This is a genomic window from Vibrio sp. Y42_MX_L11, assembly GCF_024181785.1.
Lineage (GTDB): Bacteria > Pseudomonadota > Gammaproteobacteria > Enterobacterales > Vibrionaceae > Vibrio > Vibrio diabolicus.
The window spans coordinates 1-44,861 of sequence record NZ_JAMZAP010000030.1 but is presented as its reverse complement, the minus strand read 5'-3'; the positions used below and the strand labels follow the sequence as shown (position 1 = coordinate 44,861).

Annotated in this window: 36 protein-coding genes and 1 pseudogene; 18 read left to right on the top strand and 19 right to left on the bottom strand. The window is 44.6% G+C overall.

The features are described from left to right. Positions 1 to 132: 132 nt before the first annotated feature. Entirely contained in the window at positions 133 to 621 is a 489-nt protein-coding gene (locus tag NL643_RS21540; RefSeq protein WP_367651911.1) for a type I secretion C-terminal target domain-containing protein, read from the top strand. A gap of 159 nt (positions 622 to 780) precedes the next feature. Here the strand turns inward: NL643_RS21540 and NL643_RS21535 are convergent, their stop codons facing one another. From NL643_RS21535 to yccS, 3 genes are all read right to left on the bottom strand, one after another. Next, complete coding sequence (locus NL643_RS21535; protein WP_253645147.1) at positions 781 to 1,083, bottom strand: hypothetical protein; 303 nt, start codon at positions 1,081 to 1,083, stop codon at positions 781 to 783. Between the two features lie 80 nt (positions 1,084 to 1,163). Beyond that, positions 1,164 to 1,394, bottom strand: a complete 231-nt coding sequence (locus tag NL643_RS21530) for a hypothetical protein (RefSeq protein ID WP_041853076.1) — start codon at positions 1,392 to 1,394, stop codon at positions 1,164 to 1,166. A 184-nt stretch (positions 1,395 to 1,578) separates the two neighbouring features. Further along, positions 1,579 to 3,732 carry a YccS family putative transporter gene (gene yccS / locus NL643_RS21525; RefSeq protein ID WP_005396670.1) on the bottom strand — a complete coding sequence of 718 codons (2,154 nt, stop codon included), beginning with the start codon at positions 3,730 to 3,732 and terminating at the stop codon, positions 1,579 to 1,581. A 323-nt stretch (positions 3,733 to 4,055) separates the two neighbouring features. Between yccS and helD the strand changes: the two genes are divergently transcribed. After that, complete coding sequence (gene helD / locus NL643_RS21520) at positions 4,056 to 6,125, top strand: DNA helicase IV (RefSeq protein ID WP_253645146.1); 2,070 nt, start codon at positions 4,056 to 4,058, stop codon at positions 6,123 to 6,125. Positions 6,126 to 6,202: 77 nt separating this feature from the next. Here the strand turns inward: helD and NL643_RS21515 are convergent, their stop codons facing one another. Next, positions 6,203 to 6,658, bottom strand: a complete 456-nt coding sequence (locus NL643_RS21515) for a methylglyoxal synthase (RefSeq protein ID WP_005376571.1) — start codon at positions 6,656 to 6,658, stop codon at positions 6,203 to 6,205. A 64-nt stretch (positions 6,659 to 6,722) separates the two neighbouring features. Beyond that, positions 6,723 to 7,772 (bottom strand): TMAO reductase system periplasmic protein TorT, encoded by a 1,050-nt coding sequence (torT, locus tag NL643_RS21510; protein WP_080936816.1) that lies wholly within the window; start codon positions 7,770 to 7,772, stop codon positions 6,723 to 6,725. Between the two features lie 43 nt (positions 7,773 to 7,815). Here torT and torS point away from each other — a divergent pair, with 43 nt between their 5' ends. Beyond that, positions 7,816 to 10,779: a TMAO reductase system sensor histidine kinase/response regulator TorS gene (gene torS / locus NL643_RS21505; RefSeq protein WP_253645145.1), complete on the top strand. Its 2,964-nt coding sequence runs from the start codon at positions 7,816 to 7,818 to the stop codon at positions 10,777 to 10,779. A gap of 49 nt (positions 10,780 to 10,828) precedes the next feature. On the opposite strand, the gene NL643_RS21500 is transcribed toward torS, so the two are convergent. The 3 genes from NL643_RS21500 to NL643_RS21490 form a co-directional block, all read right to left on the bottom strand. Then, on the bottom strand, positions 10,829 to 11,020 hold the full coding sequence (locus tag NL643_RS21500) for a hypothetical protein (protein ID WP_005376565.1): 192 nt from the start codon (positions 11,018 to 11,020) through the stop codon (positions 10,829 to 10,831). A gap of 18 nt (positions 11,021 to 11,038) precedes the next feature. Further along, positions 11,039 to 13,393: a fatty acid cis/trans isomerase gene (locus tag NL643_RS21495; RefSeq protein ID WP_253645144.1), complete on the bottom strand. Its 2,355-nt coding sequence runs from the start codon at positions 13,391 to 13,393 to the stop codon at positions 11,039 to 11,041. Between the two features lie 89 nt (positions 13,394 to 13,482). Beyond that, on the bottom strand, positions 13,483 to 13,854 hold the full coding sequence (locus tag NL643_RS21490) for a winged helix-turn-helix domain-containing protein (RefSeq protein WP_227483998.1): 372 nt from the start codon (positions 13,852 to 13,854) through the stop codon (positions 13,483 to 13,485). Between the two features lie 330 nt (positions 13,855 to 14,184). Between NL643_RS21490 and NL643_RS21485 the strand changes: the two genes are divergently transcribed. Further along, a complete protein-coding gene (locus NL643_RS21485) occupies positions 14,185 to 15,732 on the top strand; it encodes an arylsulfatase (RefSeq protein WP_085344631.1) in 1,548 nt (515 codons plus the stop codon). 123 nt (positions 15,733 to 15,855) lie between these two features. Here NL643_RS21485 and NL643_RS21480 read toward each other — a convergent pair whose 3' ends face one another. Further along, entirely contained in the window at positions 15,856 to 16,713 is an 858-nt protein-coding gene (locus NL643_RS21480) for a LysR family transcriptional regulator (protein WP_005396661.1), read from the bottom strand. Positions 16,714 to 16,853: 140 nt separating this feature from the next. Between NL643_RS21480 and NL643_RS21475 the strand changes: the two genes are divergently transcribed. From NL643_RS21475 to yegS, 11 genes are all read left to right on the top strand, one after another. Then, positions 16,854 to 18,380 (top strand): arylsulfatase, encoded by a 1,527-nt coding sequence (locus tag NL643_RS21475; RefSeq protein ID WP_006742790.1) that lies wholly within the window; start codon positions 16,854 to 16,856, stop codon positions 18,378 to 18,380. Positions 18,381 to 18,495: 115 nt separating this feature from the next. Further along, positions 18,496 to 19,797, top strand: a complete 1,302-nt coding sequence (locus tag NL643_RS21470) for an anaerobic sulfatase maturase (protein WP_253645143.1) — start codon at positions 18,496 to 18,498, stop codon at positions 19,795 to 19,797. Positions 19,798 to 19,882: 85 nt separating this feature from the next. After that, on the top strand, positions 19,883 to 20,866 hold the full coding sequence (locus tag NL643_RS21465; protein WP_048624957.1) for a MoxR family ATPase: 984 nt from the start codon (positions 19,883 to 19,885) through the stop codon (positions 20,864 to 20,866). A gap of 12 nt (positions 20,867 to 20,878) precedes the next feature. Further along, complete coding sequence (locus tag NL643_RS21460) at positions 20,879 to 21,841, top strand: DUF58 domain-containing protein (RefSeq protein ID WP_253645142.1); 963 nt, start codon at positions 20,879 to 20,881, stop codon at positions 21,839 to 21,841. Then, the gene (locus NL643_RS21455; protein ID WP_253645141.1) at positions 21,842 to 22,420 is read left to right on the top strand and encodes a DUF4381 domain-containing protein; all 579 of its coding nucleotides are present in this window, start codon (positions 21,842 to 21,844) and stop codon (positions 22,418 to 22,420) included. Continuing rightward, positions 22,413 to 23,483, top strand: a complete 1,071-nt coding sequence (locus NL643_RS21450; protein ID WP_253645140.1) for a VWA domain-containing protein — start codon at positions 22,413 to 22,415, stop codon at positions 23,481 to 23,483. Before NL643_RS21455 ends, NL643_RS21450 begins: the two co-directional genes overlap by 8 nt. Then, on the top strand, positions 23,476 to 25,206 hold the full coding sequence (locus tag NL643_RS21445; RefSeq protein ID WP_253645139.1) for a VWA domain-containing protein: 1,731 nt from the start codon (positions 23,476 to 23,478) through the stop codon (positions 25,204 to 25,206). The genes NL643_RS21450 and NL643_RS21445 overlap by 8 nt, the downstream gene beginning before the upstream one ends. Then, the gene (locus tag NL643_RS21440) at positions 25,203 to 26,519 is read left to right on the top strand and encodes a BatD family protein (RefSeq protein ID WP_253645138.1); all 1,317 of its coding nucleotides are present in this window, start codon (positions 25,203 to 25,205) and stop codon (positions 26,517 to 26,519) included. The genes NL643_RS21445 and NL643_RS21440 overlap by 4 nt, the downstream gene beginning before the upstream one ends. A 49-nt stretch (positions 26,520 to 26,568) precedes the next feature. Then, positions 26,569 to 26,994, top strand: a complete 426-nt coding sequence (locus NL643_RS21435; RefSeq protein WP_053806013.1) for a bifunctional diaminohydroxyphosphoribosylaminopyrimidine deaminase/5-amino-6-(5-phosphoribosylamino)uracil reductase RibD — start codon at positions 26,569 to 26,571, stop codon at positions 26,992 to 26,994. 173 nt (positions 26,995 to 27,167) lie between these two features. Next, a complete protein-coding gene (locus NL643_RS21430; protein ID WP_253645150.1) occupies positions 27,168 to 28,073 on the top strand; it encodes a LysR family transcriptional regulator in 906 nt (301 codons plus the stop codon). 8 nt (positions 28,074 to 28,081) lie between these two features. Continuing rightward, on the top strand, positions 28,082 to 28,984 hold the full coding sequence (gene yegS / locus NL643_RS21425) for a lipid kinase YegS (RefSeq protein WP_005398147.1): 903 nt from the start codon (positions 28,082 to 28,084) through the stop codon (positions 28,982 to 28,984). A gap of 77 nt (positions 28,985 to 29,061) precedes the next feature. On the opposite strand, the gene NL643_RS21420 is transcribed toward yegS, so the two are convergent. The 4 genes from NL643_RS21420 to NL643_RS21405 form a co-directional block, all read right to left on the bottom strand. Further along, positions 29,062 to 29,397, bottom strand: coding sequence for a NirD/YgiW/YdeI family stress tolerance protein (locus NL643_RS21420; protein ID WP_253645137.1), 336 nt, complete (start codon positions 29,395 to 29,397; stop codon positions 29,062 to 29,064). A 15-nt stretch (positions 29,398 to 29,412) separates the two neighbouring features. After that, positions 29,413 to 30,060 carry an AcfA family outer membrane beta-barrel protein gene (locus tag NL643_RS21415; RefSeq protein WP_253645136.1) on the bottom strand — a complete coding sequence of 216 codons (648 nt, stop codon included), beginning with the start codon at positions 30,058 to 30,060 and terminating at the stop codon, positions 29,413 to 29,415. Positions 30,061 to 30,225: 165 nt separating this feature from the next. Next, positions 30,226 to 31,839: a VRR-NUC domain-containing protein gene (locus tag NL643_RS21410; RefSeq protein ID WP_253645135.1), complete on the bottom strand. Its 1,614-nt coding sequence runs from the start codon at positions 31,837 to 31,839 to the stop codon at positions 30,226 to 30,228. Between the two features lie 67 nt (positions 31,840 to 31,906). After that, positions 31,907 to 33,139: an OFA family MFS transporter gene (locus NL643_RS21405; protein WP_253645134.1), complete on the bottom strand. Its 1,233-nt coding sequence runs from the start codon at positions 33,137 to 33,139 to the stop codon at positions 31,907 to 31,909. 577 nt (positions 33,140 to 33,716) lie between these two features. On the opposite strand from NL643_RS21405, the gene NL643_RS21400 reads away from it, so the two are divergent. Beyond that, positions 33,717 to 34,073 (top strand): NADH:ubiquinone oxidoreductase, encoded by a 357-nt coding sequence (locus tag NL643_RS21400; RefSeq protein WP_253645133.1) that lies wholly within the window; start codon positions 33,717 to 33,719, stop codon positions 34,071 to 34,073. Between the two features lie 68 nt (positions 34,074 to 34,141). Here the strand turns inward: NL643_RS21400 and NL643_RS21395 are convergent, their stop codons facing one another. From NL643_RS21395 to NL643_RS21380, 4 genes are all read right to left on the bottom strand, one after another. Beyond that, entirely contained in the window at positions 34,142 to 36,031 is a 1,890-nt protein-coding gene (locus NL643_RS21395) for a M48 family metallopeptidase (RefSeq protein ID WP_253645132.1), read from the bottom strand. Then, positions 36,031 to 36,621 (bottom strand): LemA family protein, encoded by a 591-nt coding sequence (locus NL643_RS21390; RefSeq protein ID WP_005398201.1) that lies wholly within the window; start codon positions 36,619 to 36,621, stop codon positions 36,031 to 36,033. The genes NL643_RS21395 and NL643_RS21390 overlap by 1 nt, the downstream gene beginning before the upstream one ends. Positions 36,622 to 36,847: 226 nt before the next feature. Continuing rightward, complete coding sequence (gene dcuC / locus NL643_RS21385; protein ID WP_104970627.1) at positions 36,848 to 38,215, bottom strand: anaerobic C4-dicarboxylate transporter DcuC; 1,368 nt, start codon at positions 38,213 to 38,215, stop codon at positions 36,848 to 36,850. A gap of 356 nt (positions 38,216 to 38,571) precedes the next feature. Beyond that, complete coding sequence (locus tag NL643_RS21380) at positions 38,572 to 39,696, bottom strand: fatty acid desaturase (RefSeq protein ID WP_005398197.1); 1,125 nt, start codon at positions 39,694 to 39,696, stop codon at positions 38,572 to 38,574. Between the two features lie 272 nt (positions 39,697 to 39,968). On the opposite strand from NL643_RS21380, the gene NL643_RS21375 reads away from it, so the two are divergent. Further along, positions 39,969 to 40,517: a GNAT family N-acetyltransferase gene (locus NL643_RS21375; RefSeq protein ID WP_005398196.1), complete on the top strand. Its 549-nt coding sequence runs from the start codon at positions 39,969 to 39,971 to the stop codon at positions 40,515 to 40,517. An 86-nt stretch (positions 40,518 to 40,603) separates the two neighbouring features. On the opposite strand, the gene NL643_RS21370 is transcribed toward NL643_RS21375, so the two are convergent. Further along, entirely contained in the window at positions 40,604 to 41,221 is a 618-nt protein-coding gene (locus NL643_RS21370) for an HAD family phosphatase (protein ID WP_253645131.1), read from the bottom strand. Positions 41,222 to 41,588: 367 nt separating this feature from the next. On the opposite strand from NL643_RS21370, the gene NL643_RS21365 reads away from it, so the two are divergent. Then, positions 41,589 to 43,634, top strand: coding sequence for a response regulator (locus NL643_RS21365; RefSeq protein WP_253645149.1), 2,046 nt, complete (start codon positions 41,589 to 41,591; stop codon positions 43,632 to 43,634). 103 nt (positions 43,635 to 43,737) lie between these two features. Here NL643_RS21365 and cqsA read toward each other — a convergent pair. Beyond that, a pseudogene (gene cqsA / locus NL643_RS21360) lies at positions 43,738 to 44,736 on the bottom strand (alpha-hydroxyketone-type quorum-sensing autoinducer synthase); the annotation flags it as partial. Positions 44,737 to 44,861: the final 125 nt, after the last annotated feature.

Below are 44,861 nucleotides of genomic sequence, written 5' to 3'. Positions count from 1 at the left end.
TTTTGCTAGGTCGATACCTAATACAGTCACAGCCATGTTGTTATCTCCGTATGAAATGGTGAATTTATCATCTCAGAACTAACGGCTGAGTGATAGGGAGGAAGTCCATTCCATACGCTAAATAGTCAAGATATTGATCAGTCTGCTGAAAGTGAAGACAGCTATCTTATTGGTAGTGATGCAGGCATTACTTTAGCAGCAGGTACGGGAGATGATTATATCCTAGGAGGAGATGGAGATGACGTGCTTATCGGCGGACTAGGCTCTGATATTCTCACTGGTGGTGCGGGTAGCGATATCTTTAAATGGACAGAAGACACGGTGGATAATGGTGCGATTGACACCATCACTGACTTTAGCGTCAATGAGGACACCATTGACCTCAAAGACGTGATCGCTGATTTGAATGACCCAACGGCAGGTATTGATGATTTACTTGCGCACATTCAAGCCGATTACGACGCATCAACAGAAAATGTTTCTCTGAACATTACGACGGATGCAAATGTCCAGCAAACCATTGTTGTGGAAAACTTAGGTACATCGATAGACTTCAACGGTCTTAGCTCCAATGAGATTGTAGAGTCATTGCTGAATCACGGTGTTATTGATAACGGATAAGTTTGGATTCAACATAAAACGGGCGGCTTTAACAAGGCGTCCGTTTTTATTGGGAGTTATTGGTTTTTATCGAGACTTATTGAATCGAAATAGCACAACATTAGGTAGCAAAAGAGGGCTTGTTACGGATTTGTAGTGACAGGTCGGAACTAAGAAGTTTTAGACGTGGATATCGAGTAAGCTGCCAATGACTTCATTGTTTTTCTCAATGGCGGATGCACCCACTCGGTTGTAACCTGCAGCTTGCGTCAGGTTGATGAGTGATTCAACTTTTTGAGAGGGGAGGCTAGGAGTTGAAGCGGTTATTGCGACATCTGCCACTTTAGCCAAATCGATGTTGTGAGAAGCGATCTCTTCTTTCACTTTACTTAAATTATCATTAATGCCATGCGCGGCTTTTTCAGCCATCTGCTGTGACATCTGAAGAATTTGGTGCCCAGATTGAATTCCTGATACAGGCATATCACCACTCCCAATAATATGCTAATGAGAGCATAGGTGGAGTTTATAAAACGTTCAAGTGTTTTATATCAATGATTTGATTAAGCAAACAGTTTAGAAAGCATTTCTCTTTCTTCAACAGAAAGTACTGGGTTTTGTGTTTTGTTTAACTTTACGCTTATCTCACCCTGTAATGATTTCAACTGACTCGCCGTTAAATCACTGAGCTTTTGTTTAAGTTCATTAAATTGTTGTGCGTTCATCTCAATACCCTCGTTGTAATTCGGTTTATCCTTCATTTCCCGAAATTCTTCGTCCTTTGGATACAACATATTTATTCAACCTAGATAGATTAGAATTTGATCGATTGCTTTTTGTCCGAACATTGTCAAGGTGTGTTAAGTGATACGTCAGATTTTTCCTATGAAGGTACATAATTACCCACTTTGGGGTAGATAGAAAAGTAGAAAGAAAAAAGGAAGCGACAATTCGCTTCCCTTTTATATCCGTGTGTTACTAGTTCACCCTCACGGCAAACTTACTGGCAAGTGAATGTAGCTCTGGGAGCATGCGATAGATAAGGTGAAGTTGCTGCAATACCATGCGAGCGGAACTATCATCTTCATCTCGCCACTCATTTAAGCGTTGCTCGAGTCCCGCATCGTCAATATTAGATAAATCGCACTCTTCGCAATGCTGGTGAAGCTGTTTATGGAGAACGTCTAAATGCTGATGAATACAGCGGTGTGCATCTAAAACGAGCTTATGAATAGACTCATCTTCAATGCGAGTTCGGTGCGCGCCAAGAGCAGAAATATAGTTCAGCATTGCGTGATTTAACGTTAAGAAGCGGAAGCTCTCATCAACGGCAGCACGATATTTACCAGGTTCCGCAAGCATTGTACTGATGGCAGAAGAAAGTGAGGCATCACTGTTATGGGCTTGACGACGAGCAATGCGATAGCTCAAGTTGTCCTTTTTACCAATTCGATACTGACCAATGATCTGATCGAGATACTGTTTGTTAGCATCTATCGCATCCGACATGACTTTGTGCAGCCTTCTCGATTGCCAATCTGGCAAAATAACCAGTACGGCTCCTACAGCAAGCACACACCCGATGAGGGTATCAGCTAGTCGAGGAAGCACAACCGCGTAACCTTCACCTAACTGGTTGAATAAGAAGAGGACCAGTAGTGTGATAAAACCGGTTGCGTATCCGTAATTGTTCATCCGAAAGGCGAAAAACATCACGCCAGAAATAACGATGAATACTAACTGGCTTTCTTGAGAAGGGAAGAAAGTCAGTAATGGTACGCCAATTAACAAACCAGCTAATGTGCCTATGACTCGCGCTGTCAATTTTTGACGTGTTGCGCTGTAGTTCGGCTGACACACGAAGAGAGTGGTTAAGAGTATCCAGTAACCTCGGTCGATGTTGAATACTTGAATGATTCCATAACCAATCGTCAAGGCAATCGACATACGCAATGCGTGTCGAAACAGCATCGAATCTTTGTGTAAATTCGCGGATATACGCTGCCACATGGCTTTTAATGTGTGCGGGTTAGTATCGGCGAGCGTATCTTCCTCTAGGCCCTCAACATCTGGGTTGTTAATGTTATTCAGTTGCTTTTCTACCGTCGCTAAGTTATTGAATAAATATGTTAACTGCATTAGCAGACGTTTCCAGTGTCCTTGCTTTTGTTCTTCTAAGTAAGCAAGTGAATTTTGCACTTCAGCTAAGGCCAAGATGGACTGATCGGTATGTGAGTATTCATTCCCTAGCTGAATCGCTAATGCAATATCGCGACACGCTTGGGCTTGAGATTCCAAAAGATATTTAAAACGAAACAGCACATCAGAACGTTCAAATTCAGTTGCTAAATCTTGATAGCGGTAATGGCTAGAGCTGACTCGTTCGTGGATGTCTTGAGCGATGAAGTAGATATTTAAGAATCGGTCACTAGGGCCATCAATGTGGCCGCGTTTCGAGCGGTTTAGTAATGTAGCTTTGCAAGCGTTTAGCGCCATCACCGTCGCTGCATTGCACTTTGCGGCTTCAATCCGAAGTGGCTGTGGCGTTAGGTTGGTGACAGGGTGAAAAAGCTTGGCTTTCGCATCGAGATAATTTGCCATTTGGAAGAACACATTGGCTAAGCTTTGTTGCACAGGCTGAAGAGGCCAAAATATCTGCCAAATCATCGACATGAAGTAATACCAAGCCGCACCAGTTAAAAGCAGCAGTGGCTGAAACCAAATGTTGGTACTCTCATGTGCGCCAAGCATGGTGTAAATGGCGATCAGCAAAGAGCCAAAAGCAATGCTCGCATATTTAGGACCTATCGCCCCAAGAATGATAAAACCAAAGGTTGAGATAAATAACCCTAATGCAAATGCCCAAGGGGTGTCGAACAAGATTTCAATTGAGAAAGCGGCGAGCGCAAAACAGAGAAAGGTCAGAATCAGCGCTTTGATGCGCCCAGTGAAGCTGTCATCACTCTCTGCCAAAGCAGCAGCAATAACGCCCAATATTAGCGGCGTGATCAGCGTATTTTGCTCGAAGTACCAAGTCGGGATAACCACACCCAGTAAGGTGATTAGGATAAGAACGCTGTAATTTATGGTCTTGTTTGCCCAATAGAGCCGAAATTTAGAAGTTGCTTGCACAATGCGCCTTATGTTTCCGATGAAGAACGGGGGAATACTACCAAAACCACTATAGCGCGTTTATGATTTACTTTAAGAAAAATTCGTTGTTGCTGATAAAATCAACAGGGATGTCATTGACTTATACTAAAGCAGCCATGCAATGTGTCTATAATTGTAAAGTCAGCTTCAAATAGAATGAGCTTTAGGTTACTAAATCGACAGTAATGTGAATTTTATTAAAGAATAAAAGAAGATGCTTACTTAGGTGCTCGCCATTGCTACAATTTGGCGCCTTAAAATGATATAAATCGACAACTTCTAAATTAAAAGGCGCACGTTTCATGCAGCTCACTGCCACTAGCAAAGCACAGTTTTTTATTCAAAATGAGTACCATCACGTCGAAATAAAAGAGAACAGTGTTTTATTAAGCTCAATAGGCAGTGAAGAACATATTCCTTTTACGATCTGGAATGGCAAAGTTAGCGTAAAGCGTGGGTTGTTATGGAGCTCTTTGCAGTTTTTTGCTCATGAGCACGAAGGCAAACAACAAAGCTGGCTAGTACAAGGGCTACCGTGGCCACAATGCCGTAAGTTTGCTCTTGAAGCTGTTCGTCAGTATCAAGAATGGCACAATACTCAGTGCCGAAAACTGGCTGAGTATCTACCTAAGTGGGAAGAAGAGCTCTACAAACTTAAGCATCTTCCTGCCTATCTATCGCACTCTCAAGTGGTCTCCTGGGTGGAAAGTCTTAACCAAGAGTTAAGCGAAATGAAAACCACTCTAGAAGAAGCCAAAATGCGGATGCCGAATCGCATGGCGGAAATCGAACCTTGGCTTATTGATACGTCTACGACGCTTGGTGAGCGTAATCGTGATTGGCTTGAGGAAGAACGTCCGAATTGGGAAGTGCTGTTTAATCGCATAGAATCTTCGCCTTTAAACTTATCCCAGCAATATGCGGTGTTGCTCAACGATGATCACAACTTAGTCCTTGCTGGCGCAGGCTCTGGCAAAACCAGTGTTTTAACGGCTCGAGTTGCATACTTGTTGCAAAGCCACCAGGCTCAAGCAGAAGAGTTGCTTATGCTGGCTTTCGGTCGTGATGCCGCGACTGAAATGAAAGAACGTTTAGTGGATAAAGTAGGCATGGCCGCAGACGGTGTGCGTGTGAATACGTTCCATCAACTAGGCTTATATATACTTAATCAAGTTGAGCAACAGCCTGTTGAGATCAGTCCGTTGGCGTTAGATGACAACCAGCGAACGGCATGGTGTGTAGATTGGCTGAAAAAGCATTGGATGACGCCTACTAACTTTAAACGTTGGCAAAAACATTTAGACAAATGGCCGATTGCCTATTTAAAAGGGGACGATGAGTTAGGAAGTCACTCAGAAAACCCAAAACTGATCGCGTGGCTAGACTCTCAGTTGTCTCACTTAGCTGCGGTAGGGCTAACCAAAAAGCAAGTGCAAGAAAAGTTGGTAAATCACCAAGACTATACTCGTTTAAACAGCGAACTCGCCTTGTGTTGGCCATGTTTTACGGCGTGGCAGAAAATGCTTAAAGAAAGCAATCAAGTGGATTTCCCTACCATGATCAGTCGTGCGACAGATTATGTAAATAAAGGGAAATTTGTCTCCCCATGGCGCTTCATTATGGTCGATGAGTACCAAGATATCTCTCCAGACCGTTTAGCACTGATTGAAGCACTGTGTGAATCCACACAGAAACAAGCGGGTGCGACGTTGTTTGCGGTCGGTGATGACTGGCAGGCCATCTATCAGTTTGCTGGTGCGGACGTCGATCTTATCACTGGGTTTAAAGAGCGCTTTGCTCACTCTACCGTTCATCATCTAGATACGACTTATCGTTTCAACAATCAGATTGGTGATGTGGCAAACACTTTTGTTCAGCAAAACCCATCGCAATTGCCGAAAACACTAAATAGCCACAAGCAACGTAAGCAGAAGAGTGTGCATACCGCACCGAGCAACCAAGTTGAAAAGATCTTGGATCAATTGAATCAACAAGCCAAGCAAACCAAGTCAGTCTTATTGTTAGGACGTAATCATTATCACAAGCCCGACTTGTATGACGATTGGTTGCGACGTTTTCCTAATCTCGATATTCGTTTTATGACTTGCCATGCGAGTAAAGGGCGAGAGGCTGATTTTGTCATTATTCTTTCTGTGGATGAGGGGCAATTCCCTGCGAAGAAGAAGCAAATTCACATTGATGGCGCATTGACCGAGTCCAAAGACAAATTCCCTCACGCAGAAGAGCGCAGGCTGTTTTACGTGGCGATTACGCGTGCGAAAGAGAAGGTTTGGATTACGCACACTGGCGCTGGGTCCGCATTTGTTCAAGAGCTCGTCAATGGTGATTATCCGATCATCACTTCGCGTTGAAGGCAGAGTTCTGAATTTTAGAAATAATAAAGGCGATACTCAGTATCGCCTTTACGTTATTCGGTTGGCATCAAAGCTTACATGCGTTCAGCAAGATACGCTTCGTAATCCGGTACTTCAATATCCACTTCTTGCTCAAGAAGAGGGGAGTTAAACAAGAACTTAGCGGTGGCTCGGTTCGTTGCCACAGGAATATTCCAAACGCTAGCAATACGAAGAAGCGCTTTAACGTCTGGGTCGTGAGGTACGGCGTTTAGCGGATCCCAGAAGAAAACGAGAACGTCGATTTTGCCTTCTGAAATGAGCGCGCCAAGTTGTTGGTCACCGCCCATTGGGCCACTGATCATGCTCTTAATCGCCAGTCCAGTTTCTTTGCTCAGCATGTGTCCGGTTGTGCCAGTCGCGTAAAGAAAGTGACTCTGGAGTTTTTCTTTGTTTTCTTTTACCCAGCGAAGTAGCTCAGGTTTGCAGTTGTCATGGGCAACCAAAGCCACATGTTTGTGGGTTGGCATGGTACGAATGGTTTTTTGCATCAAGATGTTTCCGTTTGTATGATTTTAAAATTGTTGTTATTCAATAGAACACGTTTTTTGTCTTTCAATCAACAGCCTTAACACGGAATGTCGGCCTATATTCTGACGGAGATAACGATTCTTCGATCGTATCGTCATGAAGTGTCTTCGGAGTCAGTGGCTTGATCGTTGGTGAGGCATGTTTGTCATACTCTTCACCCCTTAAGTAATGCGCTGCTTGCATGACGGAAAGCCTGCCTTGCTGCACCATTTTATCTGTTGGTGCGAAGAGCACTTTGTTACGCAATAGGCCTCGGTAAACACCATGACTCAAGTACACAGAAACCAAACCGATCTCCTCAGCTTTGCCTGCGCTACGCAGTTCACTGATAGCGGCTTCAATCGCAACCGCGCTGCCAACGATATAATCTATATTTCCCATATCAATCACACGTTGAACCAAGTTACGCTGTAACTCTTTGTCGTTGTCTGCCCAAAACGAGTCAACGATGTTGATATCACTTCCTTGGATCGCTTCATAAAATCCGGCAGTCACGGGCTTCGTGCCTCCACGAGTACGCGGCCCCAAAAGTAAGGCAATGTTTGTTTTTCCTGATCCCTTTGGATGGCGAGCAGCGAGATATTTTCCTGCTTCGTATCCCATCCAGTGCCAGTCAACACCGACCGTACCTTTTAACAGCTCACTTTGCTCTTCATCCAGATCGAGTTGGTTCACAGTAGCAAAGACAGGAATGTTTCCGACCCAATTCTTAAGCGAATGTTCATAGGCTTGTGGGTCCACGGTCCCAAGGACAATCGCATCTGCTCCCCATTGGCTGCACAGTGCGAGTTGTTGCTCTTGACGCGTTTTGTTTGGGTAGCCACCCGCTTCAAGGACTCTCAGCTCGACGCCTTCTTTTTTCGCTTCGGACACCATTCCATAGTTTACGGATAACCAGTATGAATCCTTTAGGTGAGGGTAAATGGCACATACTTTTTCTGCTGCAACCACTGGTAAAGAAGCGACGAGGGCTAATGTGACTGCTGAATGTTTGAAAATTGTGCGAAATGCGTGTTGATTTTTAACCATGAAATGAAGTTCGTTGGCATAGATTAAGTAAACACTGCAAAATATAACGTAATATGTCGCTGAACACGAACATTAAGGTCATGAAAATATGTTGCTAGCAACCGCAAGCATCGGTCGTAAACTCTTGTTGTCTTTCATTGCGATGGCAATGCTGGTTATGTTATCGGCACTTATTGGTGTGTCTGGATTTTCTTTAGTTGCCAAGACGGAAAGAAATGTCGTGGATTCTGCAATTCCCGCCATGATTGAAGCGAGGCAAGTCTCTGAGTTGAGTACTCGCATCATTTCGTCTGTACAACTGTTATCAAACGCAAGAAACGAGCAGGAAAGAAAAGAGTCTGGGCGTGTGCTTTTCGAACAGCTCGAATCATTGCTTACTCATATCAAAGAGCTGGGGAGTGAGTCGTTTGATTCTCAATTGCTAGAAGATCTCGAGAATAACGTCCAGAACGTTATCGACAACTTGGCAGAACTTGGTGTTTCGGTTGAAAGAAAGCTGTGGCTGGCAAAAGAGATTGATACTCGTGTTGAAGAGATGCGCTTACTGAGTGAAGAGTTGGAACAGCTAACTCGCACGCAAGTTCAGAACACGAGCACCATTGCCGTTGCTAACGTCACACATATCTATGACTTATTAGAATCGAATAAAAAATCGCAAGTTTATCAGGCACTAGATGCGCTGGTGGAAGTGGATCTAGATCTGACAGAGCGATTGCATGAGCTGCACTTATTGGCTTTTAAAATGCTGAATCAAATTGAAGAAGCTCGCACATTAACCAATATTGAGCGAATCCAGCAGGTGCAAAGTGATTTTGAAAGTAATCTCAAAATCATGAAGCGCCGTGTGCTTGCCGTAGAAGATCCCACTCGCTCTAAACAAATGAGCCAACTACTAACAGAGCTCGGTAAGCGTCAGGTCGTGTTCACTATTTTGATGCAGCAGTATGAGAATAACGAACAATCTCAACAACTGATGCAAAAGACACTGGAATTGTTTTCGGAGCTGAATGGTACCGTAAACAAATTGGTTGATGATTCAAACAAAACAACAACCGTCGCTGTGGATGAATTGACGAGCACACTGAAATTCGCTCAGTGGTCTCTAACGGTGATTTCAATTGTTGGTTTGATTGTGTTGGTGCTGATTTTATGGCGTGTTGTATACCTTTCTGTGGTTAAGCGATTGGCAGAGTACTCTGCTGCGCTGCTTTCTGTGGCGCAGGGTAACTTAGCCGTCGAGCTGGAGGTAAAAGGCAAAGATGAGCTAGCGCATATGGGGCAAGCTATCATCACGGCTCGAAATACAGCGCAAGCGCTAAAAGTGGTCGCAGAGGGAGAAGCTCAAGCCAAGCGAGAGCTCGAAGAGCACAAAGAGCATTTGGAAGAGCTCGTTGAGCAACGCACTTCACAGTTAAAACAAGCGAACCGCCGTTTGAATGAAGAGGTTTTGAATCACGCGAAAGCTCGTAAGCAAGCAGAGCAAGCGAGTCGAGCTAAATCAGCATTCTTGGCGACCATGAGCCATGAGATCAGAACGCCGATGAATGGAGTGCTCGGAACAGCACGTCTGTTGATTGACTCCGGCCTCAACCCTATTCAAAAGCGTTATGCGGAAATCATCAACCGCAGTGGTAAAACGTTGCTCGCGATTCTGAATGATGTGCTGGACTACTCCAAGATTGAAGCAGGGCATTTAGAGATTCGTCACATGGGCTTCGATTTACACCAAATGGTTGAAGACACTTTCCAGTTAATGAACAGCCGAGCTCAAGAGAAGAAGCTGTTGTTTTCCTATCATATTGAAAGTGATGTAAGTCGCTATTGGAAAGGGGATGTCACCAGAATCAGTCAAGTGCTTAACAACCTTGTCGGAAACGCGATTAAATTTACTGACGAAGGTGAAATTGATATCTACGTTAGCCTCAACCCAGAGGATGAGTCGCAAGTCCTATTTGAAGTATCAGACACCGGGATAGGTATTGCCAAAAAAGATCAGAGAACGTTGTTTGATGCCTTCACGCAAGCCGAAGGTGGGATGAGTCAAACTGGAGGAACGGGGCTTGGCTTGGCCATCAGTAAACGAATCATTGAAGCGATGGGCGGTATTTTAGAAGTCGATTCTGAAGAAGGAGATGGCAGTCGATTCTGGTTTTCCATTCCATTAGAGGAAAGTGAGCCTGTTGAAACCGGTGCAGTGGCAACCGCGCGCTGCAAAGTGAAAGCGAAAGTCTTGTTGGTAGAAGACAATGAAGTAAACCGAGTGGTTGCGGAAGGCTTTTTAGAAAGCATGGGCCACCAGGTCGTGATGGCAGAAAACGGCTCACAGGCAGAGCAACTGATCAGCACGCAGGATTTTGATATCGCTTTAGTCGACATCAACTTGCCAGACTGTGATGGAACCGAGTTAATCCAACGTTTAAAACAAATTGAATGTAACAAACCAGCCAATAAAGCCCTTGCTGCTACGCCTATGATCGCAGTGTCTGCGCACGTTTTTGCCGAAGAAGTTGAGCGCTATTTAGCTGCAGGTTTTGACGGGTATTTACCTAAACCATTGGCAAAAGAAGCTCTAGCGGCATTGATTCAGGATGCGCTGGATGGAAAACCGTTGTTGTTGCCACAAAATGCCGACTGTACCCCGTTTGATCAAACTTCGTCTCAAGAACAAGCGATACAATCAAAGGTTGTTCAAGTCCCTAAAACAGAGGAATCAGATGTGGTCATCATTAACCCGAGCGTGATTGAGTCCGATATGAAAATCTTGGGCAGAGAGAAGATGTTGCACATCATTAATCTGTTTAGAACGACCAGTGCCGATGTACTAAGCAAGCTGCAAGCGTCTGCTGGTGGTAATGACAGTAAAGAAGTGAAGAACCTTGCTCACAAACTAAAAGGCAGCGCAGGGAGTTTAGGGCTTACGGCATTAATGAACTCTTGCCAAGAAATTGAAGCTGCGCCTCAACCTTTAGATACCTACATGGCGACTAAAGATCAATTGGTGTCTCAAGTGTCTGAATCAATTCAAGCTCTTGATGAGTTGATGGCGAAGTAAATCAATTGCATCCCAAAAACAAAAACCTCCGGCAAGCCGGAGGTTTTTTCTATTCGGTCATGTCATCTTCCCACTCGAATCGAGTGTCTAGGGCATAAGGGTCGTCATCAAAAGGATGCTCCACTTTACCACGCAAGTATTCGAGTTGATGCTCAAGCATGTTGACCGTTTCGTAGTCTCCCTCAGAACAAGCAACGTAAATCTGTTGTTCAAGAGCGGCAATGTTATCTCGGATACCCATGAGAACCCCCTTAAATCATCATCGATTCTCAAAACGATTATAGTCAAGTAATCCAAATTCGATCGGTTGTTTTGTACGGTACCAATTGTGCAGACGATCGCTAAACGGCCAGAATTTTTCTGAGCTTCTGCGAATCGCAAAATTATCCAACAACTTAACGTAATCGGATTCATTTTGGATGGCACTAAATTGATCGACAAATTCTTTTACTTGATTTTCGTTGATCGAGAAAAATGCCGCTGGGTAGCTTCCCACAACGCCACGTACGATGGTCATATCATCGTTAGCAAAGTCGCGGTTGCTTTCTTCATCAAACAAGCTAGAAATATTCGTGTGCGCATTATTGTGAAGTAGGGTGAATAACTCATCTTTTCCAGACTGGCTTCTCACCATAAGCATGGTGATTTGCGGAACGGTTTTCAGGCCTTCTCCACGAACTTGGCCAATACGTTGGAGCTGTTTTTCACTTTGAGCAGAAAGCTCAGTATCTTTAACCTCGTAGCGCGGAAGAAGAACATCTGAAACTCGTTCTCTAAGCAACTCGACTAACTCTGTTTTTGGATCGTCAGTTTTGTACTCGACGCTGGTTGGTTGGTTAAATGGCTTCACGTTGCGTTGTAAAAAGTCACTTAACTGTGGACTTTGATCTTTATACCAGCTTGATTGCAGTTCATGACGCATGTCGGTTGGCAGCAAAGATATAAAGTTACTTTCGCCTTCCAGACGCAAGAAGTCCATGAACATTCGTGTCATGAGTTGGTGGCCGAAGTTGCCGTACACATCAAACCCAGCAACGAGCAAATAGTGGATGCGTTCTAGCAACGCGTAGTCAAGAATCCATACCGTTTTCGGCTGCTCGCCAACTAACCCTTGTACGACTGACGCGCTGTCAAAGTGGCGGAAAATCGTTAATGCCGCAATGTGGTTGGTGCCATTACCGTCCCAAATTACGTCGGTGGATAGGTTTTCGCCTTCCTTAAACCAGTTATTGGTAAATTCAGACTTGGCTTCTAGGTAGCGAGCTTGCTGACGCGCGTATTTAACCCAGTTGGTAACAGGCAGCGTGTTGCTTTCCTGCTCTGCTGGCAGTCTTAGGTTATCAGCCTGAGATCGGTAAAACTCATTTACTTCAGGGATATCTGCTTTATCTGGATCTAGAAAGAATATCCAAAAGCGATCATTGATAACGTTCAGTGCAAGTTGGCCACGACAAACAGGCCCTTTAATGTAAGCCATGATCGTGTTTTGCGCATTGTCCAACATAAACTTGAAGCGTGATTTAACCGGAAGATCGATAAATGATGTCATCGGGTTTGCAGCAACTTCAGGTTCATAACTCGGTAGTTGATTAACCGTGTAATCAGCATCGATAAACCAAGTGTTCCAGTTTTCAATACGTTGCTTGTTTAACGCGAACGGCATGTGTGTTTTATCTACAATCGTCCCTTGTTCTGGAATAATTCGATAAAACACGCGCTCAACCCCGGGAGCATCGTACGGGCGACGTGTTGAAATACGTTTTACTGGTTGCCCCGGTGGAGTAGAAGAACGAACTAACGTAAAGAATCGAGGATCTTCAGTGAGTTCTGAAAAGTAGAGGTGAGACAAAAACAAATGCTCGTAAATATAGCGAGCCATCAGTTGATTTTTTAGATCAGCGCGATTGAGCAAAGTCTCATACTTGTCGATTTGAGCTTGCTCTTGCTCACTAATTGGTTGGTGAACGTTCATTATCGCGCCGTTTTCCAGCCAAGTCATCAGTGTGTGGTATTCACTGTTTGATAGGTTTGGCATACCAAAAGGCATTCCCCAGGTTGGGTTATCTTTTTCGTACTGTTCGTACTCTTCAATTGTTGGACAGGTTTGTTCTCGATCTATCGAAAAATCAAAACCTTCTAACTGGACTTGGTCAGGCAGCGGGTGGCGTTCTTTTTGTTGTAGCAAACGTGCAATGAGGCCTGCATCAATGTTGGCCGCCATGCTCTGATCACGTTCGTTAAGTACCGGATGAAAACCCGCATCGCGCCACTCTTGGGTTGTTTCTGCATCTTCGAATAAGCGTGTTGGCGCGGCGGCAGTAAGTCGTGTTCCTTCATATACCAGTGCTTTGCTCGCGCCACGGTCAATACCCTCAACGGAAGAAAGCTTAAGCTGACATGGTGCATCGTAGCACGCATGACAGACGACACAGCGGTTATCCATAATGGGTTTGACTTCGCTTTGGAAGAAGTTTGCTTGAGGTGTAGCTACGTCCGCCGTACGTTCACGAACGAGCTGTGGACCAAACAGTTGGTCATAGTTAAGGCCCGCATAGGTTGCACAGCCAGCAAACAATGTAGCAATGCAAAGTATAAAAATTAAGCGCAAATTCATTGAGTTATTTTACGTGATTAGAATTTGCATTAATTAAAGCAAAATAAGCGGTCAATTACCAAAAGTTGGAGCAATTCGCCGCGATTTCTTTACTTTTTCGCATGCTTAAATACATAACCTTGTCGATGAACGGTCTGAATTCGATCCGCGTTAATCCCTTCGCTAACCAGTCGTTTTCTTATTCTACTAATGTGCATATCGAGTGCGCGGTCATGCTCTGAGAACGTGCGCTTCAGTACCGTTTCATAAAGGAAAGGTTTGCTAAGCACTTGATCTTGATAATGAGTCAGAGTACGGAGCAGCTCGAATTGAACGCTTGTAAGCTGAACTAACTTTTTGTCTGGCGGACGATTTATCATCACAGTATGGCTGTGCTTATCCAGTACGAGCTCATATTCATTATTGAGACCGTTATCGGAAGCTGCCGTCTTAGGAGCAGACGAAAGGGTAGACTCAAACATATTGGCATTTTAATTATTAATGATAGTAAAAACCATTATCATTAATGTTGGCGTGAAATCAATGCTGTATTTTATTTGTAATGCAATATGTCGGAGTCATATCAAAATTCTGATATGGAAGAAATAACTCTACGACGGAAAGAGCACCAATTTAAATCGCCAAATCAATAAGTACTACCACAATTTCTAAAGCAAATAATCAGCTACTTTGGGGACTAGAGCAGCTTTTAATGTATCTAAAGTTCTTATTTCTAAGATTCGCTTATCCACTATTTCTAGACTATACATTCTGTTGCAGGAAGCTCTTTTCTAATACACACAGAGGTTTATATGACAGCGAAATATGGCGTAAAACGTCGATTAGCGATTCTTGCCGCCGCCTTAATTGGCGCGACAAGTAGCAGTATCGCGGCAGAGAAACCTAACATTCTCGTCATCTGGGGTGATGATATTGGCCAGTCCAATCTCAGTGCGTACACCTTTGGCTTGATGGGATACAAAACACCAAACATCGACAGCATCGCGAAAGAGGGCATGATGTTCACGGATTACTACGGTGAACAATCGTGTACTGCGGGTCGCTCCACCTTTATTACTGGCCAGACTGTGCTCAGAACGGGTCTAAGTAAAGTGGGACTTCCTGGTGCCGATTTGGGCTTGCAACCTGAAGATGTGACGATTGCAGAGCTTCTAAAGCCCATGGGTTATATGACAGGTCAGTTTGGTAAAAACCATTTGGGAGACAAAGACGAACATCTCCCTACTAACCACGGCTTCGATGAGTTTTTTGGTAACCTTTACCACCTGAACGCTGAGGAAGAACCGGAGAACGTCGATTACCCTAAAGATCCTGAGTTCCGTAAGAAGTTTGGCCCACGCGGTGTGATTCGCTCTTACGCTGACGGCAAAATTGAAGATACAGGGCCTCTGACTCGTAAGCGTATGGAAACTGTCGATCAAGAGACGTTAGATGCGGCACTCGACTTCATGGATCGTGCTGTAAAAGCGAAAAAACCATTTTTTGTTTGGTGGAATTCGACTCGTATGCATTATCGAACTCATGTAAGTGAAAAGAACTCAGGGGTAACAGGCATCAGTACTTACGCTGATGGGATGGTGGAGCACGATAACCACGTTGGTCAACTACTGAAAAAAGTGGATGATTTAGGCATTAAAGACGACACCATCGTCTTCTACTCAACCGATAATGGCCCACACATGAACTCGTGGCCCGATGCGGGTACAACGCCATTCCGTGGCGAGAAAAATACCAACTGGGAAGGTGCGTACCGTGTTCCTGCAATGGTGCGTTGGCCGGGCAAAATTAAAGCGGGTTCTGTCTCGAATGACATCATGCACCACATGGACTGGATGCCGACTTTGGTAGCTGCCGCTGGTGATGACAACATCAAAGAGAAGCTGCTAAAGGGTTATAGTGCTGGTGGCGAAAAATTCAAAGTTCATCTCGACGGCTATAACTTCCTGCCATACCTCACTGGTAATGAAGAGAAAGCACCGCGTGAAGAGATATTTTACTTTACTGACGATGGTGATTTGAGTTCGATCCGATACAACAATTGGAAAATCGTCTTTTTGGAGCAGCGTGCAAAAGGCACATTACTCGTTTGGGCTGAACCTTTTACACCATTAAGGGTACCAAAAATCTTTAATTTGCGCATGGACCCTTATGAAGTTGCGGATGTTACCTCCAACACGTATTACGATTGGATGATGGATAGGGCATACATGTTAGTGCCAGCACAAGCGTACGTGAGTAAGTTCCTAGAAACCTTCAAAGAGTTCCCGCCAAGGCAAAAAGCAGCAAGCTTCTCGCTCGATCAGGTGATGGAGAAATTAAAAGAGAACCCAAATAAGTAGGCTAGTGCTACGTAAGCAATACGATGCAACCATATAGAAAAGAGGCTCATATGAGCCTCTTTTTTCCGTCTAATAAAAGCTTTCAGAGCAACGAATGGCAAAGAAAATGCGAATCAACAAGGCCTACAAGGAAACTGGCTCGTAGTGGGCTGCCGTTAAGTTCGCTTTAATTTTTTCACGTAGCGCAATATGAGCAGGGTTGTTCATCTCTCGCTTATGGTAAACAAACTTGTAAGGGATAGCGCATATAGAAATAGGGCATTGCAGAACTTGAAGCTTAAGGGCTTTACTCCATTTGTTTGCAAAAGATTGAGACACTAAGCCTAAACAATCGCGTTGCGCGACGTACAACGCCATACCAGCAAGCGAAGATGTGATCAAATCGACTTTTCTCTCTTGAATAGTTTCTTGGGATAGCTGTTCAAAACCGCTCATGTTGTTCCATTTCCCTGAAAACAAACAGTGAGTTTCCTCATAAAACTGCTCTTTTGAGAGCGAGCCTTGCACGCGGGGATGATTCTCACGACAGATAATCACCGCCTCTTCTTCGTAGGCATCTTCAATAATAAACGCCGCATCTTTTGTGATAACAGTATCAATGACAAGATCGACTTTTTGTTGTCTTAGAAGCTCAAATAATAAGAACTTTTCGGGTGGTGATTCATAAAAAATAGTGTTCTTTATCGGGTCCATAATGTGCAATAAAATTTCGGAACAACACACTTCAAAATGATTCTTATCGGATATCGCATTGTCAATGATATTAACCGCTTGCTGGAATTGCGGTAGCAGTTGATAGGCGGTGGATGTTAGTGCGATACCTCGCCCTTTTTTGACAAATAATTGCTTATCGACCACTTGTTCTAAACGCTTTATTGCAGCGCTCACAGCAGGTTGCGTAAGCCCCAATTGTTCCGCGGCTTTTGTATAAGATTGGAACTCCGCGACAACAAGAAAAGTTTGGATCAAATTCAAGTCCATAACGTCACTCATAAATTTAATTTATAGGTTAACTAATTCTGACTGCATTTATCGCCTGAAATTAGTGCTTTATCTTATATCAACAATGGTATTGAAAAGCGAATACCATTTTTACGCACTAGCGAACTCTTGGAGATAATATGAAAAATGCGACCAAAACGAGCAGTAAAAAACTCGTACTTAACGCATGTACGTTAGCATTAGGCGCTGCATCTGCAGTTGCACACGCAGCGGACAAACCCAACATTCTTGTCATCTTTGGTGATGATGTTGGTTACTGGAACCTTAGTACCTACAACCAAGGCATGATGGCGTACAACACGCCGAACATCGATAGCATTGCTAAAGAAGGTGCGAAGTTCACTAACTTCTATGCACAGCAAAGTTCGACAGCAGGCCGTTCTGCATTCATTACTGGTCAAATGCCAAAACGTACTGGTCTATCAAAAGTGGGCTTACCAGGCGCTCCGCAAGGTATCTCGGAAAAAGATCCAACGATTGCAACCGTGCTCAAGCAAATGGGTTATGCAACCGGACAATTTGGTAAGAACCATTTAGGCGACCGAGACGAACACCTTCCTACCAACCACGGTTTTGATGAGTTTTTCGGCAACCTATATCACTTGAACGCGGAAGAAGAGCCAGAGAACGTGGATTATCCTAAAGATCCAGAGTTCAAGAAGAAATTTGGCCCTCGTGGCGTAATCCACTCTTACGCTGACGGCAAAATTGAAGATACCGGTCCACTTACGCGTAAGCGTATGGAAAATGTTGACGGTGAATTCCTTGATGCCGCGGAAACCTTCATAGAAAAACAAGTAAAAGCGGATAAGCCGTTCTTTACTTGGTTTAACACCACTCGCATGCACAACTTCACGCATGTTCCTGAAGAATACCAAGGTAAAACAGGTGCTGGTTTCTACGCGGATGGTGTCAAGCAGCACGATGATCAAATCGGTCAGCTACTTAATAAGATCAAAGAGTTGGGTGTAGATGACAATACAATCATTGTTTACACCACTGACAACGGTCCTATGGTTGATTTGTGGCCTGATGCAGGGATGACACCATTCCGCTCAGAGAAAAACACTGGTTGGGAAGGCAGTTTCCGTGTGCCGATGTTGATTAAATGGCCAGGAAACATCGAAGCAGGTAAAACGTTCAACGGCATGATGTCATTAGAGGATTTCTTCCCGACATTGGTTGCTGCTGCGGGTGACACCAAAGTTAAAGATGAATTACTAAAAGGTAAGAAAGTTGGTGATATGGACTATAAAGTTCACCTAGATGGTTACAACCAACTGCCATATCTAACGGGTAAGTCAGACAAATCTGCTCGTAACGAATTCGTTTACTGGAGCGATGACGGCGATCTTGTGGCATTACGTCAAGGAAAGTACAAGTTCCACTTTATGATTCAAGAGAATGAAACGGGCATGGATGTATGGCGTAAGCCTTTCACTAAACTTCGTGTTCCATTGATCTTCGACTTGAGCATCGACCCATTCGAACGTGGTGACCAAGGTATGGGTTACTCTCGTTGGATGTACGAGCGTTCATTCCTAATGATGCCAGCGGTAGAGAAAGTGAAAGAGGTAATGGGTACGTTTAAAGAGTTCCCACCTCGCATGGAAGCAGGTTCATTCGTACCTAAGTCTTCTAAGTAATAAAGAACATCGATAATCCATAGCGCTCTTCGGAGCGCTATATACCCAAATAGCTTCAATTCCTGCTGAAATGTGATTACGAGGTTATTTGGGTATATTAAATAGTGAGAAACGTATGAGTAAGATTTCCCCTCGCCATTCTACTACTATGCCTATTGTTCCTCTTAAAACGGCGTCTAAAGCAACGGTTCCGGGTGCGTACGACCGTCGATTCCATGTGATGGCAAAGCCAGGCGGAGCAAAATGCAATATCGATTGTCAGTACTGCTTTTATCTGCATAAAGAAAATCTACTGCACCAAGAAAAGCAGCCAAAAATGGACGACGCAACATTGGAAGCGTTCGTGAAAAGCTACATCGAAAGTCAGGATGGCGAAGAAATTGTTTTCTCATGGCAGGGCGGTGAGCCAACGCTACTTGGGTTGGACTATTTCCGCAATGTTGTAGCTCTGCAAAAGAAACATCAGCCGAAAGGCGTTCGCATTGAAAACGACCTTCAGACCAACGGCATTTTGCTAAACGATGAGTGGTGCGCGTTTTTAAAAGAGCACAACTTCCTAGTTGGCTTGTCGATTGATGGGCCACGAGAGCTGCACGACAAATATCGCAAAACCCGCAGCGGTAAGCCGACGTTTGATCTGGTGATGAAAGCGGTAGATAAGCTCAAAGCGCATGGCGTGAAATTCAACGCGTTGGTGACGGTGAATCGACACAATGTGAAATACCCGCTCGAATTGTATCGATTTTTAACCCAAGAATTGGGTGTGACTTACATTCAGTTTGCACCGGTGGTAGAAGCGAACGACTTCCAAACAACCGCACCGCAGTTTTGGAACGAACAGATGATCCCAACCAAAGGCAGTGATCTGGCGAAACCGGGTCACCCAATGTCTGTTGTGACGGATTGGTCGGTTGATCCTGAAGACTGGGGACGCTTCTTAATGACCACCTTTGAAGAGTGGGTGAATAACGATCTTGGCCGTGTACTTGTTAACCTGTTTGAAACCGCGGTAGCGCAAGTAATGGGGAAACCGTCTCAGCTTTGCGTGACAGCTGAGTTTTGTGGCAAAGGCTTGGCGATTGAGCACAATGGCGACGTGTTCAGTTGCGACCACTATGTGTACCCAGAATACAAACTCGCCAACATTCATGAACACTCATTGAATGACATGGCCTTCTCTACACGACAATACACCTTTGGCATGGCAAAACGCGAATCTTTGCCGACGTATTGTAAGCAGTGTCCCTACTTGCCTTATTGCTGGGGCGAGTGTCCGAAAAACCGTCTGATCAAAACGCCGAATGGCGAGGCTGGACTAAACTATCTGTGTTCGGGAATCAAAATGTTCTTTGATTACGCATTACCGATGTTGGTTGGTCTTGAACAGCTTCTCCAATCTGAAGAACCGCAAAGATAACATAGTGAATATAACCTTAAGTTATTTCATTTGTTCTTATACTTAACTATTGAAAAGACGGCTTAAACCACTGAAAAGGTACCCTATGAACCACGCACAACAAGCGATAAAAGAACTCATCGAACAAACAGAAAAAAGCGTCATTGGACAAAGCCACGTGGTTCGAGCTTTAGTCATCGGGTTATTAACGAACGGGCACATTCTTCTAGAAGGTTTGCCGGGAACGGCAAAAACACGTTCTGTAAAATCGTTGGCCAACTTGTTAAACACCAGTTTTGGTCGAATCCAGTTTACGCCGGACCTTTTGCCATCGGACGTGACGGGAACCGAGGTTTATCAAGAGTTGGATGGCAAGCCGCAACTTCATTTTCAACCAGGGCCAATTTTTAACAGCATAGTGCTTGCCGATGAGGTCAACCGTGCGCCAGCCAAAGTACAAGCGGCACTGCTTGAAGCCATGGCCGAAGGCACAATTACGGTAGGCGATAAAACTCACGTATTGCCAGACTTATTTATGGTGCTTGCAACGCAAAACCCAGTAGAGCAAGAGGGCACGTACCCGCTGCCAGAAGCGCAAATGGACCGTTTTATCATGAAGGTTACTGTCGACTATCCAGAAGATGAAGCCGAACGTGACATCATTCGTTTGGTACGCAGTGAAGAATTAGGTGCGGAAACCAGCAGCGAAATTATTACGCCAAAACACATCGAGCCAGATGTGGTGCTAGAAGCACGTCGTCAACTACCTGATATTGTTGTGTCAGATCTAGTGGAAAACTACATTGTCGCGTTAGTGATGGCGACTCGTAAGCCAGAGCGTTATGCCGATTCAAACTTAGCAAAATGGATTGAGATTGGCTCTAGTCCTCGTGCTTCCATCGCACTAGACAAATGCGCTCGTGCGTATGCGTGGATGCAAGGACGTGACCATGTCACTCCTGACGATGTGCGAGCCATGATTCCGTCTGTACTGGGCCACCGTTTTTCTTTGACCTACGATGCATTAGCAGACGGGGTCGATCACCAACGCGTCGTGCAAGAGCTGCTAGATTGTGTAGAAATTGGGTAAGCGGGAGGCATTATGGCTAAGCCAACTCTTGCGCCAAAATCACAGGGGATGGATCCCCGTTTGTACTGCGATTACGCTCGCTTAGTACGCTTGCAAGCACAAGCAGAATCATTCAGTTTACTTCCTCATCTAAAAGCGGGCAGCGTACTCTCAGGCCGCCACAATTCGCTGTTTCGTGGTCGTGGATTGAACTTCGAAGAGCTGCGTCATTACCAATTGGGTGACGACATTCGTAATCTGGATTGGAAAGTTACGATGCGCACAGGCAAACCGCATGTGCGTAGCTACACCGAAGAAAAAGATCGCAACGTGATCGTGTGTGTCGACCAGCGCAGCGCAATGTTTTTTGCTTCGACGCAAGTAATGAAATCGGTTGTCGCGGCAGAAATCGCGGCCATGTGCGGGTGGCGTGTGTTAAAAGATGGCGACCGAGTTGGTTTTGTCATCGCATCCCAACAGGCGTTGTTTCACAGCAAGGCGCAGCGTTCGCAAAACGATCTTCTGGCTCAACTTAAGCTTCTCGCTAAAGCCAATCAATCGCTCAATGTGGACTCCCGCAACTCCGAAAAAGTGACGTTCAGTCAATGGATTGAGCTCATTAAACGCATGAAGCTCAAACAATCCACATTGATTTTTATTAGCGACTGGAGCGACTGCGAGGAGCACCATCTTGACCACCTTAAACAGTTACAACAGCACAACGATGTTCTCGCAGTGATGGTCAGTGACCCATTAGAACAAGCACTACCAGACGATTTGGCAAAATCGAAATGGGTGGTTGGTGATGGACAGTATCAACTCAATTTAGACAGCAAAGCAAAGGTAGAAGCCGCGAGCGCAAAGCTTGAAGCTCGAACTAGCATACAGCGACAATCACTCTCTCAACTTATGGCGATGAAACACCTTCCGCACATCGAACTCGATACGACAGGCGAGCACATTAAACAATTTCAAAAACTGGTAGGAGGGCGTTAAATGAGTGGTCTTCCTACACCTCCGAGTACCTACATACTCAGAGAGCTACATGATGTGGCCGTGCCACCAAGCGTGAGTTGGTATCCGCAAACTATTGGCTGGAAGATTTTAGCGGCGGTTGCGCTCATTGCATTGGTGTATGTCGCGTATCGTTTGGCTCAACAGTGGTGGTGTAACCGCTACCGACAAGAAGCTCTGTTGACGATTTCGCAAATCAAACCGAGCGACAAAGGCATGCCTAAAGCATTGTTCTCTGTGCTTAAAATTGTGTTGATTCATGTTGATAGCCGTAACGCGAAATTGTTTGATACCGCCTTTTTGCGAAAGCTCGATGCGCTATATCCGCAAACCGGAGATTCTCTAGCAAACTCGCAAGTGGTCTTTAACGATGAGCTTTCAAAGCGCTGGCTACAAAGTATTGTTGACCCTAGCGTTACGCTAACCAATGAAGAACGAGTAACGCTTATTGCTCGTGCGAAATACTGGGTGAGTGAACACCGTTGTGATGCTCAAAAAAGCGCGGCAAAGAAATCTCCATTATTGAAACGCAAAGCAAATCAGGGAGGTCAACATGAATGATCTTCTTGTATCGCTAACTGGTTTGTCTGGTTTTGAATTTGCTCACCCAATGTGGTTTCTGATTTTGCCGCTGCCATTGGTGGTGTACTACTTGGTGCCTGCATATCGCACTAAGCAAATGGCGATCAAAGTGCCGTTTTTTAGTCAGCTGGTGGAAGCGATTGGCGAGACGCCATCAGAAGGTGCAAGCCAGTTAACCCCAAGCTGGTGGCAACGAGCAACGTTAATTCTCTCATGGCTTTTGGTGGTGTGTGCGATGGCCAAACCCACCGTGTTAGGCGAGCCTCAAGTTCGCGAGAGTTTAGGGCGCGATGTGATGGTCGTGGTGGACCTTTCGGGTTCCATGGCTGAGCCTGATTTCACCTCTCGTATAGGTGAAAAAATTTCTCGCCTTGATGCGGCAAAAGAAGTGCTGACGGAGTTTGTTCAGTCTCGTAAAGGTGACCGATTAGGCTTGGTACTTTTTGGAGATGCCGCTTTCGTGCAAACGCCATTCACCGCAGACCAAAAAGTGTGGCTCGAACTGCTTAACCAAACCGATGTGGCGATGGCAGGGCAGAGTACCCATCTTGGTGATGCGATTGGCTTAGCGATTAAAGTTTTTGAGCAAAGCGATAAGTCGCGTGGTGCTTTAGAACAAGATCAAAACCGTGAAAAAGTCGCGATTGTATTAACCGATGGTAACGACACGGGCAGCTTTGTCGAACCGATTGATGCGGCGAAAGTTGCGAAAGCCAAAGGCGTGCGAGTGCACGTGATTGCGATGGGTGATCCGGAAACGATAGGTGAAACCGCGTTGGATATGGACACGATTCATCGCATTGCGAAAGAATCCGGCCGTGAAGCGTTTGAAGCACTCAACCGTGATGAACTATCGGCTGCCTACGACGAAATTGGCAAACTGGAACCTCAACTTTACGAAAGCACCACATACCGCCCAAAACAAAGCCTTCACCATTACTTGATGGCGTTAGTGGTCATCATGCATTTGCTCGCGTTCAGCGTCGCAACACTCAAAAGAAGGGCTGTTACACGATCATCATTAGGAGAGAGCGATGTTTGATTCTCTTAGTTGGACGCAATTCTTTACGCAGTTTCATTTTATTCGACCACTGTGGTTACTAGCTTTGTTCCCCATGTTTTTTTTGGTGTGGTTACGCTGGCGAGAAGAAAGCAAGCCAAGCTGGAAGGATATTCTGCCCGAACATTTACGTAATGCTTTGACGATAGGTGAGCGAGGTTGGCGTAAGCAACTGCCGCTTAAGCTCTTGATGCTGATTGTGTTCATCGCCATTGTGATTTGTGCAGGCCCAACGTGGCAGCGAGAATCCTCTCCCTTTGGCGAAGATAAAGCCTCTATGCTTGTGGTGCTTGATAACAGCGACTCGATGCTGCAAAAAGATCTCCCACCAAGCCGCCTTGAGCGTTCCAAACAGAAAGTACGCGATTTATTAGCCGCTCGAAAAGGCGGAAAAACGGGTTTAGTCGTGTTTGCGGGCAGTGCTCATGTGGCGATGCCTGTGACTCAAGACAGCAAAGTATTTGACCCATTTTTGGCGGCCATTACGCCAGAAATCATGCCCGTGCAAGGTAAGCTTGCTGAAAAAGCCTTGCCGTTAATTGATCAACAATTGCGAGGTCAACCAGGCTCCACCGTTCTGTTGGTGAGCGACGGCGTGAACCCGTCCACGATTAAGCAATACCAAGCGTATTTCGCAGGTAAACCTTATCAACTGTTAATTCTTGCAGTGGGGAATACAGAGATCGTGAGTAACAACCCGATGGATTTGGATTCTCTGCAAAAACTGGCCAGCCAGACTAACGGTCGATTGGTGGAAGTGACGGTCGATAACAGTGATATCGAACAACTGAATCGATACGTTGAGCGCAATATGCAGCTTAATGGCGAATCTTCAATGCCTTGGAAAGACATGGGTTATCAACTGCTGTTCCCAATCGCGTTGATCATGATGCTGTGGTTTAGAAAAGGGTGGTTAGTGCAGTGGTGTGTGATTGCGATGGTGAGCGGTACACTGTTGATGCCGACCAGTGCAATGGCGGAGAACATTTCTGTTAAAGCCGAGCAGCCACAAGTTGTGCAAAAAGTGACGACCTTCGACAAAGTGGCGCAATGGTGGTGGGATTTGTGGCTGACGCCAGACCAACAAGGACAGCGTTTGTTCAACCAACAAGCGTATTTAGAAGCAGCGAAGCACTTTGTCGATCCTTTACGCAAAGGCACGGCGTACTACTACGCTAGCGAGTTTGAGCTCGCGCACAGTGCGTTTTTGGAAATGCAAAACGACCCGTCCGAAGAGGTTCGAGATTACGGTCTTTACAATGCGGCGAGCGCATTGGCGCGCCAGCGTGAATATTTGGCTGCTCGTGACTTGTTAAAATCCCTAGCCAGCAAGCCAACGTTGAGCGAGTCGTTAAGACCTGATGTTGAGCACAACTTGAAAGTGATTGCTGGCATCGTCGATGAGATAAATCAGATGAGTGAAAGTCAAGCCGGAACAGAGCAAGAGGCGTCAACCGAGCTAGGCGACAACCCTCAAACCGCAGAAGGAGCGGATGAACAAACGTCAGCAGAGTTGATGATTAAAGAGACGTTAAGCGCAGACGACATCTTAGGTAGCCAAGAATTAGCCGACAAGTGGCTAAAGCGAGTCGAAGCGGATCCGAAGTATTTCTTACGCGCTAAATTTCAAATTCAATTACGCTCGCCAACAACGGGTAACTCAACTACGACAACGGAACACAATACAGAGGAGGCTGCCCAATGATGATGAATGCCCATCGCGTGACCTCTTTTGCACTTCCTGCAAGGGTAGTGGCATGGTTAGTGGTTTGTTTGAGTCTGTTCGTAAGTCGTCACGTTTTCGCTCAGGATATTTACGATCTTCAACGCAATCATGGTGTTGAGTTGCAAGCGTGGGTCGGTCAACAACCAACGGCTGGGGAAAAGCGTAAAACGCCAAGTTTTAGTGTCAACGAGCAAGTCATTTTAACCATCGAAGTGGCAACGCCGCGCTGGTTTACGGGTGGGACGCGAATTGGCAGTATTGAAATGCCCAATGTTATCGCCAAACAGCGTGATCAGTTAGCCACTAACTTCACGGAGCACAAGGGCGGACAAACTTGGTCGCGTCAACGCTGGGAAGTGACTTTGTATCCGCAAGCATCTGGTGATTTTGTGATTCCACCTGTCGCAGTGGGCGTTCAGGTGTCAGCGCCGGACGGCGAGAAGGTGTCAGGCACCCTTTACACGCAGCCGATTAAGTTCAAAACTGTCTTGCCTTCGGGATTGTTGAGCGGTGATACGCCTTGGTTTTCTGCAACGCGCGTAGACGTAAAGCAAGAGTGGGAAACCTCCACTGAGACACTCAAAGCTGGGGATGCAATCACGCGTAAAATCACTATTTCAGCTCAAGATTCGCTATCTGTGTTGCTACCAGACTTGTTGAAAGGAGAATCAACAACCCGTTACCAAGCGTATCCTCAACCCCACCGTCTGACAGATACGCAAACACGTGGTGATTACCAGTCAACACGCACAGAAGAGAGCGTGTACGTGATTCAACAAGGTGGTGAACTAACCCTGCCAGATTATGAGTTCCGTTGGTGGAACAGTAAGACTCAACAAGTGGAAACGGTGGTGTTAGAGGGCAAAACATTTGCTGCGAAGCACACGTTGAAATCCTTCATCAAAACGTATTTTGTATGGATTGTTTCCACGCTTGTATTGCTGGGTTTTGTGGTTATTTCATTGGTAGCTATTAAACGTTACTATCGCAACAGACCGACACCAGCATGGTTGATGTTCCACCGTTTGTTAAAGGCTAAACGTTGGTCTGAAGCAAGGGCCGTATTGTACAAACAATTGCGTTTAAATACGGCAGAGCTGGAAATGACCAAAGCCGATACGAGTGAATCGTGGCAAAAAAGTGCGTCGCGAATGCAAAATGGTGAAAATAGCGCTCATTTAATGAAGTCGATGTGGCGCAAGATCCAGACCAAACAACAACGCTTTAAATTCCGTATACCGCGAGCGTTACCAGAACTGGACAAAGTCATTGGAAGAGATGGCAATGAATAAAACGGGGCGCTAATATAGCGCCTCGTTTTTATTAGAGAATAGAGTTCAAATGAGCCAAGAGTTTATGCGCCGCGCATTGGAAGTGTCCAAAAATGCGCTTCCTGAATGTCAACCCAACCCGCCGGTTGGCTGCGTGTTAGTGAAAGACAATCAAATCGTTTCAGAAGGTCATACTCAAGCTATTGGTGGCAACCACGCGGAAGTAGAAGCGCTGAATGCATATCAAGGCTCGTTAGAAGCGGTGACGGCATACGTTACGCTCGAACCGTGTTCGTTTGTAGGTCGTACGCCAGCTTGCGCGGTGACATTAGTAAAATCCGGTATTGGCAAAGTCGTCGTAGCCATGTTGGACCCAGATCCGCGCAACAGTGGTCGAGGAATCGAGATTCTAAAACAAGCCGGTATTGAGGTAGAAATTGGTTTATGCGGCGAGGAAGTCAGCGAGTTTCTTACCCCATATTTAGGCAAATCTTAATGTAAGCTTTGGCTTGCACGGTAGCTGCTCACTTATGAGGTGAATGGAGCACGTCAAAATTGAGTTAAAACTCATTAAAACAGGTCGTACCGCCCATTTCTTGTACTTGGCTACGTTAACTATCATGCTGTTAGATTAAAATAGAAAAAGTGATTTTCGAAAAATTTAATAGCATGAAACCGACCGATCTTAATCTCATCCCCATCTTTATTGCCATTTATGAAGAGGGGAACTTATCTAAAGCGGCAGCACGTCTCAGTATCACGCAGCCCGCAGTCAGCAAAGCGTTGGCACGCCTTCGTGATATTTATGATGAACCTTTATTTCATCGCTGCACCAAGGGTGTAGAACCTACCTCTTTTGCTATGGATATTTACCCTGCGCTTCTTACTTCGGTGCAAAACTTTACTTCAACTCTGGCGGCTTCTAGCGAATTTGACCCTAAAGTGTCAAATCGAGTGTTTTCCATTGCTTGTGTCTCTGTTGCAAGTTTTGAGTTGCTCCCTCAAGTCATGAATCAGATCCGTGAGTTAGCACCATATATTGCTTTAGAGGTTCATCCACTCTTTACAGAAGATTATGAAAGCGATCTGCGTTTGCAACGTTACGACTTGATCATTGATATTGCGCCAAGAGCACGAACGGTTTTAAAAGTTGAAACTGTGCTTACTGAACGCTTGGTGGTGGTGTGTAGCGAGGAGCACCCACGCTTAAAGAACGAGATTACGGCTGAACAATTTTTTGAAGAAGAACATGTGGTGGTTTCGCAGTGGCAGAGTCGTAAGAGCTTGTTAAACGCCGATGATATTGTCGACTTGGACAAAAGAAAGATAAAGTATCGAGCTTCTGGCGTGTTGGAAATGCTACCTGTTATCTGCGGTAGTGAATATATTGGTTTAATGCCCGAGTCGATGATCAACTTGTTCAGCAACACCTATCATGTTAAATCTTTATCTATGCCATTTGATGAACAAACCTATGAGCTCTGCACAATATGGCATCCTAGTCGGACAAACGACAGTGCCCATCAATGGTTGCGATCACAGATTAAACAAGCAGGGAAAGTCATCAACCAATAGGAAGTGCAATGAAGAAGACAATACGTGCCATCCTTAACGGCAAAAAAGCTGGGAACCCAGAGTTAAGAGATGCAATCATGAAAATGAGAGACAAGGGCGTCGATGTGCAAGTGCGAGTGACTTGGGAATCTCAAGACATGCCGCGCTTGGTGAAAGAAGCGGTTGATGAAGGGATTGAACGTATTGTTGTCGCTGGTGGCGATGGGACCGTCAATGAGGCGGCTTCTGCGATTATCCAAATTGAAGAAGAAAAACGCCCTGAGTTAGCCATTATCCCTCTTGGTACCGCAAATGATTTTGCCACCGCGATTCAAGTGCCAGCTTCTATCAAGGCGTCTTTATCTCTCGCCGTAGAAGGGCAGTCTGCTTTGGTCGATTGTGTCAAGGCTAACGATCGCTACTTTATTAACGTGGCAACAGCAGGGTTTGGCGCAGAAGTTACGGCAGAAACGCCTGTTGAACTTAAAAACTTTCTTGGTGGCGGCGCTTATACACTAACCGGTGTTGTAAAAGCGCTCGGCTTTAAACCTTATGACGGAACAATAAAAATTGAAGGTGGGGCTTATCAGGGAGAAATGTTGCTTGGCGCTTTCTGCAATGGTCGCTTAGCTGGAGGTGGGCAAGAGTTAGCGTCGAAAGCGATGATTAATGATGGCTTGATGGATCTAACACTGGTGCGTCCATTCTTACCTCATGAGCTGCCGAAAGTTATCGAAGAGATCAATAATCCTAGTGAGAAAGGTGAGTTTGTAAAACACACAAGAGCAAGCTGGTTAGAGATAGACTTCCCAAATCCACTACCGCTTAATTTAGATGGTGAACCATATCATTCGAGAACAATACGGTTTGATGTTCAGCCCAAGAGTATACGATTAGTCTTGCCGCAAGATTGTCCTTGCTTGACCAGCTAAACGAGTAGTTTCACGGGTCGTAAACAACACAGCCTCCAATATGTGGCTGTGTTGTTTGTGTTGAGGTGTCAGGCGAATTAAAGCTTTTGAATGGTCTCTACGTCAATCTGCGTGGTTGTCCACTCTGAGTCAACTTCGCCTAGAATCGTCACTTTATCGTTTGGACCAACGTCTAGCCCCATCCAATCTTCATTGTCGATTTCCACTTCTATTTCACCAGTCTCATCTTTGAACAAGTAAGTCTCGTTACCAAGAGATTGAACAATGTGCCCGGTTAACATGACTGCGCTGTCGTCGGTTGCGTTGTGCGCCTCTTTCACCGAATTAATTACGCCTATTTCTGGACCATTAAACGCGGCGAAAGCTGAGCTTGAAAGTAGGGCAAACATGGCTGCTAAAATCTTTTTTTTCATTATCGTCTCCTTAAATTAGAAGTAGTAAGTTGTGCCTACGTTAAAGGATGCAGTGTTCGCGTATCGGTCTAGTTGATATTTTGCGTTTACACCTATGGTGAGCTGCGGGAAAATTCTGTATTCCGCACCCACTGAGAGCATTGCGCCTAGCTCGTTGTTTTTCTCCGTGCTATGGAAAAGCGTGTTGTTCATTTCCACATCGTCGTTCGCGACAAGCTCGTATTCTTGATGTTTAGAAACCTTGGCGTTGTATTCCGTGTACGTTAAACCCGCTTTGAATTTTGTTGTCCATTTATCATTTAATGCATAGTTAAACACAGGTGCCAGCGACACTTGCTTGGCTTTGATTGACGCATCCCAATCCATTTCATGATGGTAATCTTTGCCATCGATTGACTTGATACCTAGGTTTTTTGAACGACTATCATCAAGGTCAAACTGGCTGTAACCCAGTTCCAATGCCCAGTTGTCATTAAATGCGTAACCGACAAAGCCTGAGAAAATACCGTCTTCAAGCTCAGGGTTGAGTGTTACGTTGTCAGTTGAAAAGTGAGGTTCCAAATCATGGTCAGTGGTGCCTAGTCCATATTCCAGACCTACATAAGGAGCCGCAGATACCGAAACAGAGCAGGTAACAAGTAACGCAAGAAGTGTTTTGTTCATTTTATTTTTCCTCTTCAAGTCAACTTAGTGAGTAGAAGCGCATTTTGTGTGAAGAAGCGTGAAGCGATCGTGAAGAAACGAAAAAATGTTTAGAAAAAAGAGCAAGGGGCGATAATCGAGGGGCGGTTTGAGTGAACAAACACCAAGCTCTTTATATAGAGTAAGTTAAGTTGCTGCGACGTAACACACCGCAAACGGGACATTAAGGCGAGTAAACTCTTTGATCCAACGCCATTGGTTATCCTGGAGTTTATCGCCAGGGCCTTTCACTTCAATCCACTCGAACTCATTTTCTTTAAAAGCAATGAGATCCGGCATCCCATTACGGTAAAGCTTAAGGTCGCTCAATTGTATTTTGAACAGCGCCATCAGCATATTGGTTGGGATAGTGTTGAGCGCTGTTTCGAGTAGCTCTTTACTTATTAAATTCCAATGTACAAATGGATTACTAATGCCAAACTTCTCATCGTATTTTGTCAATAACGTCTGGGTGTTGCCCGCTTCTAGTTCGGCAAAAGCGGTGTCTATCAAAGCTTGGCGCTTGGTAACAAAATCCGAGTGATATAAATCTAAAGGGCGGTGTTGATAAGCGTTAATGAATGCCCCTTCAATAGGAGCAAAAATCGCATCCCAGAATGTAAGCCCCAGTAGCGAGTTGAGCAACGCATTTTCAGCGTAAAACACATTCCAGCCTAAGGACTCAAAATACGCTTTACTGGCAAGCTCGACTCGTTGTTGAGATAAATCCAGTTCAATATGGTATTCGGAGCAGAGTGGCTTTGCTACTCTTGGCATTTTCGCGCCTTGTTTTCGCTTCAACCGTTGCTCAAGTTTTTGTGCGACTTCGAGCTCAGACACATCAATTGGCGACTGCAGCATCTCTGTGACAATGTCACTAAATAAATCATCTTGGTTTAGTTTGTCATAGATACGTGCACGTCGTTCTCGGCTCGGAGCGAGCTGAGTTTGGCCAAATAGTGATAGGGCGGTCTCTAGCTCATCAATCCGTTCGTAATCACGTGCTATGTCATTCAACATGTGTTCACGTTTACGATCCACGTAATGGTGATTAACGGGCTGAGGCATTGCCTCAATTAATAAGTCGAGATTGGCTTTGTCTTTTCGATCAAATTGCCAGTACAGGTTGCTCAGTTGGCTCAGTTCAATTAAGCGGTCTATTTGCTCACGTGAATCAAAGAAACGGCGCACTTTACTCAATTGGTATTGCTCGAACTGATGTAGACCTAAGTCATCAAGCACAAACTGACTTAAGTCTTGATGGGTGTTGGCAAAAAATAGGGTGAGTAAAACATCGATCATGTGGGCGGAATTGAGTTTGATGATCGTAAACTCAAGCTGCTCAAAACGATCAAATTCCGTGTTGCTTAAACGCTCCACAAGGACATCTTTCTTTAATGACTTCGGTAGCTCTGGGTAAAGTGCAGAGATCTCTGGTTTCGTCAGTAAGTTAGACGCTAACTCTTGATGAGAGAGTGTGGGGGAAAGGGCCACAAACTCATGTTGACTCAATTCTGCCAGTGCTTCATTGATAGAAGGTATTTCTTGATAACTCAGCTTATCACTTCGAAACCAACACCCTTTTCGGCTGTATAAACGCACCAACAGGCATTGGGCGTGTTTGCTCAAGGAATCAAACGAGCAAAGCCAAGCGTGTTCATCCTCGGCCAGTAAATCGCTGTACCAGGTTACTGCGTGGTGAGTCAGCTTAAAGAAGTTTTCTAGATAGTAGTCTGGTGCAAGTTCGATAGGGCTTTCCATAAACGACCGATAACAAAAAAGGCTTAACCCATAGGTTAAGCCTTTTCGCTATCAAATCAATTCGCAATTATGCGTTTTTTAGCTGCGCTACTTTCGCTTCAGACAGTGGCTTAGTGATGAACGCAAGTATGATACATACTGCCATCATTGCTGAAGAAATAGTGTAAGCCAAGGTGTAGCCTTCGCCGTTCGTCATAGAGAAGCCAACAACTGCTGCGCCGATTGCACCACCGATACCCCATGCAGTGTAAAGCACACCGTAGTTAGTACCGTAGTTTTTCAAACCGTAGAACTCGGCCGTTAGCGTAGGGAATACCGCTAGAAGTGTACCGTAACCTACCGCTGCGATCGCAGTACCAATGATCAGAGTGAACTCAGAGTCGAACGTTGCGAACAGCACCATGTTTACGCCTTGTAAGACGAACGCAAGTAGAAGCGTACGAACACCGCCGATTTTATCTGCAAGCATACCCGCAGCAACACGACCGCCAGAGTTGAATACAGCAAGAATGGACGCTAGGTAAACCGCGTTTGGCAAGTTTGCTTGAACGCTTGCGATGGTCGTGATGTTACCGATGATCATTAGACCAACAGAAGCTGCGAACGCGTACATGATCCATAGAGAGTAGAACTGTGGCGTTTTCAACATTGCTTTCCAAGTTAGATCATCTGACTTTTTAACCGCTTTAGGTGCTTGACCTTCTTTTACTTTCGGTTCTGCAGGCGTGTAGTCTGCTGGTGGGTTATTGATGGTTGCTGCAAGAGGAACTGCAATTGCCAGGATACCAACACCAAGAACCATAAAGCTCGTTTGAATGCCCATGCTGTCGATCAATGATGATGTTACTGGTGCTAGGTAGATAGCCGCTAGCCCGAAACCAGCCGCAATAATGCCGTTAACCATGCCTTTCTTCGAAGCGTGGAACCATTTCATTGCAGAAGGTGATAGGCATGCGTAGCCAAAACCGATACCTGCACCTGTGATCACACCGAAGGTAATGTTCAGCATGAGTGGAGTGTCAACAAAGCCAGATGCGATCATGCCTAGACCTGTAAGAACAGTACCTAGGATAAGAATCATACGCGGACCCATGCGGTCTTGAAGAATACCTGCAACAAGAAGACAGATAGAGAAAGTGATGGTTGCAGTTGCGTAAGGTGCAGAAGCTTCTGCAGCACTCCAGCCTGATTCAGTTACCAGTGCCTTGTTGAATACACTCCAAGCATACAGGATGCCAAGACAAAGGTTGATACAGAACCCTGCTAACAGGATGCGCATAGCTTTATCAATCTTGCTCATTTTCATTCTCAGTTTTTCCTCTTGTTGGCAATGCCGCAAAGAGGGTTGGTTTAAAGATGTTTTTTCTCAAAATTAGTTTGCGTTTTTCAACGATTAACGCAATGAGCGCGGATTATAACCAATAAATATGTGATTGGAATCTCTTTTTACCGTTACTGATAAAATAATTTGAAACATTAAAAGCGGATGTGAATTCATGGTTTTGTATGTGGTTAGCGTGTTATCAAAAAGTGATGATTTCTGTTATTGGGAATGAGGAACTAGTCAAAATAGAGAATTCAGTGCGCAGTTGGGTGCACAGCTCACATTTCATATAAAAAATTTCAAAATGTTACCGTGTTAACTCCCTGTAACAAAAATGACTGAAATATCGTCTTATCGCCGTAAGTATTGGATGTAAAGGGTTTCTTAAATTTAAATTGTTAACCTTTTGTAATAACTAGAGCTGATTAGGTTTTTTGTGCATTAAGTGAACAAAAAAGTCACTTGTAATTGCAGATTATAGGAGCAGAATATAGCGAAAAATGAGATTTCATTTATGAAGGGATGCTTTTTTAGACTTGTTGTGAGGTGACTTATGAAACTGTTCCTATTACTCATGGCTTCGGTATCTGCTGGTGTCGCATCTGCAGATCACATCCATTCATTTATGTTGGGCCTATCTATTGCTTCTCTAGCGGTAGGGAGCTGCTATTTCTTTGCATTCCGTAGCTCGCGCTTTCCACAGCTTGCTTTATTCTTACTAATTTGCGGCATGCTTTCTAAGTTGACGATAACGGTTGTTGGTGTGATGTGGGGAATGTCGGCTGAATTAATTACATCTCCAATCGTATTCGCACTTTCGTATTTATTCTTCTCTCTCGCCGTGACCTACTTATGGTTTAGTTATCGAGAGAGTATCACTAAGACCCCTGACCGATTTAAGTCAGCGTAAATCGTCAAATCAGAAAACATAATGAAAAAACGCCAGCAAAAGTGCTGGCGTTTTTGTTTAAAGCTAAGTCAGTTAGCTTGTTGTGTTTGGCTCGGTAGGGTTTGTCCTGTATTGACTGATACTGTTAGTGGCGGCTCTGGAACTTCTAAGAAGCAGGCGATTACTCTATAGAGTTCTCCTTCCGCAACGGTAACCTTTCCATCCGATTCAATCGCTAATCGACACGCTTTTACGAACAAGCGACGACTTTTCGGTTTGAGTTGCAGTAGGAGCTCTAAAGCAGCGCGATTTAGGCCCCAGTTCTTATTTGCGGGTTGTAACTCTGCATCATTAAAGCCCAAACAGGTTAGGGCGCTGCTAAATGCACGTTGAGCGTCTTCCGGTTGAGAGTGACTAACCCAAGCCAATTCGCGCAGTAGCCAAAAAACACTCTCTTTTAATTGCTTTAAAGATTGGATCTGTTTTGTACATCCATACGATTCGAGTAGTTGCTTCTCCAATAAGTTGATGACACACCATTCTGCGAGTGAGTAGTGATCATCAGTTTGAGAGAGTTCACGTAGCACCTGGCACAGTCTGTTTTTCTGACCCTCACTCAGCGATTTCAAGGCAGGGATGGAGAGTTCGAGTAATGGAAAGCGTAGATGAAGAGGCAAATCATAATCTAGCCATGGTAATAATTGTGCTTGAGACACATTTGGGATATGACTTTTTATCATCTCTCGCTGGAGTTCACTGCCATCAAATATCAAGGCAAAAGCAATAAAGCGCGCACTATATGGTTCACGAGCGATGTCGACAAGTTCGGAAGGAAGTTGGTTAAGTAGTTGTTGACCTACTTCGCTGAGTTCTGCAGTGGTTGGTTTCTCCGGTTGTGTCGATGTCCCTGATGTGAATCCACTAACGTTATCATTCTCAAAGCTTGTCGTTGGACGATGCGAACTTTGAGAAAAACTTCCATCCCAACCAGGTTCAATTCGGCGAATCCGTTCTTCTAGTGGAGGGTGAGTCGCAAATAGGCCAGAAAAGCCGGAGAGTTTGCTTTGACCAAACATCATATGGCTCATCTCATCGCTTGCTTTTGTATTCAATGAAGAACCCGCCATATGACTACCAATTTTCTTGAGTGCACCAGCAATGCCTTGATCGTTTCGAGTAAATTGAACGGCACTGGCATCAGCGAGAAATTCACGTTGACGAGAGATTGCGGCTTTGATCATCGAGCCAAACAAGGTGCCAATCCAGCCCAGAACCAAACAGATAATCGCAATCAGCATGATAACCGCAAAGCCTTTATCGGAATCGGAAGAACTTCTTGATACGCGACTCGTATGATGAGTGTTATCTAAGACCAAGTGTCCAAAATGTGCAATGCAAGTGATGCCAAACAGTACGCCGATAAGACGCGTATTCAAACGCATATCTCCGTTTAAGATATGGCTGAATTCATGAGCAATGACACCTTGTAGTTCATCTCGCGTGAAGCTATCCAGTGCGCCTTGTGTGACGCCGATGACGGCATCATCAATGCTCATGCCTGCTGCGAAAGCATTGATACCGAGCTCTTCCTGCATCACATAGACGGGAGGAACCGGAATACCAGATGCAATTGCCATCTCTTCCACAACGTTGAGCAGTTGTCTATGTTTTGCACCTAAGGTGTTTGAGGAAATCAGCTTGCCGCCTATGCTCTCAGCAACACCTCGGCCTCCATTGGAGGTGAGGGCGGACAAGCGAACCATTGAACTTATCGCAACAACCAGCAATACACCGGCAAAGCACAACAAGACGTAGGTAAGTGCGGTTTCTTGATCAAAGTGTTCGCCTGTTACTCCGTAATAGATACCAATCGATAATACGCTTACCAAACCAGTGATGGTGACAACTGCTAAGGAAAACAGGAACACCAAAAGCCCAGTGCGTTGACGCGCGGTATCTTGATGGTCAAAGAAATTCATTAGAACTCAACCTTCGGGGCCGCTTGTATTTCAGCACTGTCAGAAAACTCTAACAGTTTGCCATCTTGGAATCCGAATGCGTTGGAAAACAACACGGGCGGGAACGTTTGTTTGTATGTGTTGTAGCTGGTTACCGCATCATTAAATGCTTGGCGAGCAAACGCAACTTTGTTCTCAGTGCTGGTTAATTCTTCTTGAAGCTGACTCATGGTTTCATTCGCTTTAAGCTCAGGGTAGGCTTCCACTACAACATTCAGTTTGCCCAACGCACTTTGCAGCATGCCTTCTGCTTGGTTTAGTTGGCTAATTGCCGCATCACTACCAGGCGCGTCACTGGCTGCTTTCAGGCCAGCAATTGCTTGATTACGAGCTTGGATGACACGTTCAAATGTTTCTTTTTCGTGTTCCATATAGCCTTTTGCAGTATTAACTAAGTTCGGAATCAAATCGTATCGACGTTTTAATTGAACTTCTATTTGAGCGAAGCTGTTTTTGAAACGGTTTTGTAGAGTAACGAGCTTGTTGTAGATACTGACGGCGTACACCACAATGAGCAGGACAATAACGATAAAGACAATAAATGCAGTCATAATAAATCCCATTTTCTTAATGTATTCAGTTCTTATATAAACTGTTGAGATATTAAGCAAATGCTTCTGAAGAAGCGATGTAATAACCGAGAAATATGTCACGAGTTGAGTAACAATTAAAATGCATTTACAAAGCAATACAGAAAGAATAATGGCACTGGAGAGATGAAAGAAATAGGCCCAGCTAGAAGCCGGGCCTTGTCGATAAGCAATATTGGCGATGCCGTTAGGCACTCATTGGAACAAGCACCATAGTACCAATTATAACTGTGATAAGACCAGCAAGAACCGGAACAGATGTTCGTTTTACAACCTCAAACGGGCTGATGTTCGCCATACCGGATGTCGCAACGATTACGCCAGACACTGGTGAGATAGTACGACCTAGGTTTGATGCTTGAAGCATCGGGATAATTAGGAACGCTGGGTTTAGTCCCATTTTCGCAGCCAAAGATGGTGCCAACTCTACAAATGCATAGAAAGGCGCGTTACCAGACCCCGTTGCAATTGCTGCTGCAACTGTCAATGCAGTAAGGATAAGCATTAAAGCAACACCGCCTGCACCTGCATTGTCTGCAAGGTGAAGTAGGTTATCGATAGCGCCGATAGACATTAGACCTTGCGCAAAAACCCCCGCTGCAACCAAAAGCATCACAACGCCTTTGAACGCGTCAGCCATGCCAGCGTAACAAGAATCTAAATCTTCCAGTGATTTCTTACCATCAAACTTATTTACAACGTAATGGATCAGAGCGCCAAGGAAAATCGAACCGACCACAATAGTGTAAATGTCTAGGCTAAGTCCTGGAATGGTACGACCGTTGAATAGGAACACGCCGATGATAGGTAGAAATGGCAGTGCCGCATAAAACGCTGGTGCATCGGCTTTGATCTCTGATACGTCAATTTTTTCCATTGGCGTATTTTCTTTCTTATCTAAGTATTTGTTCCAGAAGAAAGCCGCGGCAGCCATCACGATGATTGCGCAGATAGAAACAGGCAACACTGTTTGTACCGCAAACACATCAAGCGCCAAGCCAGATTTTTCGGCGGCGATCACCACATCACCAGAGGTTGGAGAAAGAATGATTGCCGCAGGAGAGGCACAAACTGCAACCGCTGCTGGACGAGAGATCCCCATCGCGACCATCATTGGGAACAATGTCGCCATTAATAGTACGCCAAGGCCAGTTGCAGAACTTACCGCAAGAGACATCAAACACGCCACAATGTAAGCCGCTACCAAAAGGACATAAGGAGACTTGATAACAGAAAGCGGTTTAGAGAACTGTTTCACTACAACGTTATTCGCGCCGATGTGAGTCATATAGGAAGCGAAGCCACATAGCAACATGATTTGCATACCAAGGCCACCGCCGCGGTATTGTAGCATGTATTTCACGTATTCTAGCGCGTCTGTCACCATGTTACCGGTTGAGGTGATTTTTGAGGGCAGCACGTCATGCCCCAATACGCCAGTCATAAGAAGTAAAGCAAGACCAGCCGTCAGTAACACGCCCGCTGCTTTATAGCCTTTGACGATAAAGTAACCCACAGCAATGGTGACAACTAAGCCAATTAAGAGCTCTAACATAGGGATCTCCGAATGTTATGAAAAAAAAGAAAGAAACTGTTTCAGTTTATGACAAGGAATTTACAGAATTCTTAACTGTGGCACGAGACAAATATGGGGCTTGCATGATCTGAGACAAATAATAATTTAATAATTAATTTCGTTAGATTGTATTGTTGGAATTTGGTTTTCTAAGTGTTATGTGCTGGTTTGAAGCTGTTTGCAGGAAGGAAAATATGACCAGAAATTTGAATAAATAGTGAGGGAATTGATTCAAAATGAGAAAAAGAAACAACTCAGTGAGTTGGGAGAGGGTAATAATCCTTGCAACATAAAAGCTTCGCCGAAGCGAAGCTAAATCGTAAGGATGGGTTAAGTTAAGCGTATCGGCGCACCATCAGGTTCCAACTGCGTTGTTGCCGTTCGAACTCCGCTTTGATTTGCTGATACTTTATCTTTGTCACAGAGCACTCGTATTTTTTTACCACACTGGCTGTTTTTGCACCGAGTACTTCCTTGCGCATTTCATAATATTCCTGCATGTGATGAACTAGCGCATCAAACTCGTGTTGTAACTGATCAAGAATCGTTTGCGTATTCGGTTTTGCTCCCAGTTTTTCTTTTGCTTTCTTCAAGAGTTGAGTTGCGCGAGCTTTTTCAATTCTAAATGTAGGCGTTGTGCGCAACTTAGATGTGAGTCCAAGCCAAGAACAAGACTTAATCAACCACTTTGTCGGGTCGTAATGCCACCAATACACACCATTACGATAGTCATTCTCGAAGATATGATGGAAATTGTGGTAGCCCTCACCAAATGTGAAAAAGGCTAACACTCCGTTGTCGCGAGCGGTGTTTTTGTCCGTGAAAGTCTGCTTTCCCCAAACATGCGCAAGTGAGTTAATGAAAAAGGTCGTGTGGTGGCTCATAAAGAGTCGAGCGGCACCAACTACTAATAACATACCCCAAATATCGCCGTAGATAATTCCAAGAGCGACCGGAAAGCCAATATTGGTGAGTAGAGCAAGTGGAACATAGTACTTATGTTGCCACATGACGATTTTGTCACGCTTTAAATCGCGGCAGTTGGTGTATTCGTTTTCCTGCGATTTGTTGTAGTCGCGTAACATCCAGCCAATGTGAGAATACCAAAAGCCTCGTTTTGCTGAGTAAGGATCTTTGTCGTTATTGTCGACATGCTTGTGGTGTACACGATGATCAGAAGACCAGTGTAATGCACTATTTTGCAAAGAAAATGCTCCTCCAATCGCAAAAATAGCACGTAAAATTGGATGAGCTTCGTATGTTTTGTGGCTCCAGAGTCGGTGATAGCCTGCTGTAATAGAAAGATTCGTAAAACTGAATGCCATCACTCCCCAAACTAGATGCTCCCAACCCAGTCCAAAATGATATGCATACCAAGGCATTACAATAAAAGTCAGAACAAAACTGGAAGAAAATATCAATGTATTCAACCAGATAATGGGTGGTTTGTTTTGAGTCACAGGTGTATTCCTAACTTTGAGCTAACAACTGTTCGCCAGAATATCAGCGTACACGTGTAAGTCAAATTAAAGTTAGACAAATGTGACTGTTCCTTTGGATGTACATTAAGGAACTTGATGGGATATTTTGCTTTTAATTGAATAATGAGTAGTATTAAAAAATGAGCTCTGGCTTAAGGTGTATAAAATCTGCCAAGAAACAAGTGTTATAAAGGTGGAATATGCCGAGACTCTATAAAGAAGTAAAAAATGTAAGAAAATAGGAATACGTAATGGATTTACGATTAGCGGAATATAAGGACTACGAGCGCATTGCGCATCTTCATGCGGATAGTTGGAAGCGTCATTACCGTGGCATTCTTAGTGATAACTATCTTGATAAAGAGGCGATTGACGACAAACTACTGATCTGGCAAACCCGTCTGACCAACCCACCATTCAACCAGCACATTGTCTTGGCGGAAGAGGGTGGTTTGTTGCTCGGCTTCGTTTGTGTGTTTGGCAACCATGACTTCGAGCGTGGAACCTTTATTGACGCACTGCATGTTGATGACAGCTACCGTGGTCGTGGTATTGGCAAGCAGCTATTACTTGCTGTCGCAGAATGGCAGCAACAGTACTTTAAAGACACTGGTCTTTATCTAGAAGTCGTATCGCAAAACATTTCTGCAATTGAATTCTACCGCCATATTGGAGGTCAAGAATGTCAAGAGCGAACTTGGCGTGCGCCAGGTGGTACAGAAGTATTGGAGAAGGTATTCCGTTGGAAGAATGCTCAGTCATTAGTTAGTGGGATAGAAGAAAACGTTATTTACTCCTAGTCTGACGTTTTAGCTTAGCAATAAGAGCAGCATCAACGCTGCTCTTTTTTGTGCCTGTCCTAAAGTTTAGTGTTTCAGTGGGCGACTTAAAAGCAAAGCCCCATGGCTTTTAGCTCTGACTCGCATTGCTGAGCATTTTCAAATTGAATGGCTTCCATGCCTACCGCTCGGGCCCCTTCGACGTTGTATGGCATATCATCAAGAAATACCGTTTCCTCGGCCTGAAGCTGATATGTTGAAAGTAGGGCTTGGTAGATCTCAGCTTGTGGCTTTAGTAACTGCACTTCAGAAGAGATGATTGTACCGTCAAACAGCGGCCAGAATTCATAGGTAGCACGAAGATGCTCAACAATTTCGTTGACGTTGTCTGTGAGCGCATAAACGCTATATCCTGCACTTTTTATTCTTTTTAGCAGTTCGACACTGCCGTAAAGTAATATTTGTGTATGTTTTACGTAGTAAAAAAAGCGGTCCATTTCTTCCGCTGTCACTTTGTGCTCACGTTGATAGCACAGTTTGGCTTCCTCTTCGGAAATGATTCCTTTGTTTAAGTCTTTCCAGATTTGTGATGAAAACAGCAACTGGGCCATTTTTTCCGCTTCTACTGAGTGACCAAATGTTAAGCGAACAATCTCTACCGGAGACCAGCGTACTAATACATTTCCCACATCAAAAATTACGTTTTTTATTTGTAAAGGTTCCATAACACCCCCCAAGCCAATTGTTCATCACCGCGTTACATCCACAGTGAATGCTGTCGTTAAATCTTTGGAAGTTCGAGCCAAAGGCGCTGTTTAAATGTCTCGAACGTATATGAGATTAACATCCCTTAGGATACAACGCGATTATCGCAAAATTACACTAAACTATATGCAACTTCATTTATTTGGTTGTAAATCAAGTGTCGCTATCTTAAAAGATTGAAATTAAAGACAAGCGTCGCGAAATATTTGCGCCATTTCGCGCTGCTTATAAGCGTTAAGTAATATATAATTACTTAATAATAAAACGATAAGAATGAATGCAAATCACACTATTGGGACGTCAGGCGGAGTAGGCAAAATAGATAATATGGACTCGATACGTAAGGTTTATCAATATGCAGAACCCAACCTGACTCTCGTTGGTTGGATGGGGTTTCTTGGCTTTCCGCTGTACTACTTTGTTTGGGATTTTGTTTTCCCACAGGCTTATGAAAACTTGCCGCTCAGACTGTTTTGTTCACTATTGTTCTTTGGCATCATTTTTAGAAACCGCTTGTCGTCAACGTGGCGAAAATATATCCATATTTACTACCAAGTGACGATAACGATCTGCTTACCGTTTTTCTTTTTCTATATGTTACTGATGAATGACTGGTCCAATGTTTGGGTCATGTCCTTTATGTCCGCGATTTTCTTGCACATTCTATTGGTTCATGTCACAAGAGTTATGTTCGCTCAAACTTTTGCCGGAATAGGTTTAGCGACGTTCTTTGCTTGGGTGGCGAAAGGGTTTCATCTCGATTTAACAATGGACTGGACGCATGTGCCAATCTTTCTCTTTATTTATGTATTTGGCAATTTATTCTACTTTCGGAACCAAGTAGAGCACGAAGCGAAAGTGTCGTTGGCCAAGTCATTCGGGGCCGGAATTGCGCATGAAATGCGTAACCCTTTAAGTGGCCTTTGCACGTCAATCGATGTTATCCAATCAGTCTTACCCAGTAAAAAAGAAGCCGAGAAAGACCAATATCTGATGAGCGGAGAGGATGTCACCCTGCTGCGCGAAGTTAGTGAGGATGCGATGAACATCATTCAGTCGGGCAACGAGACGATAGATTTACTTTTGACATCGATAGACGAAAACCGTGTCTCGCGATCCAGTTTCCAAAAGCATTCTGCTCACTCAGTGGTTGAAAAAGCGATTGAAAGCTTTAGTTATAAGCGTGCGACGGATCGCTTTGCTATATCCCTAGATGCGAGAAGTGAGTTTGATTTTCTTGGTAGCGATACCTTACTCAAATACGTTATGTATAACCTTTTCAAGAACGCCTTCCATCATCGCACATCTGAAGATTTCCACATACATGTCTCCATGACGAGTACGGAGCACTCAAACCAAATCGTTGTAACCGATAATGGTGCAGGCATTGCTCCTGATGTCCTACGTAATATATTTCAGGACTTTTACACAACTGGTAAGTCAGGCAGCTATGGTTTGGGTTTGCCATTTTGTAAAAAAGTGATGCGTTCTTTTGGAGGTAACATTGAATGCCAGTCTCAGCTAGGTGAGTGGTCTCAGTTCACGTTAACTTTCCCGCCGCTCACATCTGATATCGTGACTGAAATTAAAAACGATTTGACCAAACTCAAAACCATCCTAACGGTGACTAATCAAGATATTCTTGTGTCGAAAGTGACGGACATTAGCCGTTTTATGGGTTTTGAATCAACGATCTTAGATGTTAATCAAGTGCTCAAAAAGAAAGAGTATGAGTTCGAATTCGACCTGATTTTTATCGATCTTGAGAGCTTGGATGCAAGAGCAAACCAATTGGACAGATTAGAATCTCTTTTGTCTTTCACGGAAGCTCGTATCGTTTATCTTTTTGAGCATCACCCGACACAGAGAGCATGCAAAGCGGCATATGAGCCTATTTGGGTCGAGACTCAAGCCTGGTTATTGAATACTAAGCCAACCATTGACCGTCTCTTGTATGATTCAAGCTATGTATCGACACCAACGGCCTCAGTGGCTTTGGATACGTCAAATAAGCGGACAATTATGGTCGTGGATGATAACGAATCTTTGCGAAAATTTACCGCGATGTTACTCGAAAAGCAGGGCTTTGAAGTGATTCAGAAAGAAGACGGGCAGCAAGCACTGGATACATTAGAGCAAGAGAACGTTGACCTCATTCTTATGGATATCGAGATGCCCATCATGGATGGTGTAGAAGCTTCAAGGCGAATTCGAAGCTCGGATAAAAACTATGCGTCGGTACCTATTATTGCGCATACTGGGGATAGCTCACCTGTTACGCTGGACAAAATAGGCTCTTCTGGCATGTCTGACTTTATCGTGAAACCAGCGGATAAAAATCGCTTATTCGACAAAATCGCAAACTGGATTTAATCACTCGCAACTGTGTTATCTTGAGACGAGTTGATCATAACGCGAATACGGATAAAGAGCTCAGCAAAACTGCTGAGCTCTTTATTTTTACCTAAACTCTAGCTTATACAAACTCTAGATCGGGATGAACAAACGCTTCTTGGCAGGCGGAAAGAACGTGATCGACTTCGGCGGCAGTCATGTCCGCATTGACAGAAAAACGAATGATGTTCTTGTTTCTTCCTGTTGCAGGGCGACAGAAAACTGCACCAAAGACATTCCTTTCTTCTAGAAAGTCGCGAACTCGCTCAGTGTTTCTTTCGTTGCCACATTCTAGCGCGATAATTTGCGACTCACTGCGAATAGTAAACCCAATACGCTTTAAACCAACGGCTAGAGACTTCGCTCTTTTAAACAAAATCTCCCGCTTGTCATCGGCTTTTTTTATGACGTCCAGTGTTTTTTCTAACCGAATGATCTCTTGCGGTAACACGGTAGAACTGAAAATGGCAGGATACGCGACAAATGGAAGCGTCTTCGCCAGCTTTTCTGCCCCTAAAATTGCGCCAGCACGATAAGCAAATGTCTTTGCAAGACTTACGGTTACAAAGTCCACCATATGAGTCAAATCCAGCTCTTGCAGTAGCCCAGCGCCTTGCGGACCGTGCGTACCTAACGAGTGCGATTCATCCACAACTAAGCCGCAGTCAAACTCTTGTGCTATTTCGTAGATATCACGTAGAGGAGCAATGGTTCCGATAGTGCTGTAAACCGAATCCACAACAATAATTCCCGAACCATGGCGTGAAATCTGTTTTCGCAAGTGGTTGGTGTTGTTATGCATGAACGGATGAATTTGTGCTCCTGCGATACGTGCACCTTCCCATAAAGACATATGCGCAAAGAAGTCGATATACACAGGTATGTTCGGTGCACAAATAGTCTGTAATAAACCGACATTCGCAGCCCATCCTGATTGAGAAAGCAGACAGCTAGGCATGCCGACAAAACTGGCTAGTTGAGTTTCAAATGCAGGTTTTGATTCATCATCTTGCAAGAAAATCGCGGACATCACGACGTTGTCATCGTGTTGAGAAATCGCATCACGATGCGCGTTTTGAATCTCCTTGTATGGATAATAAGTACTCCAATCGGGTAAGGTGAGACCCAGACTTTAGCTGCAACTAAAGTTCTTCTATCTGGTAGTTCGATTGAACGATGGCTCCTCAATTGAGAGACCGGTAACAA

Coding starts and splice junctions, on each gene's coding strand:
- NL643_RS21535 (WP_253645147.1), bottom strand. CDS start 1,083: ATGCCTGTATCAGGAATTCAATCTGGGCACCAAATTCTTCAGATGTCA.
- NL643_RS21530 (WP_041853076.1), bottom strand. CDS start 1,394: ATGTTGTATCCAAAGGACGAAGAATTTCGGGAAATGAAGGATAAACCG.
- helD (WP_253645146.1), top strand. CDS start 4,056: ATGCAGCTCACTGCCACTAGCAAAGCACAGTTTTTTATTCAAAATGAG.
- NL643_RS21515 (WP_005376571.1), bottom strand. CDS start 6,658: ATGCAAAAAACCATTCGTACCATGCCAACCCACAAACATGTGGCTTTG.
- torS (WP_253645145.1), top strand. CDS start 7,816: ATGTTGCTAGCAACCGCAAGCATCGGTCGTAAACTCTTGTTGTCTTTC.
- NL643_RS21500 (WP_005376565.1), bottom strand. CDS start 11,020: ATGGGTATCCGAGATAACATTGCCGCTCTTGAACAACAGATTTACGTT.
- NL643_RS21495 (WP_253645144.1), bottom strand. CDS start 13,393: ATGAATTTGCGCTTAATTTTTATACTTTGCATTGCTACATTGTTTGCT.
- NL643_RS21490 (WP_227483998.1), bottom strand. CDS start 13,854: ATGTTTGAGTCTACCCTTTCGTCTGCTCCTAAGACGGCAGCTTCCGAT.
- NL643_RS21485 (WP_085344631.1), top strand. CDS start 14,185: ATGACAGCGAAATATGGCGTAAAACGTCGATTAGCGATTCTTGCCGCC.
- NL643_RS21480 (WP_005396661.1), bottom strand. CDS start 16,713: ATGGACTTGAATTTGATCCAAACTTTTCTTGTTGTCGCGGAGTTCCAA.
- NL643_RS21475 (WP_006742790.1), top strand. CDS start 16,854: ATGAAAAATGCGACCAAAACGAGCAGTAAAAAACTCGTACTTAACGCA.
- NL643_RS21470 (WP_253645143.1), top strand. CDS start 18,496: ATGAGTAAGATTTCCCCTCGCCATTCTACTACTATGCCTATTGTTCCT.
- NL643_RS21465 (WP_048624957.1), top strand. CDS start 19,883: ATGAACCACGCACAACAAGCGATAAAAGAACTCATCGAACAAACAGAA.
- NL643_RS21460 (WP_253645142.1), top strand. CDS start 20,879: ATGGCTAAGCCAACTCTTGCGCCAAAATCACAGGGGATGGATCCCCGT.
- NL643_RS21455 (WP_253645141.1), top strand. CDS start 21,842: ATGAGTGGTCTTCCTACACCTCCGAGTACCTACATACTCAGAGAGCTA.
- NL643_RS21450 (WP_253645140.1), top strand. CDS start 22,413: ATGAATGATCTTCTTGTATCGCTAACTGGTTTGTCTGGTTTTGAATTT.
- NL643_RS21445 (WP_253645139.1), top strand. CDS start 23,476: ATGTTTGATTCTCTTAGTTGGACGCAATTCTTTACGCAGTTTCATTTT.
- NL643_RS21440 (WP_253645138.1), top strand. CDS start 25,203: ATGATGATGAATGCCCATCGCGTGACCTCTTTTGCACTTCCTGCAAGG.
- NL643_RS21435 (WP_053806013.1), top strand. CDS start 26,569: ATGAGCCAAGAGTTTATGCGCCGCGCATTGGAAGTGTCCAAAAATGCG.
- NL643_RS21430 (WP_253645150.1), top strand. CDS start 27,168: ATGAAACCGACCGATCTTAATCTCATCCCCATCTTTATTGCCATTTAT.
- yegS (WP_005398147.1), top strand. CDS start 28,082: ATGAAGAAGACAATACGTGCCATCCTTAACGGCAAAAAAGCTGGGAAC.
- NL643_RS21420 (WP_253645137.1), bottom strand. CDS start 29,397: ATGAAAAAAAAGATTTTAGCAGCCATGTTTGCCCTACTTTCAAGCTCA.
- NL643_RS21415 (WP_253645136.1), bottom strand. CDS start 30,060: ATGAACAAAACACTTCTTGCGTTACTTGTTACCTGCTCTGTTTCGGTA.
- NL643_RS21410 (WP_253645135.1), bottom strand. CDS start 31,839: ATGGAAAGCCCTATCGAACTTGCACCAGACTACTATCTAGAAAACTTC.
- NL643_RS21405 (WP_253645134.1), bottom strand. CDS start 33,139: ATGAGCAAGATTGATAAAGCTATGCGCATCCTGTTAGCAGGGTTCTGT.
- NL643_RS21400 (WP_253645133.1), top strand. CDS start 33,717: ATGAAACTGTTCCTATTACTCATGGCTTCGGTATCTGCTGGTGTCGCA.
- NL643_RS21395 (WP_253645132.1), bottom strand. CDS start 36,031: ATGAATTTCTTTGACCATCAAGATACCGCGCGTCAACGCACTGGGCTT.
- NL643_RS21390 (WP_005398201.1), bottom strand. CDS start 36,621: ATGACTGCATTTATTGTCTTTATCGTTATTGTCCTGCTCATTGTGGTG.
- dcuC (WP_104970627.1), bottom strand. CDS start 38,215: ATGTTAGAGCTCTTAATTGGCTTAGTTGTCACCATTGCTGTGGGTTAC.
- NL643_RS21375 (WP_005398196.1), top strand. CDS start 39,969: ATGGATTTACGATTAGCGGAATATAAGGACTACGAGCGCATTGCGCAT.
- NL643_RS21370 (WP_253645131.1), bottom strand. CDS start 41,221: ATGGAACCTTTACAAATAAAAAACGTAATTTTTGATGTGGGAAATGTA.
- NL643_RS21365 (WP_253645149.1), top strand. CDS start 41,589: ATGGACTCGATACGTAAGGTTTATCAATATGCAGAACCCAACCTGACT.